This window comes from Actinomadura sp. 7K534, assembly GCF_004348575.1.
Taxonomy (GTDB): Bacteria; Actinomycetota; Actinomycetes; order Streptosporangiales; family Streptosporangiaceae; genus Spirillospora; species Spirillospora livida.
Window position 1 is genome coordinate 1 of record NZ_SMKB01000042.1, and the last position, 41,366, is coordinate 41,366.

The window sequence follows — 41,366 nt, forward strand, 5'->3', positions numbered from 1 at the left end:
GCCCGGGGGCGGCGGCGGGGTGTCGGTGAGCACCGCGCCCAGCGCCGCCATCGGCTCCTTGCGGGAGAACGGCGCCTTCCCCGCCAGCGCCGCGTACAGCAGCACCCCCAGCGCGAACAGGTCCGACGGCGGCTCGGCCGGCTCCCCGCGCAGCCGCTCGGGCGCGATGTAGCCGGGCGTGCCGATCGGATACCCCGTCCGGGTGATCTTCTCCTCGTCGTCCATCGCGGCGATGCCGAAGTCGGTGAGGACGATCCGCCCGTCGTCGCAGCAGAACACGTTGCCCGGCTTGACGTCGCGGTGCACGACGCCGTGCGAGTGCGCCGCGCACAGCGCCTCCAGGACCCCGCGGCCGACCTCGGCGACCCGCTCGGGCGGCAGCGCGCCCCGCCGGCGGATCTCGGTGTCCAGCCCGTGCCCCCGCAGCAGCTCCATCACGATCCAGGGCCGGCCGTCCTCGGCGAACACGTCGTGGACGCGGATCGCGTTCGGGTGGCGGACCCGGGCGGCGGCGCGCCCCTCCCGCAGCGAACGCTCCACCAGCATCGCGCGCTGCCCCGCGGACGTCCCGGCGGGCAGCAGCAGCTCCTTCACCGCCACCTCCCGCTCCAAGGCGGTGTCGGTCGCGCGCCACACCGCGCCCATCCCGCCGCGGCCCAGCAGGCCCTCCAGCCGGTACCGCTCCCGCAGCACGGTCACCCCGTCACCCCCATGCCCGCCGCCTTCGTTCCGGTCGTTCATCCCGTCACCTCCCGGTGGCGCGCAGGACGGCGACGACCTGCTCGGCGGTAGCGGTCAGCCCGGCGCGGACCGCGGCGGGGTCGTCGCTCTCGGACACCTCGGTGCGGACGCTCAGCACCACGTTGGAGTCGCGGAAGGTCACCTCAAGGAGGTGGAGCCCGCCGCCCGAGTCCGCCGCGGAAGTCTCGGTGCGGACCTCGCGGACGAACGCGTCGTCGCCCACGCCCTCCAGCGGGCGGGGACGCCGCGCGGCCAGCCGGGACGCGAACCCCGACAGCGTCGCCGACTCCTCCTGGTAGGTGAACGGGTACCGCTGCTCGTGCTCCACGTCGAACCCGTTCAGGAACCGCAGCCAGCGGTGCGCGGCGCGGACCGAGGAGAACCGCAGCGCGCCGGGCGCGCCGTGCTCGCCGCGGTACCCCTCGTACCAGCGCAGGCCGTACCGGTCGCCGGAGCAGCTGTGCACACCGGACGCGGCCGTGTCGGCGGCACCGAACCCGAACTCCGCCAGCGCCATCGGGCACGGCCGGACGTCCGCGCCGTAGGCGCCCGGTCCCCGGGGGCCGGTGACCGCGTCGGGCAGCAGGAACACCCCGGCGGCGACGGCCATGGCCGCGAGCCACGCCGTCTCCGGCAGCAGCCGCCCCCGCAGCTTCAGCCGCGGGCGGCGCGGCCGGCCCGCCGCGATCCGCCGCAGCGTCCGGTCCAGCGCGGCCGGATCGGGGCGCTCGGCGGGGTCCTTGCGCAGCAGCGCCGCCAGCACCGGCCGCAGCGGGCCCGCCCGCCGGGGGCGCGGCGGCGGCTCGGTCAGCGTGGCCGCCAGCGTCGCCGCGTCGCCGGACCGGGCGAACGGGCCGCGGCCCTCCACCGCCGCGTACAGGGTCACCCCGAGGGAGAACAGGTCGCTGCGGCCGTCGACGGGCCCGCCGCCCAGCCGCTCCGGGGCGATGTGCCCGGGGTTGCCGACCACCGTCCCGGTCCGGGTCAGCGCCGTGTCCCCGTCCATCACGGCGATGCCGAAGTCGGTCAGGACCACCCGCCCGTCCTCGGCCAGCAGCACGTTGCCCATCGACACGTCCCGGTGCAGCACGCCCGCGGCGTGCGCGGCGCGCAGCGCGGCCAGCACCGCGGCGCCCACCCGCGCGGCCTCCGCGGGCGGCACCGGCGCCGCCTCGCGCAGCGTCACGCCGTCGACCAGCTCCATCACGATCCACGGCCGGTCGTCGTGGACGAACACGTCGTGCACCACCACGATCGACTCGTGCTCCAGCCGGGCGGCCGTCCGCGCCTCCCGCGTCGCGCGCTCCACCAGCCGCCGCCGCTCCTCGGACGCCAGCCCCTCCGGCAGCAGCACCTCCTTCACCGCGACCCGCCGCCGCAGCGCGCGGTCGTCGGCCTCCCACACCCGCCCCATCCCGCCGCGCCCGATCTCGCGCAGCAGCCGGTACCGGCCGCCGCCCGGCATGGCGGCGGACTCCGTATCGGCGGGACGCGTCTCGGCGGGGGTCTCATCGCCCGGGGCGGTGGCGGACGGCCGCGCGGTGTCGTCGACCGGGCCGACGGGAGGCTCCAAGGTCCACGCTCCGGCTGGGAGGCACACGCGCGAGCGGATCGTGCACAACGATAATCAGCCCCGGCGGCAACTATGATCAATTGCCCTGTTTCGGCCACGGGCGCGGGAGACGCGGCCGCCGTGTCGTCGATCCTTGCCGTGGACGGCGCCGCCGCCGGGGGTTAGCGTGCCGGGAGGAACCTTGATCATCCGCAGGCTCGGGGGCCGGAGGGAGCCGACATGTACCGTCCCCGCACGCGCCGCCGCCGGTGGCTCGCCGGCCTCACCGCGGGCGCTCTCGCCGTCACCGGGCTGACCGCCGTGACCACGCCCGCCGCGCAGGCCGCGCCGCCCGGCGGCCCCGGCGCCGGGCAGGGCGCCGGCCACGGGAAGAACCCCGCGATCATGCGGATCCTGCGGTCGATGACGCTGGAGGAGAAGGCCGCCCAGCTGTTCGTCCTGCAGATCCACGGCCTCAGCGCCGACACGTCCGACCCCGCCGCCGTCGCCGCCAACCGCAGGCTGTACGGGGCCGACAACGCCGAGCAGGTCATGGCCCGCTACCGGCCCGGCGGGTTCATCTACTACGGCGAGAACGTCCGCGACCCCCAGCAGGTCGCCGCGTTCTCCAACGGCATCCAGCGCGCCGCGGCGGCCCAGCCCCACCGGATCCCCGCCACGATCGCCACCGACCAGGAGGGCGGCATCGTCGCCCGCCTCCAGCCGCCGGCGACCCAGTCGCCCGGCGCGATGGCCCTGGCCACCGGGCGCCGCACCGCCGACGCCCGCGCCCTGGCCCGCATCACCGGCCGGGAACTGCGCGCCGTCGGCGTCAACCAGAACTACGCGCCCGACGCCGACGTGAACGTCAACCCCGCCAACCCCGTCATCGGCGTCCGGTCCTTCGGCTCCGACCCCGGCCTGGTGGCGTCCATGGTCACCGCGCAGATCCGCGGCTACCGCTCCGCCGGGGTCACCGCCACCGCCAAGCACTTCCCCGGCCACGGCGACACCACCACCGACAGCCACGTCGGCGTCCCGGAGATCGACCACACCCGCGAGGAGTGGGAGCGGCTCGACCTGCCGCCGTTCCGCGCCGCCATCGCCGCCGGCGTCGACTCGATCATGACCGCGCACATCGTCGTGCCGTCCCTGGACCCCTCCCGCGACCCCGCCACCCTGTCGCGGCCCATCCTCAGCGGGATCCTGCGCGACCGGCTCGGCTACCGAGGCGTCGTCGTCACCGACGCGCTCGACATGGACGGCGTCCGCGCCAAGTACGGCGACGAGCGCATCCCCGTCCTCGCGCTCCAAGCGGGCGTCGACGTGCTGCTCAAGCCGCCGGTCGGCGAGGACGGCAACGGCGTGTTCCCCCGCCAGCTCGCCGCCGTCGTCGACGCCGTCCGGTCCGGCGAGCTGACCGAGCGGCGCATCGACGAGGCGGTGTACCGGATCCTGGCGCTCAAGCACGAGCGCGGCCTGTTCCGCGACCCCTACGCCGACCCCGCCGAGGTCGGCGAGATCGTCGGGTCGCCCGCGCACCTGGCCGCCGCCCAGCGCGCCGCCGACCGCACCACCACGCTGGTCAAGAACGACGCCGGTGTCCTGCCGCTGCGGCCCGGCGCCCGCGACGTCCTCGTCACCGGATGGGGCGTGTCCACCACCGCCGCGCTCGGCACCGAGATCGCCCGCCGCGGCGCCACCACCACCATCAGGCAGACCGGCGCCGCCCCCACCCCGGCGCAGATCGACGAGGCCGTCGCCGCCGCCCGCGGCCAGGACCTCGTCGTCGCCGTCACCAACCGCGCCTGGGACGTCAAGGAGGAGCCCGGCCACAACGGCCCCGGCCAGATGAACCTCGTCAAGGCGCTGGTGGCCACCGGCACGCCCGTCGTGGTCGTCGCCGTCCGCGACCCCTACGACATCGCCTGGTTCCCCGAGGCCGGCACGTACCTGGCCACCTACTCCTACACGACCGAGGCGCTGCGGTCGGCGGCCGCGGCGCTGTTCGGCGAGCTGAACCCGCGCGGGCGGCTGCCCGTCACGATCCCCGTCCGCGACGAGCCCGGCACCGCCCTCTACCCCTTCGGGCACGGGCTGGGCTACCGCCGCTGACCCCCGCCCGCGCGGCCGGGAGACACCGGCGGCCCGGTTCCGGGACGGCAGCCGCAGCCGTCCCGGAACCGGACCGGGTCATTCACCGGGAGGAGACGGTCAAACCTTCTGCGCGCCGATCGACTTCATCAGCGCCGGCCACACGGACTGCGCCTCGCGGATCCACGCCGGCCAGTTGTGCCGGCCGTCGCCGTAGATGTGCGCGGTGTAGGGGATCTTCAGCTCGTCCAGCCGCTTCTTGAACTCCTTGTTGTTGGCGCCGACCGCGATCTCGCTCAGCAGCCCGATGTCCCACGGCGCGACGTTCGGGTCGCCGGGACCCGGCCGGCCCGTCGTGCCGGCGGAGAAGAACAGGCCCGTGCCGCGCAGCCTCGGCGCCAGCGCGTGCGGGTCGTGCGCCGCCCAGTTCGCGTCGTCGGCCCACGGAATGCCCCAGATCGCGAACGGGTCCTGCCCGTTGCCGGCGTTGGTGAACATCAGCAGCGCCGGCATCCCGATCGACCGCATCGACAGCACGCCGCTCAGCGACGCCGCGTACTTGAACAGCCCCGGATGCCGCGCCGCGTAGCTCATCGCGCCCGCGCCGCCCGAGGAGTTGCCGATGGCCGCGCGCAGCGCGCCCGCGCCGTAGTTGCGCTCCATCAGCTGGCGGACCTCGGCGGTGTGGAACGTCTCCCACTTGGGCGTCCCGCCCCGGCCGTAGTTGTACCAGTTGGCGTACGAGCCGTCGGAGCCCTCGGGCATGACGACGATGACGTTGTACTTGGCCGCCCACGCCTCGATGTCGGTGCTCCGCGTCCAGGACGTGTAGTCGTCCTGGCCGCCGTGGAAGGCGTACAGGACGGGCCACGTCGCCTGCGAGCCGCGCTTCCAGTTCTTCGGCAGCAGGATGCGGGTCTTCACCGACCGGCCGAGCGAGGGCGAGTTGATCGTGATGTCGACGGCCCTGGTGCCGACCTTCTGCTCGGCGGTGATCCGCGCCCCGGTGTCCGCCGCGACCGGAGCCGCCGCCAGTGCCCCGGCCAGTGCCCCCGCCGCCGGCGGTGCCGCCGCGTGCGCGGCGCTCACGCCCACCCCGCTGACCCCGGCGGCCAGGATCGCGGCGGACGCGCCCGCCGCCAGCGAGCGGCGCAGCGGAGAGCGGAGCGGCCGACGGCGGACGGAGGGTGTCATCTGCTCACCTCGCGAAACTGGCCCGACCCCCGTGGCCGCGCGACTCCCGCAGAGTGTCCTCGCTTCCGCCGGAACGATCTACAGGCACGATTAACAAGAAATACATCGCACCCTGTGAACATGTGAGTCATCCGCGCAGGTCCGGAAGGGGTCGGACGCTCGCAACGGCGCCGCACGCCCCCTGGGACGGCACGCCCGGCGGGTGCGCGTCACCGCGCGGCGGAGCCGGGCGCGGCGGCCTCGACGAGCAGCGCCGCCAGGTCGCGCGGCCGCGACAGCATCGGCCAGTGCCCCGTGGGCAGCTCCCGGTAGGTCCAGCCCGGCCCGGCCATCCCCGCGAACACCGGATGGCCCTGCTCGGCCATCGCCCTGACCGCGGCGAGGGGGATCGTGGTCGCGATCAGCGTCCGCGGCGTCGCCGGCAGCGGGTCGGGGCGCTTGAGCGGCTGCGTCGCAGTACCGAACGGCTGCGGGGTACCGCGCTCTCGCAGGACGGCGAGCTGCTCCTCGGTCAGGCCGGCCAGCTCGCCTTGATCGGCGTCCGATCCGGCGTCCGGAGTGAAGGGCGGCACCGGGATCTTCCACCCCTCGCCCTCCTCGGCGACCTGCCTCTCCAGCTCGGCGCGGGCCTCGGGCTCGTGGAAGTCGATGCCGGCCATGCCCGACGGCATCGGCCCGGTGTCGACGTAGACGATCCGCGCGATCCGCTCGGGGATCCGGTCGGCCGCGCCCGTCGCGGCCATGTTCGCGCCGCTGTGCGCGACGAGCACGACCCGCTCCAGCCCGCCGCCCTCCACCACCTGCACGATGTCGGCGATGTGGGTGTCGACGCAGACGCCCGGAGCGGCCTCGGCCGCCCGCTCGCCCTGCCCCGTAGGTGTCACCGCGCGGACGTCGTGCCCCGCCGCGCGCAGCTCTGCAGCCACTTCGTCCCACGCCCACGCGCCGAGCCAGAAACCCGGGACCAGCACGAACGCCGCCCTGTCACCTGTTGCCGTACTACCTGCCGCCGTATTGCCCGTCGCCATGTCAGCCGTCCCTTCCTCGATGGGTACGGCTTCACGCTACGGTCGATACCGGACAGGAACCGCCCGGATTTGGTGGGTCATCTCGTGTCGTATCCCTCGCCCTCGCATCCGACGACCCGGGTCCTCGCGATGCTGGAACTGCTGCAGGCCAACCACCGGATCGGCGGAGCGGAGCTGGCCCGGCGGCTCGGCGTGGACGAGCGGACCGTCCGCCGCTACGCCGCGCGGCTGGGAGACCTCGGCGTCCCCGTCGTCGCCGAACGCGGCCGCCACGGCGGGTACCGCCTCATGCCCGGCTACAAGCTGCCGCCGCTCATGCTGACCGACGACGAGGCCGCCGCCGTGGTCCTCGGCCTGCTCGCCGGACGACGCGTCGGGCTGCCCGGCCAGGCCACCGAGAGCGCCCTCGCCAAGGTGCAGCGCGTCCTGCCCGCCGCGCTGCGCGACCGGGTCCAGGCCCTGCGCGAGACGCTCGGCTTCACCCTCCCCGCCCGCGACCCCGCCCCGGACACGGCGGACACCGCCGCGTCAGCGGCCGGGGGAGTGCCGGGCATCGGGACCGTCCTCACGCTGGCCGCCGCGACCCGCGAGCGGCGCCGCGTCCGCCTTCGGTACCGCTCCCGGCAGGGCGAGCCCACCGAACGCGACCTGGACCCCTACGGGCTGGTGTTCCACTCCGGCCGCTGGTACGTCACCGGCCACGACCACCGCAGCGGCGAGACCCGCACCTTCCGGGTCGACCGCGTCGCCTCCGCCGAGCCGGGCACCGCCCGCTACGAGATCCCCGCGGGCGTCGACCCCGTGCGGCAGGTCGCCCGGTCGCTGGCGAGCGTCCCGTGGGCCCACGAGGTCGAGGTGCTGCTGGAGACCACCCTCGCCGAGGCGCGGCGCCGCATCCCCGCCACCGCCGCGACGCTCACCGAGCAGGACGGCGGAGTGCTGATGGAGACGCGCGCCGAACGACTGGACGGCATGGCGCAGATGCTCGCCGGGCTCGGCTTCCCGTTCGCCATCCGCCGCCCCGGCGAACTGCGCGACCACGTCCGCGACCTCGCCCGCACCCTGCACGAGCAGGCCGGCCGCTGACCGGTCAGGACGCCGAGCGGGCCGCCCACTCGTGGCGCAGCATCGCGTAGATGATCTCGTCGGTCCACTCGCCCTTGACCAGCTCGTTCTGCACCAGGTGCGCCTCGCGGCGGAACCCGAGCCGCTCCAGCACCCGCGCGGACGCGGTGTTGCGGCCGTCCAGCCGCCCCACCACGCGGTGCAGGCCCAGGCCCTCGAAGCCCAGCCGCAGCACCACCTCGGCGGCCTCGGTCGCGAAGCCCTTGCCGTGGTAGGCGGGATTGAAGATGTACCCGATCTCGCCCTGCCGGTGCTCCCGGCTGCGCCACTGCAGGTTCACCTCGCCGATCAGGTCGCCCGTCTGCCGCCGCACCACGGCCAGGACGAGCCAGTCGCCCTCCTTCTCCACGGTGGACGCCATCATCTTCTGCTTCAGGAACGCACGCGACTCCTCCATGTTCCGGGGTTCCCAGTACAGGAAGCGCGCCACCTCGGGCAGGGACTGGTAGGCGTACAGGCCCTCGAGGTCGTCCGCGCAGAACGGCCGGAGCGCCAGCCGCTCGGTCTCGATCGGGTAGGCCGGACGGAGCATGCGAAGGATCCTATTCACCGTGTTCGGCCTTGTGCGACCCGTGATTCCCCGGGATCGGCCCCGGCGGGCGAAGTCAGCGCGCGCTTACGAGCGTCCCGCGCCGGGGCGCTGCTCGCGCGGGCCCGGCGCCGGCTCCGCCCCGGACCGGTGCGCCCCGCCGTCCCTCCCGCCGTCCGCTCCGCCGTTCGCGCCGGAGGGGTCGTCGAGGCCCATCTCGCGGCGCTGCGCGTCGCCGAACGCGCGGGTGTCGCGGAACTCCACGTACGGCTTCTCCTCGGGGGACTGCCCGCCGGCGATGGCGCGGCCCCGCTCCAGCTCCGCGTTCAGCTCGGCGCCCAGCAGGATCGCCAGGTTCGTGATCCACAGCCACACCAGGAAGATGATCACTCCGGCGATGCTGCCGTAGGTCTTGTTGTAGGAGCCGAAGTTGGCCACGTACAGCGCGAACAGGCCCGAGGCCGCCAGCCACAGCACCACCGCCAGGATCCCGCCCGGCGTCACCCACCGGAAGCGGCGCTTGGCGTTCGGCGCGACCCAGTACAGCAGCGAGAACAGCAGGCTGACGATCAGCAGCATCACCGGCCACTTGGCGATGTTCCAAACGGTGACGGCCTGGGACCCCAGCCCGAGCGCGTCGCCGACCTCGCGGGCCAGCGACCCCGACACCACCACCGCGACCGCCGACGCCGCCAGCCCGATCAGCGACACCAGCGTCACCGCGATCCGCAGCGGGATCGTCTTCCAGAACGGGCGGCCCTCGGGGATGTCGTAGACGATGTTGGACGCCTTCATGAACCCGCCGACGTACCCGGACGCCGACCAGACCGCGCCCGCCAGGCTCAGCACCGCGACCACCCCGGCGCCCCCGGTGCCCTGCAGCCCCTCGATGGCGCTGATCAGCAGGTCGCCGACCTCGCCCGGCGCCAGGTCCTCGACGCTCTTGATCAGGTCGTCGGTGGCCGACCGGCCCGTCAGGCCCACCAGCGACACCACCACCAGCAGTGCCGGGAAGATCGACAGGATGGCGTAGTAGGTGAGGGCGGCGGCCCAGGCCGCCAGCTCGTCGTTCTTGAACTCGGTCACCGCCCGTTTCAGCGCGTCCTTCCACGAGGTGGCCGAAAGGGCGGTGGGGCCGCCGGGGTCGGGCATGACCGGGCCTTCTCTCACACTGGCGTCACGGGGGCGGTGTTCTCCAGGGCCGCTCTCACATGGGCATGCGGCTGCGCTTCACCTTGACGGGCTGCCTCTGGGCGGAGCGGAAGACGACCCGCACCGGGGCCTTGCGCCCGCGGCGGCCCGGCATCGACGCCGACCCGAACATGCCCGACCCGAACATGCCGGACCTGCCAGACCTGCCGGAGCCGAGCCTCTTCAGAACCGGCTTGGACCCGCCCAGCTTCGAGCCGGTCCGCAGCTTCGACTTGGCGCCGTGTCTCACCTTGTAGCTGAGCCGCGACCTGGCGGCGCGCCGCCGGTGCACCAGCACCGCGGCCAGCGCGACCGCGCCCGCCGAGGCGATCACGACGCCGCCCCGCTTGGCCGACTCGGTGCCGCCCGCGTCCTTCGCCCGCGCGGTGGCCTCCCGGCGCCGGGCCCGCGCCGTCGCGGCGGTCTCGCGCATCCTGGCCTTGGCCTCGGTGGCCTTCTGCCTGGCCATGGCCTTGACGTCGGCCTTGGCGGCCAGCTGCTCCACCGTATCGCCGAGATCGTGGCGCGCCCGGTCGACCTCCTGACGCAGCTCCTCGGTCCCGGCCTCGGCGCCGTGCTTGCCCTGCGTGGTCATCGGTGCGTCGCCCTCTCCTTCAACTCGGCCACCGCCTGCTTCGCCTCGTCCATGGCCTGCTCGGGCTTGGCGGGGCCGGCGCGCCTGGTCTGCGACCGGCCGAGCATCGCCAGGATGCCCGCGACGAGCATCAGCACCGCGCCGACGATGAGCGCGGACGCCCACACCGGCAGCGCCACCGCGATCGCGGCGATCGCCGCGGCGATCAGCGCGCCGCCCCCGTACAGCGCCACCAGGGCGGCGCCGCCGAACATGCCCGCGCCGGTCCCGGCGTGGCGGCCCTTGTCCTTCAGCTCGGCCACCGCCAGGCGGACCTCGGCACGCAGCAGGTCCGACACCTGCCGTGTCGCCTGCCTGATCAGCTCTCCGGTGCCCGCGTCGTGGTCGGTGCCGCGGAACTCGGGGGCGCGCCCGTAGTCCTGGCGGTGCACGCCCGCGGCCTCGTCCGCGGTAGCGGCGTCCACCGCGGCGCCGGGTGCGGCGCCGGGTGCGGCGCCGGTCCTGCCGTCCTGTGCCGGTCGCGCGATGCTCATAGCTCCGGCCTCCTCGCGTCGTCGTCGAAGCCTGGCCTAGAGCCCGTTCCCCCTGCTCGCGGGCTAAACGTGGCGGCGCGCCGACCCGCGGTGACCGCCCCGCCCGCGCGGCCCCGGGCCGCGGGTCAGCCGCTGGTCAGCCAGTCGACGCGGTGCGCCTCGGTCGGATCGGGGGTCTCCCAGCGGCGGACGAGCCGGTCGACGACCGCGTCGGGGACGGGGGCCTCGCGGCGCCGGTTGCGGTCGCGGAGCACGGGCGGCGGCGCCTCCAGCGCGACGATCTCCACCCGGCCGCGGTAGCGGGCGACGAGCCCGGTGCACAGCTCGCGCTGCGCCCGCGACACGTTGGTGGCGTTCCACACGAACGACCTCCCCGCGCGCAGGTGCCCGCGGGCCAGCTCGTACGCGGCGGCGGCCACGGCGCGCTGGTCCCCGGCGGGGGAGACGCCCATCTCGGCGCGGAGCCGGTCGAGGCTGACGACCGGCCGGTCCGGGCGGTGCGCCGCGATCCAGTGGTCCTTGCCCGCCCCCGGCAGGCCCGACAGGACGGTCGCGGTGAGGCGCGTGTCGTCGTAGGCGGCGTAATCGGCGTCGCGGCCGGGCTTGCGGAAGAACCAGAACCGGGCGTGGTCGGACGGGAACGCGCGCGCACCGTCCAGGCACCGCTGCTCGGCGCAGTACTCCCCGTACAGGGCGACGTTGTCCAGCAGCTCGGCCGTGTCCGGGCACACCCGCCCGAGGATGTCGGCGGACGCCAGCAGCACCAGGTCGTCGTTGCGGGCCAGCAGGCTGACCCGGAACGCGATCTGCTGCAGGTCGGGGCGCTCCAGCGCCCAGAACGGCACCTGGTGGTGGCGGATCAGCGCCGCGACGTGCTCGCGCCAGGCGACCGGCGCGCCCAGCTCCCACAGGATCCGCCGCGCCATCAGGTCGCCGCGCCGCGAATGGCCGCGGGCGGTGATGCGGCCGTCGTCGTCGACGCTCGTGCAGTGCGGCTTGGCGATGTCGTGCATCAGCACGGCCGCGAACAGCCGCACCCGCTCGGCGCGCGGGCGGGCCCGCCACTGCGGCAGCGACGCCAGCGCCTCGCACGCCATCCGCGTGTGGACCTCGACGTCGCCCTCGCCGTGGAAGACCGCGTCCTGCGGGACGCCGGCCATGTCGCGGACCCAGCCGAACGTCTCGCGGATCCGCGCCCAGGGCAGGTCCCAGCGCGGAGGCGCGGGGCACAGGTCATCGAACACCCGCATACAGCACCTCCGGGTCGGCGAGGGCGTTGGCGATCACGGGCCGGTCCTGCCAGTGGGTGCCCGAGTCCAGGATCGCGGTCAGGAAGCTCGGCCGGACCCACTTGCAGCGCCCGACCGTCTCGCCGCCCTCCTCCACCTTGATGTAGAGGCCCTCCATGTCGTCGGAGTCGTCGGTCTCCCCGGCGACGCGGGCGGGGTCGGCGCCGGCCGCCTCCGCCGCGGCGCGCAGCGCGTCCCGCCACGCGGCGGTGCGGCAGGTGGACGGCCCGGCCAGCGCGGTCAGCGCCGCCGCGTCCGGCAGCGGGCCCTCGTGCAGGACGGGCACCGCCACCACCGGCGTCCCGGCGAGCAGCTCCCGGCGCCGCGCGGTGGACAGGAACGTCCCGTCGGAGCGGTCCAGCACGTCGAACTCGCAGAAGTAGTGGGGGAGCGCGTCGTAGAAGACGGTGTGCTTGGCGTAGAGCCACTCCCCGTACATGACGTACCGGTCCTGCAGCCGTTCCCGCAGCACGTGCTGGACGGAGGCGGCCCACGCCTTCAGCGGCGCGAACTGGCGCTCGCGGGGGCCGCCGGTCAGGTAGTGGCCGCGGCTCTGCAGCCGCAGCTCCCCGCCGGAGGTGAAGCTGATGCCGGAGTTGGCGCCGTCGAGCTTCTCCTCCACCACCAGGTACCGCCCGGCGATCTCGGAGAACGGCACCGAGGCGAGGTCGTGGTCTCCCGGCTGGAGCCGGGAGCCGTCGATATGCCGGGTCCGGGGGTACTTGCGGAGCATGCGGCCCGTTGTATCCGACGCCGCGGGTGCCGCCCAACCGGTTTTCCCGGTCGGCGGGCGCCCCGCGGCGGTTCGCTGACGGCTCTGCGCAGGGTCAGCCGGGGGTGACGCGGGCGATCGCTCCGGTCCGCAGGGTGACCCACAGCGTCCCGCCGGGGCCGGGCGCGATGCCGAGCGGCCCGCATCCCGGGCTGGGGAGCGGGTGCTCGTCGATGCGGCCCTCGGGCGTGATGCGGCCGACGTGGGCGGTGCCGCGCTCGGTGAACCACAGGTCGCCGCCCGGGCCGGCGACGATGGCGTGCGGGCGGGCGTCCGGATCGGGCAGCGGGAACTCGGTGACCTTGCCGCCCGTGGTGATCCGGCCGATGTGCCCCGTGCCGGCCGCGGTGAACCACAGGGCGCCGTCGGGCCCGGCGGTGATGCCGGCGGGCGCGGACCCCTCGGTCGGCAGGGAGTGGACGGTGACGCCCCCGCCGGTGGTGATCCTGCCGACGGCGTCGCCCCGGTGCAGGGTGAACCACATCGCCCCGTCCGGGCCCGCGGTGATCATCGAGGGCATCGCGGCCGGGGCGGGGAGCGGGTGCTCGGTGACCTGCCCGTCCGGGGTGACGCGGCCGATGCGGCCGGTGCGCTGCTCGGTGAACCACAGCGCGCCGTCCGGCCCGGCCGCGATCCCGCACGGGCCGCAGCCGCCCGGCGCCGGGAACCGTGCCGCGTCGCCGCGGGGCGTGACCCGGCCGATCGCGTCGCTCTGGAAGGCGGTGAACCACAGCGCGCCGTCGGGACCGGCCGTGATGGCCGACGGGCCGCGCAGCAGCGGTCCCGGATGGTGCAGGGCGACCCGGCCGTCCGGTGCCAGCGCGCCCACGCGGCCGTCGCCGGCCAGCGTGAACCACGCCGCCCCATCCGGCCCGGCGGTGATCCCGTACAGGCCCGCGTCCCGGTCGCAGACGGCGAACTCCCTGATGGTGGCGTACGAACCCTGCGTCATGAACGTCCCCCTCGTCCCTGACTGCTCTATCCGCACCGGCGCCCGGATAACGCGACACCTGCGGCGTTACCCTGGCGGAATGCGGAACCCCCGACCGATCGCCCGGCGCCGCGGGGGCCGCCGGTGACCGGCCCGGGGACGGTCCGTCCGGGCGGCCGGACCGCGCGGGTGCGCGACGCCGTCCGGCGCGCCACCCTCGCCGAACTGGCCGAGCGCGGCTACGCGGGGCTCACCGTGGAGGCGGTCGCCGCCCGGTCCGGCGTGCACCGGACCACCGTCTACCGGCGCTGGCGCAACGCCGACGGGCTCGTCGCCGACGCCCTCGACCTCGCCGCCGGGGAGCCGTGGCCGGTGCCCGACACCGGCACGCTGGAGGGCGACCTGAGGGCCATCGCCCGGCTCGTCCTGACCGGCTACGCCGACCCCGAGCAGGGACCCGTCGCGCGCGCGTTCGTGCTGGCCGCCGCGCAGAGCGCCGCCGCGGCCCGCGCCCTGAACGCGTTCTTCGCGCGGCGGCACGAGCAGTCCGCGGCGGTGGTCGAGCGGGCGGCCGGGCGCGGCGAGGTGCCCGCCGGGACCGACGCCGCCGAGGTCGTCCGGCTCGCGGTCGCGCCGCTGTACTACCGGCTGTTCGTCACCGGCGAGCCGGCCGACGAGGCCGCCGCCGACCGCGCCGCCGGGGCCGCGGCCGCCGCCGCACGGGCCGGGGCACTCGTCACCTGACCCCCTTGCGGCCGCTCCCGGATCGCCGGGCGGCGCAAAAGAAAAGGCGGGGAGATCTCTTCTCCCTGCCACTCTCAATATATAGCACACGGGGGGCCTTGCGGCAAGACCCCGGTCGTGCTGCACAATTTCCGTCCGAGGCCGGATTCCCCGCAATATCGGGGATTCGGAAAATGAGCATGTCCGCAGGTCAGCGCCTTGCGGAATGCGCGTGACCTAGGGCCGGAATGCGGCCAGGGAAAATGGGGGCTTCATGTTCGACGTGATCATCGCCGGGGGCGGGCCGACCGGAATGATGCTGGCCGCGGAGCTGCGGCTGCACGGCGTCCGGGTCCTGGTGGTGGAACGCGACGCCGAGCCGGGCAAGGTCGTCCGCTCGCTCGGCCTGCACGTGCGCAGCATCGAGATCATGGACCAGCGCGGGATCCTGGACCGGTTCCTCGAGCGCGGCACCGAGTACCCGCTCGGCGGCTTCTTCGCCGCCATCAGCAAGCCGACGCCCGAAGGGCTCGACACCGCGCACCCCTACGTCCTCGGCATCCCGCAGTCCATCACCGACCGCCTGCTGGAGGCGCGCGCCGCCGAGCTCGGCGCCGAGATCCGGCGCGGCCGCGCGCTGACCGGGCTCGACCAGGACGAGGACGGGGTGACCGCCGAGCTCGCCGACGGCACCCGGCTGCGCGCCCGGTACCTCGTCGGCTGCGACGGCGGCCGCAGCACGGTCCGCCGGCTCCTCGGCATCCCGTTCCCCGGCGAGCCCGCCACCGCCGAGACGCTGCTGGGCGAGATGGAGGCGGCCGAGGACCCGGAGCGGATCATCAAGATCGTCGATGAGGTCCGCGAGACCGAGAAGCGGTTCGGCCTCGGACCCATCGGGGACGGGATCTACCGCGTCGCCGTCCCCGCCGAGGGGGTCGCCGAGGACCGCGCGGCCCCGCCGACCCTGGAGGACTTCAGGCGGCGGCTGCGGGCGGTCGCCGGCACCGACTTCGGCGTGCACTCCCCGCGCTGGCTGTCGCGGTTCGGCGACGCCACCCGGCAGGCCGAACGGTACCGGGAGGGACGGGTGCTGCTGGCCGGCGACGCGGCCCACATCCACCCGCCGGCCGGGGGCCAGGGCCTCAACCTCGGCGTCCAGGACGCGTTCAACCTCGGCTGGAAACTCGCCGCCGAGGTCGGCGGCCGGGCACCGGAGGGCCTGCTGGACACCTACCAGACCGAGCGGCACCCCGTCGCCGCCGCCGTGCTGGACAACACCCGCGCGCAGATGGAGCTGATGTCGAACGCGCCGGGGCCCCGGGCGGTGCGGCGGCTGGTGTCGCGGCTGATGGACTTCAACGAGGTCAACCGGTACCTCACCGAGCGGATCATCGCGACGGCGATCCGCTACGACTTCGGCGAGGGCCACGAGCTGCTCGGCCGGCGGATGCCGGACGTCCGGCTGAAGCGGGGCCGCCTGTACGAGCTGACGCGCGGGGGCCGCGGGCTGCTGCTCGACCGGACCGGCCGGCTCTCGGCGGCGGGCTGGGCGGACCGCGTCGACCACGTCGTCGACACCCTCGACACCGCCGGCGGAGATGCGGGCCTGGACGTGCCCGCCCTGCTGCTGCGGCCCGACGGGCACGTGGCGTGGACCGGCGAGGACCAGGCCGGACTGGAGGGCGCGCTGGCCCGCTGGTTCGGCGCCTCCGCGGACTGAGCGCGAGACGCCGTCCCCGGGGCCGAGGCCGCGGCGGAATGTCGCGCCGCGGCCTTGCATCCGGTACCCGGGTACGGGGTTACCGTCGAGGCATGGACGTCAACGAGGTCTGGTCGCCGCAGGCGTGCACGCTGCCGACGGCGCAGCGGCCGCTGCGGGTGGCCGAGTTCGACGCGCTGTTCGCCGAGGCGGCGACCGGCGTGGAACGCATCGGCGCGGGCCGGACGCGGGTCCGGCTGCGGGCGGAGCCGGCGACGGCCGAGCGCGCCGCCGGGCTGGCCGCCCGCGAGACCGCCTGCTGCTCCTTCTTCACCTTCACCCTGACCGCCACCGGCGGCGACCTGACGCTGGACGTCGCCGTCCCCGCCCGGCACACCGACGTCCTGGACGCGTTCACCGGCCGGGCCGCCGAGGCGGTCGCGGCGGCGGCCCGGCCCGGCGGGGGCGGCGATGAGTGACGGCGGGGCCGCGGGGCTGCGCAGCGGGCAGGTCGCCGCGGCCGCCGGCGTCAACCCGCAGACCCTGCGGTACTACGAGCGGCGGGGGCTGCTGGACCGCCCCGTCCGGACCCCGGGCGGGCACCGCGTGTACCCGCAGGAGACCGTCACGCTGCTGCGCGTGATCAAGACCGCGCAGCGGCTCGGGTTCACCCTCGACGAGGTCGCCGCGCTGCTGGAACCGGGGACCCGGCACCGGCGGCCCGGCCGGGGCTCCGGTCCGGGCGGGCGGGACGGGACGCGCGCCGACCTCGCCGGCAGCGCCCGCGCCAAGCTCGCCGAGGTGGAGGCCCGCATCGAGGATCTGGCGGCCGTCGCCGCCACCCTGCGGTCCGCGCTGGCCGCCGGATGCGACGACCTGGTCGCCTGCTCCGCCGAACCGGCCTGCCCGCTGCCGTTCCCCGCCCCGTAGACCCTCCGCGCGGCCGGCTAGATGAGGCCGGCGTCGTGGGCCAGCAGGGCGATCTGGGTGCGGTTGTCCAGGTCCAGCTTGGTCAGGACGCTGGAGACGTGCGCCTTGACCGTGGCCACGCTCATGAACAGCTCCGCGGCGATGTCGGCGTTGGAACGGCCCCGCGCGATCGCCGCGACCACCTCGTTCTCGCGGGGGCTGAGGCCGTCCAGCGCGGCGCGCGCCCGCAGCCCGGCGCCCGCCTCCACGGCCGCGCGGTCCATGAGGCGGCGGGTGATCCGCGGGGACAGGATCGGATCCCCGGCCGCGACCCGCCGGACCGCCTGGACGATCTCGCCGGGCGGGGTGTCCTTGAGCAGGAAGCCGCTGGCGCCGGCGCGCAGGGCGTGCAGGATGTTCTCGTCGGTGTCGAACGTCGTCAGCACGATCACCTCGGGCGGGTCCGGCCGGGACCGGAGCCTGCGGGTCGCGGTGATGCCGTCCACCCGCGGCATCCGCAGGTCCATGAGGACCACGTCGGGGGCGTGCGCGTCGGCGGCCGCGGGCACCTCGTCGCCGTCGGCGGCCTCCGCGGCGACGGTGATGCCGCCCGTCCCGTCCAGCATCATCGACAGCCCGGCGCGGACGAGGGCGTCGTCGTCCACGATCAGCACGCGCAGGGGGCGGGTCACGCCGGCCATGGTAGCCACGCGCGCAGCCGGAACTCCCCGGCGGCGGCCTCGTGGTCCAGCCGGCCGCCGGCCAGCCGGACCCGCTCGGTCAGCCCGACCAGCCCCGTCCCGCTGCCCGGCGCCGCGGGCCCGGCGGCGGGCGCGGCGGGCAGCGCGTTGCGGATGTCGATCACCAGCCCGGTGCCGGGCCGTCCCGCCAGCGCGACCCGGACCCGGCGGCCCGCCGCGTGCTTGCGGGCGTTGGTCAGCCCCTCCTGGACCACCCGGTAGGCGGTGCGGCCGACCGAGGCGGGCAGGGCGGCGTCGGCGACGTCGTCGCGCAGCTCCACCGCCGCGCCGGCGTCGCGGGACTCGGCCACCAGCCGCGGGACGTCGGCCAGGACGGGCTGCGGGCGCCCCTCGTCTCCGTCGCCGGTGTCGTCGGTGCGCAGCAGCAGGATCACCTCCCGCAGCTCCTCCAGCGCCTGGTGCACCCCGGCGCGGACGACCCCGGCGGCCCGCGACAGCTTCTCCGGCGGGGCGTCCGGCCGGTACTCCAGCGCGCCCGCGTAGGTGGCCAGCAGCGACAGCCGGTGCGCCAGGACGTCGTGCATCTCCCGGGCGATCCGCGTCCGCTCCATCATGCGGGCCTCGGCGACCCGGCGGCCCTGCTCGGCCTCGGCGCGGCGGGCGCGTTCCTCCAGCGACACCAGCAGCGCGCGGCGGGCCCGGGCGAGCGCGCCCCAGCCGATCAGCCCGCCGTAGCCGGCAGTGATCAGCAGCAGCCACCAGCCGAAGGAGATCCCGCCGGGCGGCCGCCACAGCCCCTGCGCCGCGTGCGCGGCGATCCCCGCCGCGCCGATCCCGGCGGCGACGCCCGCCGGGCGCCGCTGCGCCACCTGCAGCACCGCGAGGGTCGCCGCCGGGGTCGCGGCCGGTGACACCGCCGCCAGCGCGGTGAGCGCCACCGCGACCGCGACCGGGCGCCACAGCAGCAGCGGCGACAGCAGCCACGCCGCGGCACCGGCCGCGGCGTCCAGCGCGAACCGGCCGTCGGCCGCGCCGGTCCCGTGCCGGGCCCAGAGCGTCGCCGCGACCAGGACCCCGACGATGGCGAACACCAGCGCCGCACCGGCGCGGCGGCGCCGCCGCCACGGGTAGGCGTCCGCCTCGGGAAGGGTCTCCTCGTCCATCGGGCAAAGGCTAGCCGCGCACGTCACGGCGCCGACACCGACCAAAGTCGGTGCCCGTCCCCACCGCGGTCGGACCCCCACTGGCCGCGCGCCCGATGCACGGGAGGCGCCGCGGCGGCGACGCTGGCGGAGCCCGATGAACCCCGGAACGAGGGAGACCGACATGGCTCAGACCGACATGGCTCGCACCGACCTGGCCGGCGGCGCCGCCCGCAGGGCGGTGACCGTCGCGGGCGGTGCCGTCGCCGCGCTCGCCCTGTGGACGCTGACCGGCCCGGTGGCCGGGCACACCCCGTCCGCCGAGACCGGCGGGGAGATCCAGCAGGTCGGGGCCGTCGCGGTCGCCGCCGGCGCCTTGGTCGCCGGGCTGGCGGCCTGGGCGCTGCTGGCGGTGCTGGAGCGGACGGTCGGCCGCCCCGCCCGCGCCTGGACGACCACCGCCGCGGCCGTGCTGGCCCTGTCGCTGGCCGGTCCGCTCGGCGGCGCCGCCGACACCGCGAGCATGGCGGCCCTGACCGCGATGCACCTGCTGGTCGGCGCGGTGCTCATCGCCGGCCTCGGCACGTCGGCGCGCGACCGGCGGGGCGGCCCGCGCGCGGACCGATGAGTTCCACGCCTCCGCCCGGTCAATAGGGGGACGAGGAGGAGACGATGAACCTGTCAGGCAAGCGGCTCGGCCGGATGCGCGAGGTGCTCGGCGGGCACGTCGGCAGCGGCGGCGTCCCGGGACTGGTCGCCCTGGTGGCCCGGCGCGGCGACGTCCACACCGAGGTCCTCGGCACCGCCGAGGTCGGCGGCGGCCCGCCGATGCGCCGCGACACGATCTTCCGGATCGCGTCGGTCACCAAGCAGCTCACCGCCGCGGCGGCGATGACGCTGGTGGAGGAGTGCCGGCTGCGGCTGGACGACCCCGTCGGCGACCTGCTGCCCGAGCTGGCCGAGCCGCGGGTCCTGTCCCACCCCGCCGCGCCGCTGGACGACACCGTCCCCGCGCACCGCCCGATCACCGTGCGGGACCTGCTGACGTTCCGGCTCGGCACCGGCGCGATCATGGCGCCGCCCGGCACGACCCCCGTCCAGCGGGCGATGGACGAGGCGGGGGTCGCACCCGGGCCCGGCGGCCACTCGCTCGAGCCCGGCGAATGGCTGGCGCGCCTCGGCGGGCTGCCGCTCGTCCACCAGCCGGGGGAGCGGTGGATGTACGACACGAGCGCCGACGTCCTCGGGATCCTCATGGCCCGCGCCGCCGGGCGGCCGCTGGCCGACCTGCTCGCCGAGCGGCTGTTCGAGCCGCTCGGGATGACCGACACCGGCTTCCACGTCCCCGCCGGGAAGCTGGACCGGCTGGCCGCCGCCTACCGGCCCGACCCCGAGACCGGGGCGCTCGTCCCCGCCGACGACCGCGCCGCGTGGACGAGCCCGCCCGCGTTCCCGTCCGGCGCCGGCGGCCCGGGACTGCTCTCCACCGCCGACGACCTGCTGGCCTTCTGCACCATGATGCTCAACGGCGGCCGCCACGGCTCGGAGCGCGTCCTGTCGCGGCCGTCGGTGGAACTGATGACCACCGACCAGCTCACCGCGGAGCAGAAGGCCGACAACCACCTGTTCTTCGGCGGCAACAGCGGCTGGGGCTTCGGCGTCAGCGTCATCACCCGCCGCGACGGCCTGGCCGCCGTCCCCGGCCGCTTCGGCTGGGTCGGCGGCACCGGCACCTCGGTCTACACCGACCCGGCCGAGGAGCTCATCGGGATCCTGCTGACGCAGCGCGCCCTCACGTCCCCGGCCCCGGCGCCCTGGTTCGAAGACTTCTGGACCTGCGCCTACCAGGCCATCGACGACTGACCACCCACCCCACGCGCGGCCTGGACGAACAGATGCAGGCTTCCGCATGCCCTCCAGAACCCACCACTTTGTCCTAGGCCGACTCCCGCCGAAGGTGGGACCGCAATAAGACCGAGTGCACCGGTCGCGGACGCCGGGCGGGCTACTCGAAGACGGCCGCGGCTCGGTCGGCGTGCGCCGCGGCCCGCTTGCCCTGGTCGCGGCGTTCCCAGTAGCCGATGGTGGTGGCGGGGTTGACGTGGTCGGCGAACTCCTGCACCTCGGCGAGCGGGACACCGTCGTCCAGCATGTGGGTGATGCGGGAGGCGCGCCACACGTGCGGGGTGAGGTCCCGGCCGGGCGGCACCCCGGCGGCCCGGCCGAGCCGGGTGCTGATCCGGTCGACGTCGTGGCGGTCGAGGCGGTCGCCCTTGGCGTCCAGCAGCAGCGGCCCGGCGGTCCGGTCCCCGACGTGGCGGCGCAGCAGGTCGGCGCAGCGCGGCGGCAGCGGCAGCCGGCGCCGCTTGCCGCCCTTGCGGGTCACGACCAGGTGGACGCGGTCACCGTCGTCGACGAGGTCGCCGACGTCGGCGGCGCACAGCTCGGTGACGCGCCCCGCCAGGCTGTACAGGAGCATCACCACCAGCAGGTCCAGGTCAGCGGACGCCGCGGCCGCGACCGCCCGGACCTGCTCGACCTCCAGCACCGGGGTGGACCCAGCGCCGCGGCCCGCCTCGATCCGCGGCCGGTCGTCCTGGGTGACCGGGTTGCGCGGCGGCGGGTCCAGCCGCTCGGCGGCGTAGGTGTGCAGCGACGACAGGCACGCAACGTAGCGGCCGATGCTGCGCTTGGCGACCCCGGCGCCCTCCTGCCGCAGCCGCCACATCCGGACCTGGTCGCGGGTCAGGCACCCGACGGAGAACGCGTCATGGCCCACCTCCCGCGCCAGCGGCGCCCAGACGCGCCGCAGGTCGTCGGCGTAGTTGCGCTTGGTGGCGGGGGAGGCGCGCCGGGTGCTGCTCAGCCAGTCCAGCACCAGCGCGAAGGTCTGCGGCGTGCACGCCTCGGCCAGCAGCTCGATCCGGCGCCGGTAGATCCGCCGCCCGCCGACCCGCGCGACCTGCACCTGCCCCAGTTCGCCGTCCAGCCGGCGCAGCGCGTCAGCCGCCAGCCCCGCCCCCGGCCGCGCCGGCGCCCCGCCGGGCCGCGCGGCAAGGCCGGCGTCCGGCTGTCCAGGGATCCCCGAGGACGGGCCGTTCGGCGCCCGCCCGGTCCCGTCCGCACCAGGGCCGCCCAGGGCGCTGGGCCCGTCATCGCTCCGCGATGCATCGACGGTGCCGGAACCGGCGTCTTCCCCCGGAGCGGCGGGCAGCACGACCCCTTCGAGGATCGGCGCCGCACCCAACGACCGCTGCATCCCCGACCCGGACTCGGCGGCCGCTGCAGACCCCGGCTCCACATCGGGATCGACATGACCGCTGCCGCCGTCGCTAGTGCGGGGCGCGGCGTCGTCCACGGTCACGGCTCAGTCCTCAAGGGTCGACCTCTCCGAAACATCCGTCCCATGCCCCACCCGGTTCAGCTCGGCCCGCCCGTGGGGAACCGAAGCCGCCGCTGCCCCTCGCGGGCGTCCCCGCCCTCGGCCTTCCCTCCGAGACCGCACCATCCTCGACCGTACGAGCGGCGCCGAGCCAGCTTAGCGCATAACCGCGATTATGCGCTGTCAGCATTCCTTGATCTGAAAATAGAGATCGGGTATTCGTTTTCTCAGCGGAGGAATGTGAGATGGTGTGCGCATGCGTGATCAGAAGGACCGGGCGGCCGGGGCCGCCAGGACGTCGACCGCGGACGCGCTGGACGACGAGGCCGCCGTCCTCTCCGCCGAGGAGGGCCGCGGGGAGGCGGAGGAGTCCGGTGGGCGGCGGCCGCCTGCGGGGGCCGATCCGGCGGCGCCGTGGGGGCGCTGCAAGTACTGCGACACTCCGCTGCCCAGGCCGCCCAAGGCCCGCGGGCGGCGACCCGAGTACTGCCCGCCCGAGCGGGACCCCGGCGGGCACGTCGTCAAGGACTGCCAGGCCGAGGCGCATGCCGCGGGACGCAGCCCGGCCGCCGCAGCGGTCAAGGAACCCCTGGCCGCGCTGCGAACGGTCCTGGCCGGACTGGCCGCCGACGCCCGATCCCGCGCCGCCCGCGAGACCGCCGCCGCCGACCGGCTCGAAGAGATCATCACCACGGTGGTCGACCGCAACACCGCGCTGGAGCAGCAGGCCGCGCAGGCGCACGCCGAAGCCCGCGAGGCCGAGGCGGCCCGCCGCCGCGCCGAACAGGGCCACGACGCTGCCCGGATCGCCGCCGACGCCGCCGCCGACGCGCAGCGCCGGGCCGAGGAACGCGCCCTGGCCGCCGAGGAGATCGCCCGCGCCGCCCGCGACACCGCACAAGTCCAGGCCGAGGCCAGGCAGGCCGCCGAGGCCGCCGCCCAGGCCGAAGCCGAACGCTCCCGGCAGCAACTGGACGCCGTCCAGCAACGCCTCACCGCTGCGGAACAGGCACTGGCCCAGACCCGCGAGGACATGCAACGGGCCCTGGACGAGGCCCGCCACGCCCACGACCGGACCCGCACCGAGCTGGACCAGTGCACCGGCCGGCTCACCGAGACCCGTGCCCGGCTGTCGTCCACCGAGGAGGGACTGACCACGGTCCGGGCGGAACTGGACGACGCGCGCACCGCGCTGACGACGGCCGAGCAGACCGCTCAGGCCGCCACCGCCCGCGCCGAGCACGCCGAGCGACGCGCCGAGCACGAACGCACCGCCGCCACAGAGGCGGTCGCCACCGCGCACCGGGAACGCGACGCCGCCCGAGAGGCCGAGCTCACCCAGACCACCCGCCTGCAGGTCCGACTGGAGACCGCCATCGCCGAACGCGACGCCGCCCGAGCCGAAGCGGACGCGAACCTGGAACGGGCCCTGCGCGCCGAACACACCATCGCGTCCCCCGACCAGACGTCGTCAACGAGCGGGCCACCGGCCCCAAACGAGAGCCAGGTAGACCGCTGAACACATGGACCGGCCCGCGAGGAGGATCGGAACGGCCGGCAGCGACTCGGCCGTGTGACACAGCGCGCCGACCACCGCGCCCGTCCTGTGACACCCGACCAATCCTGCCTCGGGCCAGCTCGAGTTCGACGCGCGTTCCCGGGAGACGTGGCCCGCAGTAGTCCGTTTTGTGTACGACCACAGCCCGCTGGCAGGCTGAGGCCCATGCGTCACCCTCTTGACACGCTGGACTGGCCGATTTCCACTGAGCGGCTGCTGTTGCGTCGGGCTTCCCCCCACGACGTGGACGCGACATGGGCCTACCGGAAGCTGCCGGAGACCCACGAATGGGTAGCGGCCGCCACAGACACCTACGACGACTACCGTGAACGTTTTCTCCACGAGGAGCGGCTCGCAGACCTGCTCATCGTCGAACTGGACGGCCGGGTGATCGGCGACCTGACACTGAGGGTCCAGGACGGCTGGGCCCAGGAAGAGGTCGCTGACCAGGCGGAAGGCGTCCAAGGAGAGCTCGGGTGGACGCTCGATCCCTCCTACGGCGGCAAGGGCTACGCCACCGAAGCGGTACGCGCCCTCATCGCCATCTCCTTCAAGCGACTTGGCCTGCGCCGCCTGCACGCGGACTGCTTCTACGACAACGAATCCTCGTGGCGGCTGATGGAACGGGTCGGGATGCGCCGCGAACAGCACACGGTCAGAGACTCACTCCACCGCACCAGGGGATGGCTGGACGGCCTCTCATACGCGCTCCTGGCCGAGGAATGGCCCGCTCACGAGTGACCACGGCGCAGCCGCTTGAGAGCCCTCGCCAGGACGAAGATCACGCTGTCACTCGTACACGCGGCCGCCTCCTCCCGGCGCTGCAGCTGGACCCAAGGACGCCACCGCACCGTTGACGGATCGCGTGGTGTGCATATCATCGCGATGTGGCGATTGATCGTGGTTGTGGGATTACTTCGTTGGACGGGCTGGCGCCGGCGGCGGCGTTGTTTCATTCGCTGGCCGATCCGGTGCGGTTGTCGATCGTGCAGCGGCTGGCTCGTGAGGAGGCGCGGGTGGTGGACCTGACCCGGGAGCTGGAGCTGGCACAGTCCACGGTGTCCAAGCACCTGGCGTGCCTGCGCGGCTGCAAGCTGGTGGACTACCGCGCCGAGGGCCGCCAGTCGTTCTACTTCATCGCCACGCCCGAGCTGCTGGACCTGCTGCGCTCGGCCGAGCATCTCCTTTCCGCCACCGACCGCGCCGTGGCGCTGTGCCCGACCTACGGCAGTGCCGCCGATCAGGCCGGTGGGCGCCTACGCGCCTGAAGCGCGGGTTCGGACATGAGCGCTGTCTCGTTGAGGCGCCGAACTGGGAGGACATCGTGGCGGTTGCCGCACTGGTCATCTACCTGATCTGGGCCGCGCTGGCGTTCGGGCTGCGCACCTTCGTGCAGTGGCGCCGCACCGGCGACACCGGATTCCGCGGCGGCGGCCTGGCCAAGGGAAGCGCGCAGCGGTGGGTGCGAGCCTTGTTCAGCGCCGCGCTGCTCGTCGGCGCCGCCGGTCCGGTCGCCGCGCTGGCCGGCCTGCCCGCCATCGGCGTGCTCGATCACCTCGCCGTCCACACGACCGGGGTGGTGGTGGCCCTGGCCGGGGTGGCGGCCACGCTGGCCGCGCAGGCCTCGATGGGCGACTCCTGGCGGATCGGCGTGGCCGAGGACGAGCGCACCGACCTGGTCACCGGCGGGCCGTTCGCACTGGCCCGCAACCCGATCTTCACCGCGATGATCGCCACCGCCGCAGGACTGGCCGCCATGGTCCCCAACGTGATCGCGCTGGTGGGCCTGGTGGTGACCGTGGCGGCGATCGAGATGCAGGTCCGAGCCGTCGAGGAGCCCTATCTGCTGCGCACCCACGGCGCGGCCTATGCCGACTATGCCGCCCGGGTCGGCCGGTTCCTGCCCGGCCTCGGCCGCCTCCACCACGCCGGCCGGTGATGCGTACGCGCAGGCTGCCGCGGGTGCTGCCCGGCCCGCCCGGCGAACCGCTCCCGCCGGCCGGGACGACCGCCATGCTGCGCTGCGCGCCTTCGCCCGCGACCGCGCGGCCGGACGGCCGCCGTGGTCGCGGGCGACATGCTGCTGTTCCCCGAGCAGATCGCCCGCGCCCTGGCTCCCGGTGGCGTCCTTCTGTGGATCAACCAGCTCGGCGCCGACGGCCCTCTCTACCTGCCCGCCGATGCCGTCGCGGCCGCCCTGCCCGGACGCTGGGACGCCACCGAGGCCGAGGCCGGATGGGGCACCTGGGCGGTGCTGCGCGCCGGGAGCCGAGCCGGCGCCTCTCGGGCGGCCGGGGCGTCGCCGGCCGGGGGCGGCATTACGGGCCGGGGGTGCGGCGGGTGCGGTAAGCGCGCTGGCGGCATGCCGGGGAGCAGTATCTGCGGGGGCGCCCGGTCGCGGTCTCGGGGATGTCGCCGCCGCACACGGGGCATGCGGTGGCCGGGGCGGCCTCGTTCGTGGTTCCGCTATGGGCGGGCTTTGTGACGAAAGTTTCGTCACGTGGGCGGGGCTCGTGCGGTGACGAAAGGGGGGTGGCCAGGCAGTCGAGGACGCGTTCCAGGCCGTAGCGGAAGCGGTCGCCGGGGTCCAGGTGCGGCTGGCGCGCCTCCAGCACGATCTTGGTGAACATGGGGTACTCCCCGCTGTCCACCAGCCGCCGGACGTAGGGGGAGTTGCGCGTCATCCACTCCGCGGCGGTGAGCCCGCTGCGGCGGGCCTCCTCGATCTGGCCGACCTCCTCGCGCGCGGTGCTCTCGACGTACCCGGTCAGGATGGACATGAGGCTGAGACCCTCGTCGACGGAGACGTACGGGTCCAGGACCGCCGCCACCCGCTCGATCAGGCGCAGCTGGTTGGGGCCCAGGCCGGGCAGCGCCCGGGGCACGGCGGCGATCCACGGGTGTCGCAGCCACATCGCGCGCAGCCCTTCGGCGTAGCGCGTCAGGTCGGCGCGCCAGTCGCCGGACGGCACGCCCTCCAGGTCGATCTCGCCCATCACGCGGTCGGCCATGAGCTCCACGAGGTCGCCGCGCCCGGGGACGTACCGGTAGAGCGACATCGCGCCCGCGCCGATCTCGGCGGCGATCCGCCGCATGGTGGCGGCCTCCAGCCCCTCGGCGTCGGCGACGCGGATCGCGGCCTCGGTGATCTGGGCGCGGCTGTAGGCCGGCCGCGGCCCGCGGGCCGGGCGCTCGGGCCGCATCCAGATGTTCACGTGGTCGGTGCCGGCCATCCCGCCTCCTCGGTTGCGTACATGGTACCCAGTGTTTTACTCTCGGCGCGATGATCGCGTACAAAGTACCCAGTGGAGGGGTCATGGCGGATCCGGTCGTGGTCGCCGAGGGGCTGCACAAGTCCTTCGGCGGCGTCCGCGCGCTGCGCGGTCTGGACCTGAGCGTCCCGAGGGGGACGGTCTGCGGCGTGCTCGGGCCGAACGGCGCGGGCAAGACGACCGCGGTGCGCATCCTGGCGACCCTGGCCGACCCCGATGCCGGGCATGCCCGCGTCGCCGGGTACGACGTCGTCCGCGAGGCCGACGAGGTGCGGGCCAGGATCGGGCTCGCGGGGCAGTACGCCGCCGTCGACGAGAAGCTCACCGGCCGCGGCAACCTGCGGATGTTCGGGCGGCTGTCGCACCTGTCCCGGCGCGCGGCGACCCGGCGGGCGGACGAGCTGCTCGAGCGCTTCGGGCTGCGGGACGCCGCCGACCGCCGGGTCGCCGGGTACTCCGGCGGGATGCGGCGCCGCCTCGACCTGGTCACCAGCCTCATCCTGCGGCCCGAGGTGCTGTTCCTGGACGAGCCGACCACCGGCCTCGATCCGCGCGGGCGCGGCGAGATCTGGGACGCCGTCCGCGAACTGGTGGCGGACGGCACCACGGTGCTGCTGACCACGCAGTACCTGGAGGAGGCCGACCGGCTGGCCGACGACATCGCCGTCGTCGACCAGGGGAGGGTGATCGCCACGGGCACCCCCGACGGGCTGAAGGCCGCGATCGGGGACCGCCTCGACGTCGTCCTCGAAGACCCCGCCGCGCTGCGTCCGGCCGCGGCCGTCCTGCACGCCCTGGCCGGGAGCGCCCCCGCGACGACGGGCGCCGCGCGGCTCAGCGTCGCACTGCCGGCCGGCGGGCCGCGGCTCGCCGGGGTCGTCCGCGAGCTCGACCGCGCCGGGGTCGCCGCCGCCGACGTGAGCCTGCGCCGTCCCACCCTCGACGAGGTGTTCCTGCGCCTCACCGGCCGTGCGGAGCCGGTCCGTTGACCGCCCTCACCGCGCGCCCCGGCCGCCGCCTTCGCTGGACGGTCGCCGACGGGCTGACCCTCGTCGGCCGCGAGCTCGGGCGGGTGCGCCGGGAGCCGGGGGATCTCGTCGCCGCGCTGGTCTTCCCGGCCGTCATGGTGGTGCTGTTCGGGTACGTGTTCGGCAGCGCGATCGGGGTGCCGGGCGGCGGCGACTACCGGGAGTTCCTCATGCCGGGGCTGTTCTCGATGGTGACGTTCGCGGCGGTGACGGGCGTGATGGTGCGGGTGGCGGCCGACGCGTCCCGCGGTGTGATGGACCGGTTCCGCTCCCTGCCGATGTCGCGGGCGGCGGTGCCGTTCGGGCACGCCGGCGCCGACCTGCTGACGGGGCTGCCGGCCCTGGGCATCATGGCGGGGGCGGGCCTGGCGGCGGGCTGGCAGCCGCATCGCGGGGTGCTCCCGGCGGCCGGGGCGTTCCTGCTCATCGTGGTGCTGCGGTACGCGCTGAGCTGGGTGGGCGTCTTCGTGGGCCTGGTGGTGCGGAACGACCGGGCCGCCGACCAGCTGGTGCCGCTGTTCCTGCCGCTCACGATGCTGTCGAACGCGTTCGTCCCGACCGGCGGCATGCCCGCGTGGCTGCGGTTCCTGGCCGACTGGAACCCGGTGAGCGCGCTGACCGCCGCGACCCGCGGGCTGTTCGGCAACCCGGGCGTCCCGTCCGGCGAGGCGGCCTGGCCGCTCGCGCATCCGGTGGCCGCCGTCCTGCTCTGGTCTGCGGCGCTGCTGTCGGTGTTCGTCCCCCTGTCCGTCCGCACCTACAGGCGCAGGGGCCGGTGAGGGCGCCGTCCCGCGCGGAGGCGACCGCGCCGGAAAACCGTTTGAGCCCGGCTTCCGCCTTCCCGTAGGTTGCGCGCGGATCCGCCGTAGTGAGGACAGAGGACAGACCGCGTGACCCCGCCTGCTCGCCAGACCTGACACCTTTCCGCTTCCTGTAAGCCGGCCCCTCCCGGCCGGCTCCGCCGGGCTGCCCGTGCGCGCCCGGCCCCACGGCGTCTGAGGCCGCGCGCAATCGGCCTCGTGTCAGGTCAGAGGGCTCATGTCTTCACAACCTCATATCGTGCTGCCCTGGGTCGTTCACCGGACCCGGCTGCCCCTGCTGTCGCTGCGGTGCGCGGACTGCCCGTCGGAGACGGCCGCCACCGGCGACGGCAGGTTCCGCGTCAACGCCAACCGCCGCCTGCTCGACGTGTGGCTGCTGGTCCGCTGCGCGTACTGCGAGCGGACGAGCAAGCTCACCGTGCACGAGCGGGTCCCGGTCGGCTCCCTCGATCCGGCCGAGCTCGGCGGCTACCACGCCAACGACCCCGAGCTGGTGGCGGCCAGGCTGCTGGATCCGCTGCTCGCCCGCCGCAACCGCTTCACCCTCGACTGGACGGGGGCCTGGCGGCTCGACTCCTCGACCGTGCCGCTCGACGAGCCGTGGCCGGTCACGGCGGAGGTCGTCTTCGAGGATCCGGTGCCGGTGCGCCCGGACCGCCTCATCGCGCGGGGGCTCGGCCTCAGCAGGAAGGAGACGCTGCGCAGGATCAAGTGCGACGTCCCGCTGCGCCGCACGAGGAGCGCCGCGTTCGCCTTCACTGTGCTGCCCTGGGGATGAGCACGAGCGGTCATCCCGCGGAGATGGCCAGGACGCCGAGAAGGGAGGTGGCGATCCCGACGCGCTGCGGACGTGCCAGCCGCTCGCGCAGGAAGACCCTGGCCAGGATCATCGTGACGACGGTGTGCAGGGAGCCGAGGACGGCGGCGATGCTCACCAGGCCCTGGGTCGAGGCGGTCGCGTAGAGGGCGTCGGCGGTGACGATGAGGGCGCCGATCGCCGCGACCGCGGGCAGATCGGTTCGGGAGAGGGCGACGCGGTGGCGCCTGAGCACGACGGCCGCCGCCGCGGTCGCCGCGACGGCCGCGCACGCGGTGAGGCGGGCGGTCAGCAGGGCCCAGCCGACGTCGCCCTCGCTCGCGCCGCCCATGGCGATGAAGAACGCGCCGAAGCCGAGGGCCGCCAGCAGCCCGTACAGGACGCTCGGCAGGACGCCCGAGGCCGCGCCGTCGTCGGCTCGGGACCGCCACGAGGTGACGACGAGGCCGAGCAGCGCCAGGCCCAGGCCGCCGCACTGGAGCGTGCCGGGGACCTCGCCGGCCGCCAGCCCGGCCAGGAGCGGGACGGCCGCCGCGGTCGCGGCGACGGGGGCGACGATGCTCATCCGGCCGGCCGCGAGGCCGCGGTAGAGCGCGGCGACGGCCACCGCCTCGAAGGCGCCCGCGGCGGCGGCCTGGCCGAGCGACCCGGCGTCCGGCGGGCCCGCGCCGCGGACGGCCACCAGGGCCGTGACCAGGAGCAGGGCGGCCGACTGCGAGACCAGCAGGACGGTGAGCAGCGGCGCGGTGCGGCTCTTCAGCCCGCCCAGGAAGTCGGAGGCCCCCCAGCCGAGGCCCGCGCCCAGCGCCAGCGCGATGGCGATCACGGCCGGGTGTGCCGGAGGAGCGCCGGGACGACGGCGTCCCAGCAGTGCCGGGGGAAGACCTCGTGGCCGGTCCCGTCCAGGAGGACGAAGCGGGCGCCGGGGATCTCCGCGGCGAGGGCGCGGCCGTGGCCGGGCGGGAACAGCGGGTCCTCGGTGCCGTGGAAGACCAGCGTCGGGGCGGTGATCCGGCCGAGCCGCCCGCGCCAGGGCCCGCCCGCGTCGATCATGAAGGGGTTGGTCAGCTGCGCGGCGATGTCGGCGGCCCGGTCGGCGACGCGCCGGGCGGCGGCGCGCATCCCGGCCCGGTCGAACGGGCGGGAGCGGGCGGCGAAGGGCCGCTCGGCCTCGACCAGGTAGTCGACGACCGCGTCCCGGTCGGACCAGTCGGGCTCGGCGGGCCCGCCGGCGAGGAGGTCGGCGAGCTCCGGGGCCGGCTCCGGCAGGTCGGGCTGGTGGTGGCCGGGGCCGCCGGGCGTGGCGGAGGCGAGCGTGAGCGAGGTCACCCGGCCGGGGTGGTCCAGGGCGAGGAGCTGGGCGACCGCCGCGCCCTGCGACATGCCGAGCACGTGGGCGGCGGGGATGCCGAGCGCGTCGAGCAGTGCGGCGGCGTCCGCGACCAGGTCGGCGAGCCCGTGGGCGGGTGCGCCCGGCGGGGAGGTGGTCGAGCGGCCCGCGTCCCTGCCGTCGTACCGGATCACCCGCAGGCCGCCCGCCGCGAGCCGGCCCGCGAACTCCTCGTCCCAGGCCAGCATCGAATGGCCCGCGCCGTGAATCAGGAGCAGGGCCGGATCGGCGGGGTCGCCGAACGACTCCGCGCACAGTTCCACGCCGTTGGCCTTGATGATCCGCTCACCGGTCGGCATCGCGCCCCCTCCAGTTCGTTACATGTAACGAAGAACCTAGACCGACGACTCGTTACATGTAAAGAGAATCCCGGTACACTTCTGCGCATGTCGCCGACGCGCCGCCCGGAGACCGCCGCGCGGGATGCCTGGCGGGCCTACCGCCGGCTCCAGCTGCTCGTGGACGCCGAGGTCGCGCGCGACCTGGAGCGCGCGTCCGGCCTGTCGCTGCCCGACCACGAGGTGCTGTCCGCGGTGGTGGAGATGGCCGGCGGGGAGCACTGCATCCGCGTCGGCCGGCTGACCGCCCGGATGGGCTGGGCCCATGCCCGCCTGTCCCGCCAGCTCGGGCGGATGGAGCGCCGCGGCCTCATCGCCCGCGAACCCTGCGAGCTCGACGGCCGCGGCGACGACGTGCTCCTCACCGATGCGGGCCGCGATGCCTACGAGAGGGCCGCTCCGGCGCACGCGGCGTCCGTGGAGCGGCACCTCACCGGCCTGCTGACCCCGGAGCAGCTCGACGTCCTCATCGGCATCGAGCGGACGATCGCCGACCGGCGCTAGCCGCCCGGCCTCGTCCCACCGGGACCCGGGGCGCCGTCACGCCCGGAGCCGGGGACGCCGGCGGCCCCGCGGGCGGTGGGGGAGACCCGCGGAGCTTGAGCGGGCCGGTGCCGCGACCCCCTTCGGCGGGGGCGCGGCACCGGCGCCGCATCGGGTCCGCGTCGGCAGGGTGGGGTCAGGCGCCGGTGTAGGACGCGAGGTGCTCGCCGGTGAGGGTGGAGCGGGCGGCGATGAGCTCGGCCGGCGTGCCCTCGAAGACGATCTTGCCGCCGTCGTGGCCGGCGCCGGGGCCGAGGTCGATGATCCAGTCGGCGTGGGCCATGACGGCCTGGTGGTGCTCGATGACGATGACCGACTTGCCGGAGTCGACGAGGCGGTCCAGCAGCGCGAGCAGCTGCTCGACGTCGGCGAGGTGCAGGCCGGTGGTCGGCTCGTCCAGGATGTAGACGCCGCCCTTGTCGCCCATGTGGGTGGCCAGCTTGAGGCGCTGGCGCTCGCCGCCGGACAGGGTGGTGAGCGGCTGGCCGAGAGTGAGGTAGCCGAGGCCGACGTCGGAGAGCCGCGCGAGGATCTTGTGCGCGGCGGGCGTGCGGGCGTCGCCGGCGCCGAAGAACTCCTCGGCCTCGGCGACCGGCATCGCGAGGACCTGGGCGATGTCGCGTCCGCCGAAGGTGTACTCCAGCACCGAGGACTGGAACCGCTTGCCCTCGCACTCCTCGCAGGTGGTGGCGACGCCGGCCATCATGGCCAGGTCGGTGTAGATGACGCCGGCGCCGTTGCAGTTGGGGCAGGCGCCCTCGGAGTTGGCGCTGAACAGGCCGGGCTTGACGCCGTTGGCCTTGGCGAACGCCTTGCGGATGGGGTCCAGCAGGCCGGTGTAGGTGGCGGGGTTGCTGCGCCGCGAGCCGCGGATGGCGCCCTGGTCGACCGACACGACGCCGGCGCCGGCGCCGGCGGGGATCGAGCCGTGGATGAGGGAGCTCTTGCCGGAGCCGGCGACGCCGGTGACGACGGTGAGGACGCCGAGGGGGATGTCGACGTCGACGTCGCGCAGGTTGTGCTTGTCCGCGCCGCGGATCTCCAGGGCGCCGGTGGGTTCGCGGACCGTCTTCTTGACGGCGGCGCGGTCGTCGAGGTGGCGGCCGGTGACGGTGCCGCTGGTCCGCAGGCCCTCGACGGTGCCCTCGAAGCAGACGGTGCCGCCCGCGGTGCCGGCGCCGGGGCCGAGGTCCACGACGTGGTCGGCGACGGCGATGGCCTCGGGCTTGTGCTCCACGACCAGGACGGTGTTGCCCTTGTCGCGCAGCCGCAGCAGCAGGTTGTTCATCCGCTGGATGTCGTGGGGGTGCAGCCCGATGGTGGGTTCGTCGAAGACGTAGGTGACGTCGGTGAGGGAGGACCCCAGGTGGCGGATCATCTTGGTCCGCTGGGCCTCGCCGCCCGACAGGGAGCCGGACGAGCGGTCCAGGGACAGGTAGCCCAGGCCGATCTCCACGAAGGAGTCCAGGGTCTGCCGCAGGGACTCCAGCAGCGGCGCGACCGACGGCTCGTCGAGGCCGCGGACCCATTCGGCGAGGTCGTTGATCTGCATCGCGCAGGCGTCGGCGATGCTGATGCCCTTGATCTTGGAGGAGCGGGCGGCCTCGTTGAGGCGGGTGCCGTCGCATTCGGGGCAGGCGGTGAAGGTGATCGCCCGGTCCACGAACGCGCGGATGTGCGGCTGCATCGCCTCGCGGTCCTTGGACAGGAACGACTTCTGGATCCGGGGGATCAGGCCCTCGTAGGTGACGTTGATGCCGTCGACCTTGATCTTGGTGACCTCCTTGTGGAGGAGGTCGTGCAGCTCGGTGCCGGTGTAGTCGCGGATCGGCTTGTCGGGGTCGAAGAAGCCCGAGCCCATGAAGATGCGGCCGTACCAGCCGTCCATGGTGTAGCCGGGGATGGTGAGGGCGCCCTCGCGCAGCGACTTGGAGTCGTCGTACAGGGCGGTCAGGTCGAAGTCGGTGACCGAGCCGCGGCCCTCGCAGCGGGGGCACATGCCGCCGGTGACGTTGAAGTCGCGCCGCTCCTTGACGGTCTTGCCGCCGCGCTCGTAGGTGACGGCGCCGGCGCCGCTGATCGAGGCGACGTTGAAGGAGAACGCCTTGGCGGTGCCGATGTGCGGCCGCCCGAGCCGGCTGAACAGGATGCGCAGCATGGCGTTGGCGTCGGTGGCGGTGCCGACCGTGGAGCGGGGGTCGCTGCCCATCCGCTGCTGGTCGACGATGATCGCGGTGGTGAGGCCGTCGAGGACGTCGACGTCGGGCCGCGCCAGCGTCGGCATGAACCCCTGGACGAAGGTGCTGTAGGTCTCGTTGATCAGCCGCTGCGACTCGGCGGCGATCGTGTTGAACACCAGTGAGCTCTTGCCCGAGCCGGACACGCCGGTGAACACCGTCAGCCGCCGCTTGGGGATCGCGATGCTGACGTCCTTGAGGTTGTTCTCCCGTGCCCCGTGGACGCGGATCAGGTCATGGCTGTCGGCGGCGTGCGCCGCGGCCGGGGGTGTGTCGTCGGTCGTAAGGGCCATGCTCATTCGTCTCCATCTGTCGCGGCGCCGCCTCCCCGTCTCGTCGGCGTCGCCGGGTTCGATTCAACCAGTTCCGGCGGGTGCGTCCGCCGCGCTCGCCGCGGCCCGCGGGCCGGGTGTCAGGGCAGCCAGCGGCCGTCGCGCATGAGGTCGCGGCCGGGCAGTTCGTCGGCCTCGCGCCAGGCCTGGACGCGGCGCGGGCGGACGCGGAACCACAGGTACGGGGCGTCCTCGGCGCGGGGGTCGAAGCCGGTGCGGGCGGCGAACCGGTCGGCGGCGGGCCGCGGCAGGTCGCCGATCTCCAGGACCTCGACCGCGCCGTCGATGATGGTGACGTCGCGGGTGGGGCCCAGGCCGAGGCGGGCGGTGCGGGCGGCGGCCAGGTTCCGGCCGGTGGGGCTCGCCGCGAGGGTGGCCAGCAGCAGCGCCTCGCCGTCCCAGTCGAACGACAGCGGCACCAGGTGCGGCGTCCCGTCCGGCGAGGCGGTGGCCGCCCAGAGGTCGACGTCGTGGGCGAGGCGGTGCTCGGTGTCGCGGCGGCGCCGGGCGCGGGAGCGCGGTCCGGCGCTCACCGGGCCCGGACCGGCGCGCCGCGGCGGGGCGCGGGGACGGGACCGGGACGGCGGCCCGGCGGGAAGGTGCGGTACATGATGATCACGTTATCGGCGCCGCCCGGGCCGCCGCTTCTCGGATTCTGATCGGTCCGTAAGGGCGCCGGGCCCGGGGGCCGGGGGAGCGGGCGTCCGGGCGTCAGGGCGCCGGCCAGTTCCGCAGGGCGCTGTCGAGGGCGTCCAGGGTCCTTGACCAGGAGGCGTCGGCCTCTCTGGGGTGGTGGGCGAACGCCCCGGAGGTCTCCAGGCTCACGAAGCCGTGGAACACGCTGCCGAGCATCCGCACCGCGTCGGTCTGGTCGGGCTCCTCCAGCGCGTAGCCGCGCAGGATCGCCCGGGTCATGTCGGAGTGCCGCCTGCCCGCGCTTCGGGCGGCGGTCTCGGGGTCGAGTTCCAGCCGCGCGGCGGTGTACCGGCCGGGGTGGTGCTTGGCGTAGTCGCGGTAGGCGCCGGCGAAGGCGACCAGCGCGTCCTTGCCGGCGCGGCCGGCGATCGCGTCGGCGACGGTGTCGGCGAGTTCGGCCAGGGCCAGCAGCGCGACCCGCGTCCGCAGGTCGCGGGCGCTCCTGATGTGGGAGTACAGGCTGGCCTCCCGGACGCCGAAGCGCCGCGCCAGCGCCGCGACGGTCACCTCGCCGAAGCCGACCTCGTCGGCCAGTTCCGCCGCCGCCAGGGTGAGGCGTTCGGCGGTCACGCCCGCACGTGCCATGGGTCTCTCCGGATCCACCTAGAAAGATTATGTATTTGCCTAATCATATTAGGAAAGCTAGCCTCGCCGCACATGGAACCCGTCACCGAACGTGACCTGCGCGCGTCCTTCGTCAACTGCTCCCGGGGTGAGGCGCGGCGGCTCGCCCTGCCCAGGGACTTCGCCGACCTGCCCTGGGACGACCTGGACTTCCTGGGCTGGCGGGACCCCCGCGCGCCCGAACGCGCCTACCTGGTCGCCGACCGCGGCGGGCATCCCACCGGGATCGCGCTGCGGGCGGCCTCGGGCGCGTCCCGCGGCTTCACCGCGCGCAGCATGTGCTCGCTGTGCCTGACCACCCGCACCGGCGGCGCGGTGTCGCTGATGACGGCCCGCCGGACGGGTGGGGCCGGCCGCCAGGGCGACTCGGTCGGCCGGTACCTCTGCGGCGACCTGGACTGCTCGCTGTACGTGCGGGGAAGGAAGCAGTCGGTCGCGAGCGGGGAACTGGAGGAGACCCTCTCGGTGGAGGACAAGGTCGCCCGCATCCGGGTCAACCTGGACGCGTTCCTGGACACCGTGACGCGCTGACCGCTGTCCGGTGCGCCCTCGGCTCGTCGCGCCGCCCGTTGGGAGCGTTTCGCGCCGCGACCGTTCGCCGATTGATAATCTCAACGTTGAGATTATCCGGGAGGGGCGGGCGATGGCCGACGCGGTGGACGCGATCCTGGCGCAGTGGGCGCGCGAGCGTCCCGACATGGACGCCTCCCCGATGGGCGTCGTCGGGCGGATCTCCCGGGCGCAGCAGCTCCTGGGCCGGGAACTGAAGTCGTTCTTCGCCGAGCGGGGCCTGGAGACGTGGGAGTTCGACGTCCTGGCGACGCTGCGGCGGCACGGCGCCCCCTACGAGCTGACGGCGGGGGCGCTGCTGAAGGCGTCGATGGTCACCTCGGGGGCGATCACCAACCGGATCGACCGGCTGGAGGCCAAGGGGCTGGTGGAGCGGGTCCGCGACACCGGGGACCGGCGGTCGGTCCGGATCCGGCTGACCGGCCGGGGGCTCGCCCTGGTGGACGAGCTGGTCGGCGAGCACTCCGCCAACGAGGACCGGCTGCTGGCCGCGCTGGACCCGGCCGCCCGCGAGCGCCTCGCCGGCGCCCTGCGCACCCTGCTGGAGTCCCTGGGCGACACGTCCCTGGAGTGACCGCCCCCCTGCGGGCCCGTCGTTCTCCCGATCTTTGCGCGCTCATGTCACAGGCGGGTCCGCCGTCTCGTCTCGGGTGGTGAAGGGAAGGTTTCCGGACGGGAGGTGACGTCATGCGGGTGTTCGTTGCGGGCGGCAGCGGCGTCCTCGGGCGGCGGCTGGTGCCGCAGCTGGTGGCGCGGGGGCACGAGGTGACGGCGACGACGACGAGCGCGGCGAAGCTGGAGGCGCTGGGCCGGCTGGGCGCCGAGGGCGTCGTGATGGACGGGCTGGACGCGCAGTCGGTCGGCGAGGCGGTGGCCATGGCGCGGCCGGACGTGATCGTGCACCAGATGACCGCGATCTCGGTCGGGCACGCCGGCAAGCCCGACATGAAGCACATGGACCGGTGGTTCGCCGGGACCAACCGGCTGCGCACCGAGGGCACCGACCACCTGCTGGCCGCGGCAGAGGCGACCGGTGTGGACGGCTTCGTCGCGCAGAGCTACGGCGCCTGGAACGGGATCCGCTCGGGCGGCTGGGTGAAGACCGAGCAGGACGGGGTGGACCCCATGACGGGGACCCCGGCCGAGCCGGGGATGGCGGCGCTCGCCCACGTGGAGGACGCGGTCGGCAGGGCCGGCGGCGCGGTCCTGCGCTACGGCTGGTTCTACGGGCCCGGCGCCACCGACGACCTGGCCGAGCCGGTGCGCAAGCGGCAGTTCCCGGTCGTGGGCGGCGGCGCGGGTCACTGCTCGTGGGTGCACCTGGACGACGCGGCGAGCGCGACCGTGCTGGCGGTGGAGCAGCGGGCCTCCGGGGTGTTCAACATCGTCGACGACGAGCCGGCCCCGGCCGCGCAGTGGCTGCCCTACCTGGCGGAGTGCGCGGGCGCCAGGCGGCCGATGCGGGTTCCGGCGTGGCTGGCGCGGCCGCTGGCGGGGGAGGTCGCGGTGGCGATGATGACGCAGGGCCGCGGGTTCTCCAACGCCAAGGCCAAGCGGGAGCTCGGCTGGCTGCCGCGGTACCCGTCGTGGCGAGAGGGGTTCAAGGAGGAGCTGGCGTGACCCGCGCCGAGAAGTTCCAGGAGCTGCGGCCGCTGCTGTTCTCCATCGCCTACCGCATCCTCGGCAGCGTGGGGGAGGCCGAGGACGCGGTCCAGGAGAGCTGGCTGCGGTACGCGGCGTCCCCCACGGCTCCGGTATCGGCCAAGTCGTACCTGTCGGCGGTGGTGACCCGGATCTCCATCGACGTGCTGCGCTCGGCCCGGGTCCGGCGGGAGGAGTACGCCGGGCCGTGGTTCCCCGAGCCGCTGCTGGCCGACCCCTACCAGGACCCCGAGCGCTCGGCGGAGCTGGCCGACTCGGTAACGATGGCGGCGCTGCTGCTGCTGGAGCGGCTCAGCCCGCTGGAGCGGGCGGTGTTCGTGCTGCGGGAGGTGTTCGGGTTCGGGTTCGCCGAGATCGCCCCCGCCGTGGGGCGGTCGCAGGCGGCGTGCCGGCAGCTGGCGGTGCGGGCGCGCCGCCACATGGACGCGGGCCGGCCGCGGTTCGACGCCGACCGCCGCGACGGCGAGCGGCTCGCCGGGCGGTTCCTGGACGCCTTCCGCAACGGGAACCTGGACGGGCTGCGGGAGCTGCTGGCCGCGGACGTGCGGCTGGTCGCCGACAGCGGCGGCAAGGCCCCGCGCTGGGGCGAGGGCGTCTTCGGCGCCGGGAACGTGGCGCGGACCCTGGCGGCGCTGGTGGGGCCGTTCACGCGGATCGGCGGCACCGTGCAGGCGCACCGGGTGAACGGCCAGCCCGGCGCGATCTTCCGCGACCGCGACGGCAGGGTCGTCAACACCTGGACCCTCGACGTCGCCGACGGGCGGATCCAGACGATCCGCACCGTCCTCAACCCCGACAAGCTCGGGCACGTGGGCCCGGTCGCCGACGCCCGCGCGGTGCTGCGCGAGGCGGCCCTGGCCCGCCGCGCCACCGGCTGAACACCCGGCCCGGGCCGCCCCCGAACACACCTCGGGTCCTGCGGGCGCCGCGGCCCGAACACGTCTCACCTTCTTCTCTCCAAGGAGTCCTGTCATGAGCATGCACACCACCGGCCGGGTGGCGCTGGTCACCGGCGCCAACAAGGGGATCGGCCGCGCGGCCGCCGAGCGGCTCGCCGAGCTGGGCATGACGGTGCTGGTCGGCGCCAGGGACGCGCGCCGCGGCCGGGAGGCGGCCGCGGCGGTGCGCGCTTCGGCGGCGCGGGCGTCGGGCGGCGACGCGCACGCGGTCGCGCTGGACGTGACCGATCCGGCGGTCGTGCGGAAGGCGGCCGCGTGGATCGGGGAGCGGTTCGGCCGCCTCGACGTGCTGGTCAACAACGCCGGCATCACCGGATCCGGACGGGTCCGGCCCCAGGACGCCCTCGACCAGATCCCGAGCACCGTGGACGTGGACATGGTCCGGGCGGTGTTCGAGACCAACGTGTTCGGGGTGATCACGGTGACGAACGCGGTACTGCCGCTGCTGCGGCGCTCCCCGGTGCCGCGGATCGTCAACCTCAGCAGCGGCGCGGCGTCGCTGGCGATCACCGCCGCGCCCGGCGGGCCGCTGGCGGAGCTGCCGGCGTCGGCGGCGTACTCGCCGTCCAAGACGGCGGTGAACGCGCTGACCGTCCAGTACGCCAACGAGCTGCGCAAGGAGGGCGTGCTGGTCAACGCCGCCGATCCCGGCTACGTCGACACCGAGATCAACGACCACGGCGGGTTCCTCACCCCGGCGCAGGGCGCGGAGGTGGTGGTGCGGCTGGCGACGCTGGACGCGGACGGGCCGACCGGCGGGTTCTTCAACGCCGACGGCCCGCTGCCCTGGTAGCGGCGGTCCCCGGCCCGAAGTGACCGGGCTTCAAGACGCCGGAGCTTCGGGGGCCGGGGGTTCAGGGGGGAAGTCGCGGACGGCGCCGGCGGCGCGGCGGGCGATGGCGGCCAGGTGCCCGGCCAGTTCGGGCGGGTCGAGCAGGGTGTAGCCGAAGGGCAGCAGGGTGATCCGGTGGGCCAGGAACCGCAGGGAGTCCGAGGCGGTGTGCAGGCGGCAGGTGCGCCGGTCGACCGGTTCCAGGACGCCCTGCCAGGCGGTGACGTGCTCGGCGGCCTCCTCGGCGGGGACGTGCAGCAGCAGCCGCGCCCGGATCGTCCCGGATCCGCCGGCGAGGGCGTCCATGGCCCAGGCCGCGGCGTCGGCGCCGCCGGGCAGCCGGCGTTCCGGGCCGCGCACGCCGGTGGCGTGCGGCTCGGTGATCCGGTCGGCGCGGAAAGTGCGCCAGTCCGCGCGGTCCTCGTCGTAGGCGACCAGGTACCAGCGGCGCGCGGCGGTGACCAGCCGGTGCGGCTGCGCCAGCCGCCGCGTCCGGTGCCCGCCGGCGGCGGTGTAGGCGAAGCGGACCTTCTCGCGGGTGACGCACGCGGCGGCGAGCAGGGCCAGCACGGCGGGGTCGGCGGCGGGCGGGCCGTCCTGGGGCGGCAGCGGCACCGCCGCCTCGCTCAGCGCGGCCACGCGGTGCCGCAGCCGGTGCGGCAGGACCTGCTCCAGCTTGGCCAGGGCGCGCAGGGAGGCGTCCTCGATGCCGGTGACGGCCCCGGCGGCGGCGGTGCGCAGCCCGATCGCGATGGCGGTGGCCTCGTCGTCGTCGAGCAGCAGCGGCGGCATCGCGGTGCCGGCGGTGAGCCGGTAGCCGCCGGTGCTGCCGCGGGTGGCGCGGACGGGGTAGCCGAGGTCGCGCAGCCGGTCGATGTCGCGGCGGACGGTGCGGGCGGTGACGCCGAGGCGGCCGGCGAGTTCGGCGCCGGGCCATTCGCGGGGCGTCTGGAGCAGGGACAGCAGCCGCAGCAGCCGGGCGGACGGATCGCGCATGGGTTCCATCCTGCCGCCCCATTAGGACTTTGGCCGTCCTATAGGGGTCCTAGCGTCGTGAGGGACGGGCCGGGCACCGGTTCCCGGCCCCGCGTGAACGGAGGAACGCCATGCTGCGGGGATTCGCCACGATCAGCTTCTGGGCCGACGACCTGGAGGCCGCCAAGGACTGGTACGCCGAGCTGCTGGGCGTCCAGCCGTACTTCAGCGTGCCCGGGCCCGACGGCCGCGCCGGGTACTACGAGTTCCGGGTCGGGGACTACCGGCACGAGCTGGGCCTGATCGACAACCGGTTCCGTCCCGGCGGCGCGGACCCCCGGCCGGGCGGCGCGGTGATGTTCTGGCACGTCGACGACCTGGAGGCGGCGGTGGAGCGGCTGCTGTCGATGGGCGCCGCCCTGCACGAGAAGATCACCGAGCGGGGGGAGGGGACGGGGTTCGCCACCGCGTCGGTCGTCGACCCGTTCGGCAACATCCTGGGCGTGATGACCAACCCGCACTACCTGGAGGTCCGTCTCTTATACAGATCTGACGCTGCCGACGAATAGCCTTGTGTAGATC

At 75.0% G+C, this 41,366-nt stretch carries 43 protein-coding genes; 22 read left to right on the plus strand and 21 right to left on the minus strand.

Annotation, left to right across the window (positions count from 1 at the left end; genetic code table 11):
* A partial coding sequence (locus tag E1266_RS11615) for a serine/threonine-protein kinase (RefSeq protein ID WP_132046341.1) occupies positions 1-741 on the minus strand: 741 nt, incomplete at its 3' end.
* Positions 742-745: 4 nt separating this feature from the next.
* Positions 746-2,314 (minus strand): serine/threonine-protein kinase, encoded by a 1,569-nt coding sequence (locus tag E1266_RS38775; protein ID WP_207945577.1) that lies wholly within the window; start codon positions 2,312-2,314, stop codon positions 746-748.
* Positions 2,315-2,533: 219 nt separating this feature from the next.
* Between E1266_RS38775 and E1266_RS11625 the strand changes: the two genes are divergently transcribed.
* The gene (locus E1266_RS11625) at positions 2,534-4,408 is read left to right on the plus strand and encodes a glycoside hydrolase family 3 protein (RefSeq protein WP_132046342.1); all 1,875 of its coding nucleotides are present in this window, start codon (positions 2,534-2,536) and stop codon (positions 4,406-4,408) included.
* A 99-nt stretch (positions 4,409-4,507) separates the two neighbouring features.
* On the opposite strand, the gene E1266_RS11630 is transcribed toward E1266_RS11625, so the two are convergent.
* Both E1266_RS11630 and E1266_RS11635 read right to left on the minus strand, forming a co-directional pair.
* Complete coding sequence (locus E1266_RS11630) at positions 4,508-5,581, minus strand: alpha/beta hydrolase-fold protein (protein WP_132046343.1); 1,074 nt, start codon at positions 5,579-5,581, stop codon at positions 4,508-4,510.
* A gap of 209 nt (positions 5,582-5,790) precedes the next feature.
* Entirely contained in the window at positions 5,791-6,609 is an 819-nt protein-coding gene (locus E1266_RS11635; RefSeq protein WP_132046344.1) for an alpha/beta hydrolase, read from the minus strand.
* A gap of 84 nt (positions 6,610-6,693) precedes the next feature.
* Here E1266_RS11635 and E1266_RS39845 point away from each other — a divergent pair, with 84 nt between their 5' ends.
* Positions 6,694-7,695, plus strand: coding sequence for a YafY family protein (locus E1266_RS39845; protein ID WP_279436316.1), 1,002 nt, complete (start codon positions 6,694-6,696; stop codon positions 7,693-7,695).
* A 4-nt stretch (positions 7,696-7,699) separates the two neighbouring features.
* Here E1266_RS39845 and E1266_RS11645 read toward each other — a convergent pair whose 3' ends face one another.
* From E1266_RS11645 to E1266_RS11675, 7 genes are all read right to left on the minus strand, one after another.
* Positions 7,700-8,266: a GNAT family protein gene (locus tag E1266_RS11645; protein WP_132046345.1), complete on the minus strand. Its 567-nt coding sequence runs from the start codon at positions 8,264-8,266 to the stop codon at positions 7,700-7,702.
* 84 nt (positions 8,267-8,350) lie between these two features.
* On the minus strand, positions 8,351-9,415 hold the full coding sequence (locus E1266_RS11650; protein WP_132046346.1) for a YihY/virulence factor BrkB family protein: 1,065 nt from the start codon (positions 9,413-9,415) through the stop codon (positions 8,351-8,353).
* Positions 9,416-9,470: 55 nt separating this feature from the next.
* Positions 9,471-10,049 carry a DUF3618 domain-containing protein gene (locus tag E1266_RS11655; RefSeq protein ID WP_132046347.1) on the minus strand — a complete coding sequence of 193 codons (579 nt, stop codon included), beginning with the start codon at positions 10,047-10,049 and terminating at the stop codon, positions 9,471-9,473.
* Complete coding sequence (locus E1266_RS11660) at positions 10,046-10,582, minus strand: phage holin family protein (RefSeq protein ID WP_132046348.1); 537 nt, start codon at positions 10,580-10,582, stop codon at positions 10,046-10,048. Before E1266_RS11660 ends, E1266_RS11655 begins: the two co-directional genes overlap by 4 nt.
* Before the next feature lie 125 nt (positions 10,583-10,707).
* The gene (locus E1266_RS11665; RefSeq protein ID WP_132046349.1) at positions 10,708-11,832 is read right to left on the minus strand and encodes an AAA family ATPase; all 1,125 of its coding nucleotides are present in this window, start codon (positions 11,830-11,832) and stop codon (positions 10,708-10,710) included.
* On the minus strand, positions 11,816-12,604 hold the full coding sequence (locus E1266_RS11670; RefSeq protein ID WP_132046350.1) for an RNA ligase family protein: 789 nt from the start codon (positions 12,602-12,604) through the stop codon (positions 11,816-11,818). Before E1266_RS11670 ends, E1266_RS11665 begins: the two co-directional genes overlap by 17 nt.
* Before the next feature lie 94 nt (positions 12,605-12,698).
* The gene (locus E1266_RS11675) at positions 12,699-13,595 is read right to left on the minus strand and encodes a virginiamycin B lyase (RefSeq protein WP_132046351.1); all 897 of its coding nucleotides are present in this window, start codon (positions 13,593-13,595) and stop codon (positions 12,699-12,701) included.
* Between the two features lie 123 nt (positions 13,596-13,718).
* Between E1266_RS11675 and E1266_RS11680 the strand changes: the two genes are divergently transcribed.
* From E1266_RS11680 to E1266_RS11695, 4 genes are all read left to right on the plus strand, one after another.
* Positions 13,719-14,318, plus strand: coding sequence for a TetR/AcrR family transcriptional regulator (locus E1266_RS11680; RefSeq protein ID WP_243718374.1), 600 nt, complete (start codon positions 13,719-13,721; stop codon positions 14,316-14,318).
* A 253-nt stretch (positions 14,319-14,571) separates the two neighbouring features.
* Positions 14,572-16,017: a rifampin monooxygenase gene (gene rox / locus E1266_RS11685; protein WP_132046352.1), complete on the plus strand. Its 1,446-nt coding sequence runs from the start codon at positions 14,572-14,574 to the stop codon at positions 16,015-16,017.
* Between the two features lie 92 nt (positions 16,018-16,109).
* A complete protein-coding gene (locus E1266_RS11690) occupies positions 16,110-16,475 on the plus strand; it encodes a hypothetical protein (protein ID WP_132046353.1) in 366 nt (121 codons plus the stop codon).
* Entirely contained in the window at positions 16,468-16,926 is a 459-nt protein-coding gene (locus E1266_RS11695; protein WP_132046354.1) for a MerR family transcriptional regulator, read from the plus strand. Before E1266_RS11690 ends, E1266_RS11695 begins: the two co-directional genes overlap by 8 nt.
* Before the next feature lie 17 nt (positions 16,927-16,943).
* On the opposite strand, the gene E1266_RS11700 is transcribed toward E1266_RS11695, so the two are convergent.
* Positions 16,944-17,606, minus strand: coding sequence for a response regulator transcription factor (locus E1266_RS11700; RefSeq protein ID WP_132046381.1), 663 nt, complete (start codon positions 17,604-17,606; stop codon positions 16,944-16,946).
* Entirely contained in the window at positions 17,594-18,769 is a 1,176-nt protein-coding gene (locus E1266_RS11705; protein ID WP_132046355.1) for a histidine kinase, read from the minus strand. The genes E1266_RS11700 and E1266_RS11705 overlap by 13 nt, the downstream gene beginning before the upstream one ends.
* Before the next feature lie 163 nt (positions 18,770-18,932).
* Here E1266_RS11705 and E1266_RS11710 point away from each other — a divergent pair, with 163 nt between their 5' ends.
* Both E1266_RS11710 and E1266_RS11715 read left to right on the plus strand, forming a co-directional pair.
* Positions 18,933-19,376 carry a DUF6069 family protein gene (locus E1266_RS11710; RefSeq protein ID WP_132046356.1) on the plus strand — a complete coding sequence of 148 codons (444 nt, stop codon included), beginning with the start codon at positions 18,933-18,935 and terminating at the stop codon, positions 19,374-19,376.
* Positions 19,377-19,420: 44 nt separating this feature from the next.
* Positions 19,421-20,611: a serine hydrolase domain-containing protein gene (locus E1266_RS11715; protein WP_132046357.1), complete on the plus strand. Its 1,191-nt coding sequence runs from the start codon at positions 19,421-19,423 to the stop codon at positions 20,609-20,611.
* 142 nt (positions 20,612-20,753) lie between these two features.
* On the opposite strand, the gene E1266_RS11720 is transcribed toward E1266_RS11715, so the two are convergent.
* Positions 20,754-22,112 (minus strand): tyrosine-type recombinase/integrase, encoded by a 1,359-nt coding sequence (locus E1266_RS11720; protein WP_132046358.1) that lies wholly within the window; start codon positions 22,110-22,112, stop codon positions 20,754-20,756.
* Between the two features lie 274 nt (positions 22,113-22,386).
* Here E1266_RS11720 and E1266_RS11725 point away from each other — a divergent pair, with 274 nt between their 5' ends.
* From E1266_RS11725 to E1266_RS11740, 4 genes are all read left to right on the plus strand, one after another.
* Positions 22,387-23,649 carry a hypothetical protein gene (locus E1266_RS11725; protein ID WP_132046359.1) on the plus strand — a complete coding sequence of 421 codons (1,263 nt, stop codon included), beginning with the start codon at positions 22,387-22,389 and terminating at the stop codon, positions 23,647-23,649.
* 204 nt (positions 23,650-23,853) lie between these two features.
* Complete coding sequence (locus E1266_RS11730) at positions 23,854-24,429, plus strand: GNAT family N-acetyltransferase (RefSeq protein WP_132046360.1); 576 nt, start codon at positions 23,854-23,856, stop codon at positions 24,427-24,429.
* Between the two features lie 170 nt (positions 24,430-24,599).
* Positions 24,600-24,956 (plus strand): metalloregulator ArsR/SmtB family transcription factor, encoded by a 357-nt coding sequence (locus E1266_RS11735; RefSeq protein WP_132046382.1) that lies wholly within the window; start codon positions 24,600-24,602, stop codon positions 24,954-24,956.
* Between the two features lie 56 nt (positions 24,957-25,012).
* Positions 25,013-25,627: an isoprenylcysteine carboxylmethyltransferase family protein gene (locus E1266_RS11740; RefSeq protein WP_132046361.1), complete on the plus strand. Its 615-nt coding sequence runs from the start codon at positions 25,013-25,015 to the stop codon at positions 25,625-25,627.
* Positions 25,628-26,006: 379 nt separating this feature from the next.
* Here E1266_RS11740 and E1266_RS11745 read toward each other — a convergent pair whose 3' ends face one another.
* Positions 26,007-26,921, minus strand: coding sequence for a TetR/AcrR family transcriptional regulator (locus E1266_RS11745; RefSeq protein ID WP_132046362.1), 915 nt, complete (start codon positions 26,919-26,921; stop codon positions 26,007-26,009).
* A gap of 83 nt (positions 26,922-27,004) precedes the next feature.
* Between E1266_RS11745 and E1266_RS11750 the strand changes: the two genes are divergently transcribed.
* From E1266_RS11750 to E1266_RS11760, 3 genes are all read left to right on the plus strand, one after another.
* Positions 27,005-27,949 carry an ATP-binding cassette domain-containing protein gene (locus E1266_RS11750; RefSeq protein WP_207945581.1) on the plus strand — a complete coding sequence of 315 codons (945 nt, stop codon included), beginning with the start codon at positions 27,005-27,007 and terminating at the stop codon, positions 27,947-27,949.
* Positions 27,946-28,767, plus strand: a complete 822-nt coding sequence (locus E1266_RS11755; protein WP_132046364.1) for an ABC transporter permease — start codon at positions 27,946-27,948, stop codon at positions 28,765-28,767. The genes E1266_RS11750 and E1266_RS11755 overlap by 4 nt, the downstream gene beginning before the upstream one ends.
* Positions 28,768-29,047: 280 nt before the next feature.
* Complete coding sequence (locus E1266_RS11760; protein WP_243718375.1) at positions 29,048-29,587, plus strand: DUF1062 domain-containing protein; 540 nt, start codon at positions 29,048-29,050, stop codon at positions 29,585-29,587.
* 10 nt (positions 29,588-29,597) lie between these two features.
* On the opposite strand, the gene E1266_RS11765 is transcribed toward E1266_RS11760, so the two are convergent.
* Positions 29,598-30,452 (minus strand): EamA family transporter, encoded by an 855-nt coding sequence (locus E1266_RS11765; protein ID WP_132046366.1) that lies wholly within the window; start codon positions 30,450-30,452, stop codon positions 29,598-29,600.
* The gene (locus E1266_RS11770; protein WP_132046367.1) at positions 30,449-31,315 is read right to left on the minus strand and encodes an alpha/beta hydrolase; all 867 of its coding nucleotides are present in this window, start codon (positions 31,313-31,315) and stop codon (positions 30,449-30,451) included. Before E1266_RS11770 ends, E1266_RS11765 begins: the two co-directional genes overlap by 4 nt.
* An 87-nt stretch (positions 31,316-31,402) precedes the next feature.
* On the opposite strand from E1266_RS11770, the gene E1266_RS11775 reads away from it, so the two are divergent.
* A complete protein-coding gene (locus E1266_RS11775) occupies positions 31,403-31,858 on the plus strand; it encodes a MarR family winged helix-turn-helix transcriptional regulator (RefSeq protein ID WP_165966037.1) in 456 nt (151 codons plus the stop codon).
* Between the two features lie 175 nt (positions 31,859-32,033).
* On the opposite strand, the gene E1266_RS11780 is transcribed toward E1266_RS11775, so the two are convergent.
* The 3 genes from E1266_RS11780 to E1266_RS11790 form a co-directional block, all read right to left on the minus strand.
* On the minus strand, positions 32,034-34,433 hold the full coding sequence (locus E1266_RS11780) for an excinuclease ABC subunit UvrA (protein WP_132046369.1): 2,400 nt from the start codon (positions 34,431-34,433) through the stop codon (positions 32,034-32,036).
* Positions 34,434-34,546: 113 nt separating this feature from the next.
* Positions 34,547-34,999 (minus strand): pyridoxamine 5'-phosphate oxidase family protein, encoded by a 453-nt coding sequence (locus tag E1266_RS11785; RefSeq protein ID WP_132046370.1) that lies wholly within the window; start codon positions 34,997-34,999, stop codon positions 34,547-34,549.
* 178 nt (positions 35,000-35,177) lie between these two features.
* A complete protein-coding gene (locus E1266_RS11790; RefSeq protein ID WP_132046371.1) occupies positions 35,178-35,747 on the minus strand; it encodes a TetR/AcrR family transcriptional regulator in 570 nt (189 codons plus the stop codon).
* Positions 35,748-35,819: 72 nt separating this feature from the next.
* Between E1266_RS11790 and E1266_RS11795 the strand changes: the two genes are divergently transcribed.
* From E1266_RS11795 to E1266_RS11815, 5 genes are all read left to right on the plus strand, one after another.
* Positions 35,820-36,317, plus strand: coding sequence for an FBP domain-containing protein (locus tag E1266_RS11795; RefSeq protein WP_132046372.1), 498 nt, complete (start codon positions 35,820-35,822; stop codon positions 36,315-36,317).
* A 112-nt stretch (positions 36,318-36,429) separates the two neighbouring features.
* A complete protein-coding gene (locus E1266_RS11800) occupies positions 36,430-36,930 on the plus strand; it encodes a MarR family transcriptional regulator (RefSeq protein WP_132046373.1) in 501 nt (166 codons plus the stop codon).
* A 113-nt stretch (positions 36,931-37,043) separates the two neighbouring features.
* Positions 37,044-37,976 carry an NAD(P)-dependent oxidoreductase gene (locus E1266_RS11805; protein ID WP_132046374.1) on the plus strand — a complete coding sequence of 311 codons (933 nt, stop codon included), beginning with the start codon at positions 37,044-37,046 and terminating at the stop codon, positions 37,974-37,976.
* Positions 37,973-38,896 carry an RNA polymerase sigma-70 factor gene (locus E1266_RS11810; protein ID WP_132046375.1) on the plus strand — a complete coding sequence of 308 codons (924 nt, stop codon included), beginning with the start codon at positions 37,973-37,975 and terminating at the stop codon, positions 38,894-38,896. Before E1266_RS11805 ends, E1266_RS11810 begins: the two co-directional genes overlap by 4 nt.
* Positions 38,897-38,990: 94 nt before the next feature.
* Positions 38,991-39,770, plus strand: a complete 780-nt coding sequence (locus tag E1266_RS11815; RefSeq protein ID WP_132046376.1) for an SDR family NAD(P)-dependent oxidoreductase — start codon at positions 38,991-38,993, stop codon at positions 39,768-39,770.
* A 30-nt stretch (positions 39,771-39,800) separates the two neighbouring features.
* On the opposite strand, the gene E1266_RS11820 is transcribed toward E1266_RS11815, so the two are convergent.
* Positions 39,801-40,805, minus strand: a complete 1,005-nt coding sequence (locus E1266_RS11820) for a WYL domain-containing protein (RefSeq protein WP_132046377.1) — start codon at positions 40,803-40,805, stop codon at positions 39,801-39,803.
* A 110-nt stretch (positions 40,806-40,915) separates the two neighbouring features.
* Here E1266_RS11820 and E1266_RS11825 point away from each other — a divergent pair, with 110 nt between their 5' ends.
* Positions 40,916-41,353, plus strand: coding sequence for a VOC family protein (locus E1266_RS11825; RefSeq protein WP_132046378.1), 438 nt, complete (start codon positions 40,916-40,918; stop codon positions 41,351-41,353).
* Positions 41,354-41,366 lie beyond the last annotated feature (13 nt).

What these genes read in the sequence shown, in the direction of transcription:
- E1266_RS11795 (WP_132046372.1), top strand. Translation starts at nt 35,820, where the DNA reads ATGGAACCCGTCACCGAACGTGACCTGCGCGCGTCCTTCGTCAACTGC.
- E1266_RS11700 (WP_132046381.1), bottom strand. Translation starts at nt 17,606, where the DNA reads ATGGCCGGCGTGACCCGCCCCCTGCGCGTGCTGATCGTGGACGACGAC.
- E1266_RS11715 (WP_132046357.1), top strand. Translation starts at nt 19,421, where the DNA reads ATGAACCTGTCAGGCAAGCGGCTCGGCCGGATGCGCGAGGTGCTCGGC.
- E1266_RS11675 (WP_132046351.1), bottom strand. Translation starts at nt 13,595, where the DNA reads ATGACGCAGGGTTCGTACGCCACCATCAGGGAGTTCGCCGTCTGCGAC.
- rox (WP_132046352.1), top strand. Translation starts at nt 14,572, where the DNA reads ATGTTCGACGTGATCATCGCCGGGGGCGGGCCGACCGGAATGATGCTG.
- E1266_RS11790 (WP_132046371.1), bottom strand. Translation starts at nt 35,747, where the DNA reads ATGGCACGTGCGGGCGTGACCGCCGAACGCCTCACCCTGGCGGCGGCG.
- E1266_RS11650 (WP_132046346.1), bottom strand. Translation starts at nt 9,415, where the DNA reads ATGCCCGACCCCGGCGGCCCCACCGCCCTTTCGGCCACCTCGTGGAAG.
- E1266_RS11815 (WP_132046376.1), top strand. Translation starts at nt 38,991, where the DNA reads ATGAGCATGCACACCACCGGCCGGGTGGCGCTGGTCACCGGCGCCAAC.
- E1266_RS11625 (WP_132046342.1), top strand. Translation starts at nt 2,534, where the DNA reads ATGTACCGTCCCCGCACGCGCCGCCGCCGGTGGCTCGCCGGCCTCACC.
- E1266_RS11725 (WP_132046359.1), top strand. Translation starts at nt 22,387, where the DNA reads ATGCGTGATCAGAAGGACCGGGCGGCCGGGGCCGCCAGGACGTCGACC.
- E1266_RS11800 (WP_132046373.1), top strand. Translation starts at nt 36,430, where the DNA reads ATGGCCGACGCGGTGGACGCGATCCTGGCGCAGTGGGCGCGCGAGCGT.
- E1266_RS11645 (WP_132046345.1), bottom strand. Translation starts at nt 8,266, where the DNA reads ATGCTCCGTCCGGCCTACCCGATCGAGACCGAGCGGCTGGCGCTCCGG.
- E1266_RS11780 (WP_132046369.1), bottom strand. Translation starts at nt 34,433, where the DNA reads ATGAGCATGGCCCTTACGACCGACGACACACCCCCGGCCGCGGCGCAC.
- E1266_RS11750 (WP_207945581.1), top strand. Translation starts at nt 27,005, where the DNA reads ATGGCGGATCCGGTCGTGGTCGCCGAGGGGCTGCACAAGTCCTTCGGC.
- E1266_RS11770 (WP_132046367.1), bottom strand. Translation starts at nt 31,315, where the DNA reads ATGCCGACCGGTGAGCGGATCATCAAGGCCAACGGCGTGGAACTGTGC.
- E1266_RS11745 (WP_132046362.1), bottom strand. Translation starts at nt 26,921, where the DNA reads ATGGCCGGCACCGACCACGTGAACATCTGGATGCGGCCCGAGCGCCCG.
- E1266_RS11730 (WP_132046360.1), top strand. Translation starts at nt 23,854, where the DNA reads ATGCGTCACCCTCTTGACACGCTGGACTGGCCGATTTCCACTGAGCGG.
- E1266_RS11775 (WP_165966037.1), top strand. Translation starts at nt 31,403, where the DNA reads ATGTCGCCGACGCGCCGCCCGGAGACCGCCGCGCGGGATGCCTGGCGG.
- E1266_RS11690 (WP_132046353.1), top strand. Translation starts at nt 16,110, where the DNA reads ATGGACGTCAACGAGGTCTGGTCGCCGCAGGCGTGCACGCTGCCGACG.
- E1266_RS11660 (WP_132046348.1), bottom strand. Translation starts at nt 10,582, where the DNA reads ATGAGCATCGCGCGACCGGCACAGGACGGCAGGACCGGCGCCGCACCC.
- E1266_RS11825 (WP_132046378.1), top strand. Translation starts at nt 40,916, where the DNA reads ATGCTGCGGGGATTCGCCACGATCAGCTTCTGGGCCGACGACCTGGAG.
- E1266_RS11655 (WP_132046347.1), bottom strand. Translation starts at nt 10,049, where the DNA reads ATGACCACGCAGGGCAAGCACGGCGCCGAGGCCGGGACCGAGGAGCTG.
- E1266_RS11805 (WP_132046374.1), top strand. Translation starts at nt 37,044, where the DNA reads ATGCGGGTGTTCGTTGCGGGCGGCAGCGGCGTCCTCGGGCGGCGGCTG.
- E1266_RS11705 (WP_132046355.1), bottom strand. Translation starts at nt 18,769, where the DNA reads ATGGACGAGGAGACCCTTCCCGAGGCGGACGCCTACCCGTGGCGGCGG.
- E1266_RS11695 (WP_132046354.1), top strand. Translation starts at nt 16,468, where the DNA reads ATGAGTGACGGCGGGGCCGCGGGGCTGCGCAGCGGGCAGGTCGCCGCG.
- E1266_RS11670 (WP_132046350.1), bottom strand. Translation starts at nt 12,604, where the DNA reads ATGCTCCGCAAGTACCCCCGGACCCGGCATATCGACGGCTCCCGGCTC.
- E1266_RS11635 (WP_132046344.1), bottom strand. Translation starts at nt 6,609, where the DNA reads ATGGCGACGGGCAATACGGCGGCAGGTAGTACGGCAACAGGTGACAGG.
- E1266_RS11820 (WP_132046377.1), bottom strand. Translation starts at nt 40,805, where the DNA reads ATGCGCGATCCGTCCGCCCGGCTGCTGCGGCTGCTGTCCCTGCTCCAG.
- E1266_RS11710 (WP_132046356.1), top strand. Translation starts at nt 18,933, where the DNA reads ATGGCTCAGACCGACATGGCTCGCACCGACCTGGCCGGCGGCGCCGCC.
- E1266_RS11630 (WP_132046343.1), bottom strand. Translation starts at nt 5,581, where the DNA reads ATGACACCCTCCGTCCGCCGTCGGCCGCTCCGCTCTCCGCTGCGCCGC.
- E1266_RS11665 (WP_132046349.1), bottom strand. Translation starts at nt 11,832, where the DNA reads ATGCGGGTGTTCGATGACCTGTGCCCCGCGCCTCCGCGCTGGGACCTG.